At 70.8% G+C, this 57,671-nt stretch carries 43 protein-coding genes and 1 pseudogene (1 of these 44 running past the window's edge); 20 read left to right on the top strand and 24 right to left on the bottom strand.

Annotation, left to right across the window (positions count from 1 at the left end):
• Positions 1-200, top strand: partial view of a protoporphyrinogen oxidase gene (gene hemG, locus LUZ64_RS17505; protein ID WP_095582089.1) — the final stretch only. The gene continues 1,261 nt to the left of window position 1, outside the view; 200 of the gene's 1,461 nt are visible here — the last part of the coding sequence; the start codon falls outside the window, past its left edge; it ends in the stop codon at positions 198-200.
• Between the two features lie 10 nt (positions 201-210).
• Complete coding sequence (gene hemQ / locus LUZ64_RS17500) at positions 211-927, top strand: hydrogen peroxide-dependent heme synthase (RefSeq protein ID WP_095582088.1); 717 nt, start codon at positions 211-213, stop codon at positions 925-927.
• 159 nt (positions 928-1,086) lie between these two features.
• Here the strand turns inward: hemQ and LUZ64_RS17495 are convergent, their stop codons facing one another.
• The 3 genes from LUZ64_RS17495 to hemE all read right to left on the bottom strand — a co-directional run bounded on the left by LUZ64_RS17495 (position 1,087) and on the right by hemE (position 4,866).
• A complete protein-coding gene (locus LUZ64_RS17495) occupies positions 1,087-2,682 on the bottom strand; it encodes an alpha/beta hydrolase (protein ID WP_095582090.1) in 1,596 nt (531 codons plus the stop codon).
• Between the two features lie 196 nt (positions 2,683-2,878).
• The gene (locus tag LUZ64_RS17490; protein WP_095582087.1) at positions 2,879-3,682 is read right to left on the bottom strand and encodes a TIGR04222 domain-containing membrane protein; all 804 of its coding nucleotides are present in this window, start codon (positions 3,680-3,682) and stop codon (positions 2,879-2,881) included.
• A 110-nt stretch (positions 3,683-3,792) separates the two neighbouring features.
• Positions 3,793-4,866, bottom strand: a complete 1,074-nt coding sequence (hemE, locus tag LUZ64_RS17485; protein ID WP_095582086.1) for a uroporphyrinogen decarboxylase — start codon at positions 4,864-4,866, stop codon at positions 3,793-3,795.
• A gap of 90 nt (positions 4,867-4,956) precedes the next feature.
• On the opposite strand from hemE, the gene LUZ64_RS17480 reads away from it, so the two are divergent.
• The 5 genes from LUZ64_RS17480 to LUZ64_RS17460 all read left to right on the top strand — a co-directional run bounded on the left by LUZ64_RS17480 (position 4,957) and on the right by LUZ64_RS17460 (position 11,945).
• Positions 4,957-5,784: a DUF3000 domain-containing protein gene (locus tag LUZ64_RS17480; protein ID WP_232389814.1), complete on the top strand. Its 828-nt coding sequence runs from the start codon at positions 4,957-4,959 to the stop codon at positions 5,782-5,784.
• Between the two features lie 166 nt (positions 5,785-5,950).
• Entirely contained in the window at positions 5,951-6,613 is a 663-nt protein-coding gene (locus LUZ64_RS17475; RefSeq protein WP_087925687.1) for a response regulator transcription factor, read from the top strand.
• Positions 6,614-6,732: 119 nt separating this feature from the next.
• Complete coding sequence (locus tag LUZ64_RS17470; protein ID WP_095578699.1) at positions 6,733-8,010, top strand: HRDC domain-containing protein; 1,278 nt, start codon at positions 6,733-6,735, stop codon at positions 8,008-8,010.
• A gap of 588 nt (positions 8,011-8,598) precedes the next feature.
• Complete coding sequence (locus LUZ64_RS17465) at positions 8,599-9,819, top strand: thiolase family protein (protein ID WP_095578700.1); 1,221 nt, start codon at positions 8,599-8,601, stop codon at positions 9,817-9,819.
• The gene (locus tag LUZ64_RS17460; RefSeq protein WP_095578701.1) at positions 9,816-11,945 is read left to right on the top strand and encodes a 3-hydroxyacyl-CoA dehydrogenase NAD-binding domain-containing protein; all 2,130 of its coding nucleotides are present in this window, start codon (positions 9,816-9,818) and stop codon (positions 11,943-11,945) included. Before LUZ64_RS17465 ends, LUZ64_RS17460 begins: the two co-directional genes overlap by 4 nt.
• A 351-nt stretch (positions 11,946-12,296) precedes the next feature.
• On the opposite strand, the gene LUZ64_RS17455 is transcribed toward LUZ64_RS17460, so the two are convergent.
• Positions 12,297-13,286, bottom strand: a complete 990-nt coding sequence (locus tag LUZ64_RS17455) for a hypothetical protein (RefSeq protein WP_232389815.1) — start codon at positions 13,284-13,286, stop codon at positions 12,297-12,299.
• Positions 13,287-13,522: 236 nt separating this feature from the next.
• Between LUZ64_RS17455 and LUZ64_RS17450 the strand changes: the two genes are divergently transcribed.
• The 4 genes and pseudogenes from LUZ64_RS17450 (at position 13,523) to LUZ64_RS17435 (ending at position 18,730) form a co-directional block, all read left to right on the top strand.
• The gene (locus tag LUZ64_RS17450; RefSeq protein WP_232389816.1) at positions 13,523-15,820 is read left to right on the top strand and encodes a HAMP domain-containing protein; all 2,298 of its coding nucleotides are present in this window, start codon (positions 13,523-13,525) and stop codon (positions 15,818-15,820) included.
• A 4-nt stretch (positions 15,821-15,824) separates the two neighbouring features.
• Positions 15,825-17,009: pseudogene (gene pgsB / locus LUZ64_RS17445) on the top strand (poly-gamma-glutamate synthase PgsB); the annotation flags it as partial.
• An 80-nt stretch (positions 17,010-17,089) separates the two neighbouring features.
• Positions 17,090-17,572 (top strand): poly-gamma-glutamate biosynthesis protein PgsC/CapC, encoded by a 483-nt coding sequence (locus LUZ64_RS17440; protein WP_087925693.1) that lies wholly within the window; start codon positions 17,090-17,092, stop codon positions 17,570-17,572.
• A gap of 72 nt (positions 17,573-17,644) precedes the next feature.
• Positions 17,645-18,730, top strand: a complete 1,086-nt coding sequence (locus LUZ64_RS17435) for a C40 family peptidase (protein WP_095578703.1) — start codon at positions 17,645-17,647, stop codon at positions 18,728-18,730.
• A gap of 82 nt (positions 18,731-18,812) precedes the next feature.
• On the opposite strand, the gene LUZ64_RS17430 is transcribed toward LUZ64_RS17435, so the two are convergent.
• Positions 18,813-19,922, bottom strand: a complete 1,110-nt coding sequence (locus LUZ64_RS17430) for a PLL family lectin (protein ID WP_095578704.1) — start codon at positions 19,920-19,922, stop codon at positions 18,813-18,815.
• 129 nt (positions 19,923-20,051) lie between these two features.
• Here LUZ64_RS17430 and LUZ64_RS17425 point away from each other — a divergent pair, with 129 nt between their 5' ends.
• Positions 20,052-20,474, top strand: a complete 423-nt coding sequence (locus LUZ64_RS17425; RefSeq protein ID WP_095578705.1) for a PIN domain-containing protein — start codon at positions 20,052-20,054, stop codon at positions 20,472-20,474.
• Between the two features lie 132 nt (positions 20,475-20,606).
• Here the strand turns inward: LUZ64_RS17425 and LUZ64_RS17420 are convergent, their stop codons facing one another.
• The 9 genes from LUZ64_RS17420 to LUZ64_RS37165 form a co-directional block, all read right to left on the bottom strand.
• Entirely contained in the window at positions 20,607-22,115 is a 1,509-nt protein-coding gene (locus LUZ64_RS17420) for an ArnT family glycosyltransferase (protein WP_095584092.1), read from the bottom strand.
• A 119-nt stretch (positions 22,116-22,234) separates the two neighbouring features.
• A complete protein-coding gene (locus LUZ64_RS17415) occupies positions 22,235-23,731 on the bottom strand; it encodes an amino acid permease (RefSeq protein WP_095584091.1) in 1,497 nt (498 codons plus the stop codon).
• A gap of 245 nt (positions 23,732-23,976) precedes the next feature.
• Positions 23,977-25,914, bottom strand: a complete 1,938-nt coding sequence (gene dxs / locus LUZ64_RS17410) for a 1-deoxy-D-xylulose-5-phosphate synthase (RefSeq protein WP_095582243.1) — start codon at positions 25,912-25,914, stop codon at positions 23,977-23,979.
• A 463-nt stretch (positions 25,915-26,377) separates the two neighbouring features.
• Positions 26,378-27,658, bottom strand: a complete 1,281-nt coding sequence (locus LUZ64_RS17405) for a sugar ABC transporter permease (protein WP_095582244.1) — start codon at positions 27,656-27,658, stop codon at positions 26,378-26,380.
• Positions 27,655-28,443 (bottom strand): ATP-binding cassette domain-containing protein, encoded by a 789-nt coding sequence (locus LUZ64_RS17400; protein WP_095582245.1) that lies wholly within the window; start codon positions 28,441-28,443, stop codon positions 27,655-27,657. Before LUZ64_RS17400 ends, LUZ64_RS17405 begins: the two co-directional genes overlap by 4 nt.
• 37 nt (positions 28,444-28,480) lie before the next feature.
• The gene (locus LUZ64_RS17395; protein ID WP_170116799.1) at positions 28,481-29,590 is read right to left on the bottom strand and encodes a substrate-binding domain-containing protein; all 1,110 of its coding nucleotides are present in this window, start codon (positions 29,588-29,590) and stop codon (positions 28,481-28,483) included.
• Between the two features lie 195 nt (positions 29,591-29,785).
• Positions 29,786-30,985 (bottom strand): ROK family transcriptional regulator, encoded by a 1,200-nt coding sequence (locus tag LUZ64_RS17390; RefSeq protein WP_095582255.1) that lies wholly within the window; start codon positions 30,983-30,985, stop codon positions 29,786-29,788.
• Between the two features lie 365 nt (positions 30,986-31,350).
• On the bottom strand, positions 31,351-31,779 hold the full coding sequence (locus LUZ64_RS17385; protein ID WP_095582246.1) for a hypothetical protein: 429 nt from the start codon (positions 31,777-31,779) through the stop codon (positions 31,351-31,353).
• Positions 31,776-35,129, bottom strand: coding sequence for an ALF repeat-containing protein (locus LUZ64_RS37165; RefSeq protein WP_170116800.1), 3,354 nt, complete (start codon positions 35,127-35,129; stop codon positions 31,776-31,778). Before LUZ64_RS37165 ends, LUZ64_RS17385 begins: the two co-directional genes overlap by 4 nt.
• A gap of 471 nt (positions 35,130-35,600) precedes the next feature.
• Here LUZ64_RS37165 and LUZ64_RS17370 point away from each other — a divergent pair, with 471 nt between their 5' ends.
• The 5 genes from LUZ64_RS17370 (at position 35,601) to LUZ64_RS17350 (ending at position 40,811) form a co-directional block, all read left to right on the top strand.
• Positions 35,601-36,113, top strand: a complete 513-nt coding sequence (locus LUZ64_RS17370; RefSeq protein ID WP_232389817.1) for a hypothetical protein — start codon at positions 35,601-35,603, stop codon at positions 36,111-36,113.
• A gap of 56 nt (positions 36,114-36,169) precedes the next feature.
• Positions 36,170-36,940: a S1 family peptidase gene (locus LUZ64_RS17365; protein WP_095582249.1), complete on the top strand. Its 771-nt coding sequence runs from the start codon at positions 36,170-36,172 to the stop codon at positions 36,938-36,940.
• Positions 36,941-37,025: 85 nt separating this feature from the next.
• Positions 37,026-37,766 (top strand): hypothetical protein, encoded by a 741-nt coding sequence (locus tag LUZ64_RS17360; RefSeq protein WP_095582250.1) that lies wholly within the window; start codon positions 37,026-37,028, stop codon positions 37,764-37,766.
• Positions 37,767-38,175: 409 nt separating this feature from the next.
• Positions 38,176-39,327 carry a GDSL-type esterase/lipase family protein gene (locus LUZ64_RS17355; protein WP_232398583.1) on the top strand — a complete coding sequence of 384 codons (1,152 nt, stop codon included), beginning with the start codon at positions 38,176-38,178 and terminating at the stop codon, positions 39,325-39,327.
• A gap of 350 nt (positions 39,328-39,677) precedes the next feature.
• Positions 39,678-40,811 carry an acyltransferase family protein gene (locus LUZ64_RS17350; protein ID WP_095582252.1) on the top strand — a complete coding sequence of 378 codons (1,134 nt, stop codon included), beginning with the start codon at positions 39,678-39,680 and terminating at the stop codon, positions 40,809-40,811.
• Between the two features lie 74 nt (positions 40,812-40,885).
• On the opposite strand, the gene LUZ64_RS17345 is transcribed toward LUZ64_RS17350, so the two are convergent.
• From LUZ64_RS17345 to ngcE, 6 genes are all read right to left on the bottom strand, one after another.
• Entirely contained in the window at positions 40,886-41,500 is a 615-nt protein-coding gene (locus tag LUZ64_RS17345; RefSeq protein WP_095582253.1) for an ALF repeat-containing protein, read from the bottom strand.
• Between the two features lie 62 nt (positions 41,501-41,562).
• Positions 41,563-41,946 (bottom strand): DUF397 domain-containing protein, encoded by a 384-nt coding sequence (locus tag LUZ64_RS17340; RefSeq protein ID WP_232389819.1) that lies wholly within the window; start codon positions 41,944-41,946, stop codon positions 41,563-41,565.
• Entirely contained in the window at positions 41,943-42,791 is an 849-nt protein-coding gene (locus LUZ64_RS17335; RefSeq protein WP_095581486.1) for a helix-turn-helix domain-containing protein, read from the bottom strand. Before LUZ64_RS17335 ends, LUZ64_RS17340 begins: the two co-directional genes overlap by 4 nt.
• Before the next feature lie 126 nt (positions 42,792-42,917).
• A complete protein-coding gene (locus LUZ64_RS17330) occupies positions 42,918-43,811 on the bottom strand; it encodes a carbohydrate ABC transporter permease (protein WP_211305022.1) in 894 nt (297 codons plus the stop codon).
• A gap of 76 nt (positions 43,812-43,887) precedes the next feature.
• The gene (locus LUZ64_RS17325; protein ID WP_095581487.1) at positions 43,888-44,805 is read right to left on the bottom strand and encodes a carbohydrate ABC transporter permease; all 918 of its coding nucleotides are present in this window, start codon (positions 44,803-44,805) and stop codon (positions 43,888-43,890) included.
• A gap of 96 nt (positions 44,806-44,901) precedes the next feature.
• Positions 44,902-46,335 (bottom strand): N-acetylglucosamine/diacetylchitobiose ABC transporter substrate-binding protein, encoded by a 1,434-nt coding sequence (ngcE, locus tag LUZ64_RS17320; RefSeq protein WP_211305023.1) that lies wholly within the window; start codon positions 46,333-46,335, stop codon positions 44,902-44,904.
• Positions 46,336-46,961: 626 nt separating this feature from the next.
• Here ngcE and LUZ64_RS17315 point away from each other — a divergent pair.
• Together LUZ64_RS17315 and LUZ64_RS17310 are read left to right on the top strand one after the other, a co-directional pair.
• Positions 46,962-50,867, top strand: coding sequence for a GH92 family glycosyl hydrolase (locus LUZ64_RS17315; protein ID WP_095581488.1), 3,906 nt, complete (start codon positions 46,962-46,964; stop codon positions 50,865-50,867).
• A gap of 102 nt (positions 50,868-50,969) precedes the next feature.
• Positions 50,970-51,998, top strand: a complete 1,029-nt coding sequence (locus LUZ64_RS17310) for an FG-GAP-like repeat-containing protein (RefSeq protein ID WP_095581489.1) — start codon at positions 50,970-50,972, stop codon at positions 51,996-51,998.
• A gap of 105 nt (positions 51,999-52,103) precedes the next feature.
• Here LUZ64_RS17310 and LUZ64_RS17305 read toward each other — a convergent pair whose 3' ends face one another.
• From LUZ64_RS17305 to LUZ64_RS17295, 3 genes are all read right to left on the bottom strand, one after another.
• Positions 52,104-53,348 carry a hypothetical protein gene (locus tag LUZ64_RS17305; RefSeq protein ID WP_107426621.1) on the bottom strand — a complete coding sequence of 415 codons (1,245 nt, stop codon included), beginning with the start codon at positions 53,346-53,348 and terminating at the stop codon, positions 52,104-52,106.
• 73 nt (positions 53,349-53,421) lie between these two features.
• Positions 53,422-53,766 carry a hypothetical protein gene (locus tag LUZ64_RS17300; protein ID WP_095581490.1) on the bottom strand — a complete coding sequence of 115 codons (345 nt, stop codon included), beginning with the start codon at positions 53,764-53,766 and terminating at the stop codon, positions 53,422-53,424.
• Positions 53,767-53,792: 26 nt separating this feature from the next.
• Positions 53,793-54,062 carry a hypothetical protein gene (locus tag LUZ64_RS17295; protein WP_095581491.1) on the bottom strand — a complete coding sequence of 90 codons (270 nt, stop codon included), beginning with the start codon at positions 54,060-54,062 and terminating at the stop codon, positions 53,793-53,795.
• 320 nt (positions 54,063-54,382) lie between these two features.
• Here LUZ64_RS17295 and LUZ64_RS17290 point away from each other — a divergent pair, with 320 nt between their 5' ends.
• Positions 54,383-54,856 (top strand): hypothetical protein, encoded by a 474-nt coding sequence (locus tag LUZ64_RS17290; RefSeq protein WP_095581492.1) that lies wholly within the window; start codon positions 54,383-54,385, stop codon positions 54,854-54,856.
• A gap of 79 nt (positions 54,857-54,935) precedes the next feature.
• On the opposite strand, the gene acnA is transcribed toward LUZ64_RS17290, so the two are convergent.
• On the bottom strand, positions 54,936-57,650 hold the full coding sequence (acnA, locus tag LUZ64_RS17285; RefSeq protein ID WP_095581493.1) for an aconitate hydratase AcnA: 2,715 nt from the start codon (positions 57,648-57,650) through the stop codon (positions 54,936-54,938).
• Positions 57,651-57,671: the final 21 nt, after the last annotated feature.

Below are 57,671 nucleotides of genomic sequence, written 5' to 3'. Positions count from 1 at the left end.
TCCCGCAGTACCCGGTCGGCCACCTGGAGCGTGTCGCCCGGATCCACGCGGACGTGGCCCGGCTGCCCGGTCTGCGGCTGTGCGGCGCGGCCTACGAGGGCGTGGGCATCCCGGCCTGTGTGGCCGGTGCGCACAAGGCCGCCGACGAGATCATGGCGGCGCTGCCGACCCTGACGGCGGGCGCCGGAACGCGCGAGTGACAATAGGGACATGACTGACGCCCCTGAGAAGATCCCGAACGCCGGCAAGAAGGCCAAGGACCTCAACGAGGTCATCCGTTACACCCTCTGGTCGGTGTTCAAGCTCCGCGACGTCCTCCCGGCGGACCGCTCCGGCTGGGCCGAGGAGGTCGAGGAGCTGTTCGCGCAGCTCGCCGAGAAGGACGTCACCGTGCGCGGCACGTACGACCTCTCGGGCCTGCGGGCCGACGCCGACGTGATGATCTGGTGGCACTCCGAGACCTCGGACGCCCTCCAGGACGCGTACAACCTCTTCCGCCGCACCGCGCTCGGCCGCGCGCTGGAGCCGGTGTGGTCGAACATGGCGCTGCACCGCCCCGCGGAGTTCAACAAGTCGCACATCCCGGCGTTCCTCGCCGACGAGACGCCGCGCGACTACGTCAGCGTGTACCCGTTCGTCCGCTCGTACGACTGGTACCTGCTGCCGGACGAGGACCGTCGCCGGATGCTCGCGGACCACGGCAAGATGGCGCGCGGCTACCCGGACGTGCGCGCCAACACCGTGGCGTCGTTCTCGCTGGGCGACTACGAGTGGATCCTCGCGTTCGAGGCGAACGATCTCTACCGGATCGTGGACCTGATGCGTCACCTGCGGGCGTCCGAGGCGCGGATGCATGTCCGCGAGGAGGTGCCGTTCTACACGGGTCGCCGTAAGGCCGTGGCCGAGCTGGTCGCGGGTCTGGCCTAAGGGGTACGGCGGGGGGCTCTTTCCCCTACCCGCCCCTTCCCGAATGTCCTCAATCGCCGGACGGGCTGAAATCAGCCCGTCCGGTGATTGAGGACCGGGGTCCGGGGCGGAGCCCCGCGCAGCGGCCCCCGGACTCCCGGCGGTTTCCGCCGAGGGCGTTCAGGCCCCGACCGCCGCCGCTGCCACCGCCGCCGCGGGTGCCGGTTCCGCGCGTCCCGCGCAGGAGGCGTGCCGGTCCGGGAGGACGCCGGTCAGCAGATAGCGCTCCGTGTGGGCGTTGACGCAGGCGTTGGACCCGAAGGCGATGCCGTGGGTGCCCGCGTCCCGCTCGGTGACCAGCGCCGAGCCGGGGAGCCTGCGGTGGAGCTCCACCGCGCCGGGGTACGGCGTCGCGGCGTCCCGTTCGGCGGCGAGCAGGAGGGTGCGGGGCAGGGCGCGGGCCGAGGCGCCCACCTCGACCGGCCGCTGCCGCGGGCCCTTCCAGAACGCGCAGGGCAGGTTCATCCAGGCGTTCTCCCAGGTCTCGAAGGGCGCCCGGCGGGCGAGCCGGGTGTTGTCCCGGTCCCAGATCCGCCAGGAGCGCGGCCAGGGGGCGTCGTTGCACTCCACGGCGGTGTAGACGGCGTTGGAGTTCTCCTCGGAGCGGGCCGTCGCCGGGTCCGGCATGGCGAGCGCGCGCAGTGGCCTGTCGTCGCCGCGCAGGTACGTGGAGAGGGCGTTGGCGCTGCGTGCCCAGGCGCTGTCCGCGTAGCCGACCTGGAGGAAGGACGACTGGAGCTGCCCGGGGCCGATCTTCCCGCCGACCGGCCGGCTGGCCAGCTTCCGGCGCGCCCGGTCGTAGGAGTGCCGGACCCCTTCCGCGGTGCGGCCCAGGTGGTAGACGGAGTCGTGCCGGGCCACCCAGCGGCGCCAGTCGCCCCAGCGGACCTCGAAGGCCGCGGACTGGTCGAGGTTGCTGCGGTACCAGATCTTGCCGGGTGAGGGGTTGACGACGCTGTCGAAGACCATCCGGCGCACGTGCCCCGGGAACAGCGTGGCGTAGAGGGCACCGAAGTAGGTGCCGTAGGACGCGCCCATATACGTGAGGCGCTTCTGGCCGAGGGCCGCGCGCAGCACTTCCAGGTCGCGGGCGTTGTTCAGGCTGGTGAAGTGCCGCAGGTCCCGCCCGCCCCGCTGGGCGCATCCCCGCGCGTACGCCCTCGCCTGGGCGACGCGGCGGGCCTTGTACGCCTCGGAGGGGTGTTGCGGCGCCTGGCTGGGGGCTTGGACGAAGCGTGCCGGGTCCACGCAGGACAGCGGGGCCGAGCGGCCCACGCCGCGGGGCGCGTAGCCGACGAAGTCGTACGCCCTGCCCGTGGCCCGCCACTGCCCGATGCCGGCGAGCACCGGGAAGAACATCCCGGAGCCGCCCGGGCCGCCGGGGTTGTAGACGAGCGCGCCCTGGCGTTCGGCGCGGGTGCCGGTGGCCCGCGCGCGGCTGACGGTGAGTCCGATGTGCTTGCCGTGCGGCCTGGCGTAGTCCAGCGGTACGGAGACGGTGCCGCACTGGACGGTCGCGGGCAGTCCTTCGGCGGCCGGGCAGGCGCCGAAGCGGATGCCCCGGGCGGCGGCCCGGTGGACGGCGGTGACGACGCCGCGGGCCTCGGCGCGGGTGCCGCCCGGTGGTGAGGAGCCGTCGAGGGCCCCGGCCGGTGCCGTGGTGACCGCGGTGAGGACCAGGGATCCGAGGGCTCCGTACAGGGCTGCTGCTCTCACACCGGCCATCCCTTCTCGTCTTATCTGACAAAAGGGATAATTGGTGGGGTTGTTGGTGAAGTAAAGCACCGAGGCTCGTGTCGGTCGCAAAGGGCTCGATCGGATCCGGAGGCGCACGGAAGGGCTCGCGAGGGGGTGGCCCGCCGCGCGCCCCCTTTCGGTCGGCGGAGCCGTCAGCAGGGCCGTCAGCGGGCCGTCAGCGGGGGTCGTCGCTCAGCCGCGCGGCGAGCGCGGCGCGCAGCTCGGGGTCGGCGAGGGCCTTGCTGCCGCGCACGGCCAGCGCGGTCAGGAAGCCCGTGTCATCGGAGGAGAAGGAGGAGGAGGCGGCGGCACCGGAGGCTGGGACGTCGACGCGCCCCAGGAGCTCCTGCCCGGCGACCGACGCCCAGGGCGTGTAGGGGTGGATCTCGACGCGGGCGATGAGCAGGCACGCCGACGTCAGCAGCAGCGGCAGCGCGAACCACGCGACCGCCTGCCCGCGGTGCGTCTCCGGCGGCACCATCAGGACGGCGGCCGCCCCGGTCAGCACCACCAGGCCGCAGGCGCCGCGCACCTGGCGGACGGCGGCCGACACGTTCGTACGGGCCGGGCCGGGCACCGCGAGACCGGCCTCGACCAGCCGGTCGGCCAGGGCCCGTACGGCGTCGGCCGCGGCGTGCGCGGCCCGCACCGCGGGGACGGGGGACTGCCCGTCCGGCCCGATGGCGGTGATCAGCGAGCGCTCCAGCTCGTCCCGTCCGACCGGGTCGACGACCGTGGCCCAGCCGGTGGGCGCGAGCAGCACCCGGCGCTCCCGGCCCATCCGGACCAGCGTGAGGTCGGTGACCCGGTGCGGGCCGCCGGCCAGGAACGCGGTCTCGTAGAGGGTCAGCCGGCGCGCCCGGTCACCGGCCCCGGCGCGGCCGGGCGGGGCCTCGGCGGCCGCGGCCGCGGCGAGGCAGAGGCGTCCACAGGTGAGGATCGCCGCACTCCAGGCGATCACCAGGAAGAGGACCCACATGACGGCTTTCTAGCCGACGGCCGGTGACTCCGCCATGGTTCGCGCGCGGACCGCCGCACCGTACGGGCCCGGCGGGCGGGCCCGTACGGCGGCGTGCGAAGGAGCGCGGGTCAGCGCGCGGTGCGCTCGTGGACGTACTCCACCAGGCGGGTCAGGGCGTCCGGGTCCGTGGTGGGCAGCACGCCGTGGCCGAGGTTGAAGACGTGGCCCTCCAGGTCCGCGGCGGCGTCCAGCACCTCCTGGGCCTTGGTCTCCACGGCCTCGCGGCCCGCGAAGAGGACCGCGGGGTCGAGGTTGCCCTGGAGCGCCTTGCCGGGGCCGACCCGGCGAACGGCCTCGTCCATGGGGATCCGCCAGTCGACGCCGACGACGTCCGCGCCGGCCTCGCCCATCAGGCCGAGCAGCTCGCCGGTGCCCACGCCGAAGTGGATGCGCGGCACGCCGAGGCCGGCGACGGCGTCGAAGACCTTCGTGGAGGCGGGCATGACGGAGCGTCGGTAGTCCGCCGGGGCCAGCGCGCCGACCCAGGAGTCGAAGAGCTGGACGGCCGAGGCGCCCGCCTCGATCTGGATCTTCAGGAAGGCGGCGGTGATGTCCGCGAGCCGGTCCAGGAGGTCGGCCCAGAGCTCGGGGTCGCCGTACATGAGCGCCTTGGTGTGCTCGTGGTTGCGCGACGGGCCGCCCTCGACCAGATAGCTGGCGAGGGTGAAGGGGGCGCCGGCGAAGCCGATGAGCGGGGTGGTGCCGAGCTCGGCGGTGAGCAGGCCGATGGCCTCGGTGACGTACGGGACATCGGACGGGTCCAGCGCGCGCAGCCGGTCGAGGTCCGCGCGGGTGCGGATGGGCTGGGCGACGACGGGGCCGACGCCGGGCTTGATGTCGAGGTCGACGCCGATGGCCTTCAGCGGGACGACGATGTCGCTGAAGAAGATCGCGGCGTCGACGTTGTGGCGGCGGACCGGCTGGAGGGTGATCTCCGTGACGAGGTCGGGGCGCATGCAGGACTCGAGCATCGGGATGCCCTCGCGGACCTTGCGGTACTCGGGCAGCGAGCGGCCCGCCTGGCGCATGAACCACACGGGGGTGTGCGGCACGGGCTCACGGCGGCATGCCCGCAGGAACGCCGAGTCGTGTGCCGCGGTGCGGCCGGTCTGCTGCTGGCTGGGCTCCGTACGCTCACTCATGTCCCAAATCTTCGCACGGGCCGAACGAGTGACCCGCCCATGTGGGTGTCGTACCCGGAACGGGGCGCGCTTCCGCCTAGTCTTCCGGGCATGGCTGCGGCGCAGGGACACCTCTCGGACGGTCCGGACGACGCGGATGGGGAGGACTCCCCCTCCGTCTTCCGGCAGGCGGTCGCCGGGCTGCAAGGGGTACGCCTGCGGCCCGAGATCGAGCTCGACGCGACGCCGCCGCCCCAGCGGCTGGCGCCCTTCTCGTACGCCCTGGAGGCCGCGGTCGTCGTGGACGACGAGGAGCTGGCGGACGGGCGGCTGATTCTGCTGCACGACCCGGCGGGGCACGAGGCGTGGGGCGGTACGTTCCGCCTGGTGACGCTGGTGCACGCCGATCTGGAGCCGGAGATGGCGGCGGACCCGCTGCTGCCGGAGGTGTGCTGGTCGTGGCTGACGGGCGCGCTGGAGGCCCGGCGGGTGCCGTACGGGGCGCCGAGCGGGACGGTGACCCGGGCGAGTTCGCACTACTTCGGGGGGCTGCGGGAGCGGGAGCCGTCGACGCGGATCGAGATCCGGGCCTCGTGGTCGCCGGTGGAGCCGCCGGGTGGTCCGGCGGGCACCGTAGGCGGCGCCGGCGCGTCCGGTCAGGGCGGTCCGGGCGGCCCGGTGGGCGCCGTGGGCCCGGCCGGGCAGATCGGGCAGGCGGGCCAGATCGGGCAGATCGGCGCGGGGAAGCACGGGAAGCAGGGCCCGGCCGGGGCCGGGGCGGGCGACGCGGCGGGCCGCGGGGCGGGGGTGCCCGACACGGCGGCACACCTCGCCGCCTGGTGCGATCTGCTCTGCCAGATCGCGGGGCTGCCGCCGGGCGGGGCGCCGGAGGCGGGCGTGGTGACGCTCCCTCAGCGCCGCGATCCGCAGAGTCGTTGATCGATCAACCGTCCGAATTGCCCGAATTGTTACTCATCAATTCGTGATCTTCCCCTAAAGCCGGGACGCTTCGCTGCCGAAGAGGCTTGTGACCCTTCCCATACGGATCGCCCCGGCTTACCCCCAAAGTCGGCACCGTCCCCCGCCACTCCCCCATGGAGGCTTGGTGTCCGTTCTCCTCGAGCAACCTGCGAGCCTCGCCTACCGCCCGAACAAACCGACGGCCATGGTCGTCGTCGCCGACCCCCGCGTCCGCTCCACCGTCACCCGCCACCTGTGGGCGCTCGGCGTGCGAGATGTGATCGAGGCGTCGTCCATCGCGGAGGCCCGCCCCCGCGTCGGCAACCCGCGCGACATCTGTGTGGCCGACGTCCACCTTCCCGACGGGTCCGGGCTCACCCTGCTCTCCGAGACCCGCGCCGCGGGCTGGCCCAACGGCCTGGCCCTGTCCGCCGCCGACGACATCGGCGCGGTGCGCAACGCCCTCGCGGGCGGCGTCAAAGGCTATGTCGTCACCGGCACCCGGACCAATCTCGGCCTGCCCGGCCGGCCCGGCTCCGCGCCCATCGGGTCGGCCGCCGCGGCCCGGATGCACCGCCGCCCGCCCGGCGCCCCCGGCCACCCGGGGGGCTACCGCGAGCTGTCCGGCCGCGAGGTCGAGGTGCTGCGGCTGGTGGCGGAGGGCCAGTCCAACAAGGCCATCGGCGTCTCGATGGGCCTGTCCGCGCTCACCGTCAAGAGCCACCTCGCCCGGATCGCGCGCAAGCTCGGCACCGGCGACCGGGCCGGCATGGTCGCCGTGGCCCTGCGCACCGGCATCATCCACTGACCGCCCACCGGCGCGCGGCGGGGCCGATCGGGTCCCGAAACGCCCGCCGCACGACACCACGCCCGTCGACGGGGACGTTCCGTCGACGGGCGCTTGCCATACACAGATACCCTTGACCGGTGACCGACGCCCAAGAGACCGCAGCAGACACGACACTGCGAACCCCCGGGGGCGACCCCCCGGCCGACGTCGATTCGGCGCCGATCCCCCTGTTGGAGCCACGCGAGGGCATCCCGCCCGTCGTCGCTGACAACGATGCCCTGGCCGGCGTCGTCGCGGCGTTCGCGGCCGGTACGGGCCCCGTCGCGGTGGACGCGGAGCGTGCCTCCGGCTACCGCTACGGCCAGCGCGCCTATCTCGTGCAGCTGCGCCGCGAGGGCGCCGGCTCGACCCTGATCGACCCCGTCGGCTGCCCCGACCTGTCCTCGCTCGGCGAGGCCATCGGCGACGCCGAGTGGGTGCTGCACGCGGCCACGCAGGACCTGCCGTGCCTGCGCGAGATAGGGATGACGCCGTCGCGGCTCTTCGACACGGAGCTGGCGGGACGGCTCGCCGGATTCGCCCGGGTGGGACTCGGCGCCATGGTCGAGAACGTCCTGGGGTACGCCCTGGAGAAGGGCCACTCCGCCGTCGACTGGTCGACCCGCCCGCTGCCCGACCCCTGGCTGCGCTACGCCGCCCTCGACGTGGAGCTCCTCGTCGACCTGCGCGACGCGCTGGAGGAGGAGCTGGACCGCCAGGGCAAGCTGGAGTGGGCCCGGCAGGAGTTCGACGCCATCGCCTCCGCGCCGCCCGCCCCGCCGCGCAAGGACCCCTGGCGCCGCACGTCCGGGATGCACAAGGTCCGGCGGCGGCGGCAGATGGCCGTGGTCCGCGAGCTGTGGACCGCGCGCGACGTCATCGCCCAGCGGCGCGACGTCTCGCCGGGCAAGGTGCTCGGCGACGCCGCGATCGTCGAGGCCGCCCTGAACATGCCGCCGAACGCGCAGGCGCTGGCCGCGCTGCCCGGCTTCGGCCACCGGATGAGCCGCAAGCAGCTGGAGCAGTGGCAGACGGCGGTCGACCGCGCCCGCGCGATCCCGGACAACGAGCTCCCGCAGCCCGGCCAGCCGCTGACCGGCCCGCCGCCGCCCCGCGCCTGGGCGGACAAGGACCCGGTCGCGGCGGCCCGGCTGTCCGCGGCCCGTACGGCGGTCTCGGCGCTGGCCGAGCGGCTCACCATGCCGCAGGAGAACCTGATCGCCCCGGACACCGTGCGCCGCCTGTGCTGGGAACCGCCGAAGTCGCCGACGGCGGAGGCGGTGGCGGAGGTCCTCACCGCCCACGGCGCCCGCGTGTGGCAGGTGGAGCAGGTGACCCCGGCCCTGGTGAAGGCCCTGACGGAGGCCACGGCCTGACCCGTACGGCGGATGCCGGTTCGCCACGCCCGAACCGGCACCACCGCCCCGGCACCACCGCCCGGGGCCCATCCGTCCGGCACCACCGGCCCGGAACCACCCGCCTGGGACCGCCGCCCCGGGGCCGCCCGTCCAGGGCCTCCTGTCCGGCACGGCACCACCGGCCCGGTCGGCGGAAGTCGCGCGGCGGCGCGCCGTCGCGGCCGCGCGGCGCCGGAACTGCCGGCCCCCGTTCACCGCTTCCCGGGCTGCGCCCCGGGCCCCTGGCCGGGGGTCCGGGGCGCAGCCCCGGTTTCGGGAAGGGGCGGGCCAGGGGACTCTCCCCCGCCGCGACGGCGCGCGACCCCCACCGGGGAACCCGGCGGTGCCGAACCCGCCGTGGCCGCCGAACCCGCCACGCCCACCCGCACCCGCACACCCCAGCCCGCGGCAACCCCCGCACAACGGAATGTGACCTTCGCCGCTCCCGCCGGAGGGGCTGGGCAACCTAGTTACCCGTAAGTAGCATGGCCGTTGTCAGCCCGCACCGCGGCGGAGCCGTACCGGCATGCCCGCGCGCAGCGATCCCGCACATGGAGGAGAGCCAACGTGCCTCGTACCGCTAGGGACGTCGTCTTCGTCGACGGCGTCCGCACCCCGTTCGGCAAGGCGGGCCCGAAGGGCATCTACCACGAGACCCGCGCCGACGACCTCGTCATCAAGTGCATCCGTGAGCTGCTGCGCCGCAACCCGAACCTGGACCCCGCCAAGATCGACGAGGTCGCCATCGCCGCGACCACGCAGATCGGCGACCAGGGCCTGACCCTCGGCCGCACGGCCGGCATGCTGGCGGGCCTGCCGCAGACCGTGCCCGGCATGTCGATCGACCGGATGTGCGCCGGCGCGATGACCGCCGTCACCACCGTCGCCGGCGGCGTCGCCTTCGGCGCGTACGACGTCGCCCTCGCGGGCGGTGTCGAGCACATGGGCCGGCACCCGATGGGCGAGGGCGTCGACCCCAACCCGCGCTTCGTGTCGGAGAAGCTGGTCGACGACTCCGCCCTCGTCATGGGCATGACGGCGGAGAACCTGCACGACCGCTTCCCGCAGCTCACCAAGGAGCGCGCGGACGCGTACGCGGTCCGCAGCCAGGAGAAGGCCGCCAAGGCGTACGCCGACGGCAAGATCCAGGCCGACCTGGTGCCGATCTCCATCCGTCGCACCACGCCCGAGGGCGGCGAGCTGGGCTGGGGCCTGGCCACCGCCGACGAGCCGATGCGCCCGGGCACCACCATGGAGGGTCTGGCCAACCTGAAGACCCCGTTCCGCCCGCACGGCCGGGTCACCCCGGGCAACGCCTCCGGCCTCAACGACGGCGCCACCGCCTCGCTGATCGCCTCCGAGGACGCGGCGCGCGAGCTGGGCCTGCCGGTCCGGATGCGCCTGGTCTCCTACGCCTACGTGGGCGTCGAGCCCGAGGTGATGGGCTACGGCCCGATCCCGGCGACCGAGAAGGCCCTCGCCAAGGCGGGTCTGACCATCGACGACATCGGCCTGTTCGAGCTGAACGAGGCGTACGCGGTGCAGGTGCTCGCGCTCCTGGACCACTACGGCATCGCGGACGACGACCCGCGCGTCAACCAGTACGGCGGCGCCATCGCGTTCGGCCACCCCCTGGCCTCGTCGGGCGTGCGCCTGATGACGCAGCTGGCCCGGCAGTTCGAGGAGCAGCCGCACGTCCGTTACGGCCTGACGTCGATGTGCGTCGGCCTCGGCATGGGCGGAACGGTCATCTGGGAGAACCCGCACTTCGACGGAGGCGACAAGTGAGCACCACCGCTGAACTTCTCAAGGGCGCGGCGGAGCTGTTCCCCGGCGAGGTCGTGACCCAGGCGCACGTACGCCACTTCGACCTGCCCAAGGGCGCGGGCACGTTCGCGCTCATCACGCTGGACAACGGCCTGGACCACACCAAGCCGACCACGTTCGGCCCCCGGTCGCTGGCGAACCTCAGCGCCGCGATCGACCAGGTCGAGGCGGAGGCCCGGGACGGGAAGATCACCGGCGTCGGCGTCACCGGCAAGCCGTTCATCTTCGCGGTCGGCGCCGACCTCAAGGGCGTGGAACTGCTCGCCCGCCACGAGGACGCGCTGGCCATCGGCAAGGGCGGCCACGACGTCTTCAAGCGGCTGTCGTCGCTGGCGGTGCCGACCTTCGCGTACTACAACGGCGCGGCCATGGGCGGCGGCGTCGAGGTCGGTCTGCACTGCACCTACCGCACGGTGTCGAAGGCGATCCCCGCCTTCTCGCTGCCCGAGGTCTTCCTCGGCCTCGTCCCGGGCTGGGGCGGCTGCACCCTGCTGCCGAACCTGATCGGCGCCGACCGCGCGGTCTCGGTGATCATCGAGAACTCGCTCAGCCAGAACAAGCAGCTGCGCGGCAAGCAGGTCTTCGAGCTGGGCATCGCCGACGCGCTCTTCGAGGGCGCGGACTTCCTGGAGCAGTCGCTGCTCTGGACCGCGTCCGTCCTGAGCGGCGAGACCGAGGTCTCCCGCCCCGAGGTCGACCGCGGCGAGGCCTGGGACCAGGCCGTCGAGCGCGGCCGGTTCATCGCGGACTCCAAGGTGCACGGCGCCGCCCCGGCCGCCTACCGCGCGCTGGAGATCATCTCCGCGGCGAAGAACGGCGACCTGGCCGCCGGCTTCGACGCCGAGGACAAGGCCCTCGCGGACCTGATCATGGGTGGCGAGCTGCGCAGCGGCATCTACGCCTTCAACCTGGTGCAGAAGCGCGCCAAGCGCCCGGCCGGCGCCCCGGACCGCTCGCTGGCCCGCCCGGTCACCAAGGTGGGCGTCGTCGGCGCCGGCCTGATGGCCTCTCAGCTCGCGCTGCTGTTCCTGCGCCGCCTCGAGGTACCGGTCGTGCTGACCGACATCGACCAGGAGCGCGTGGACAAGGGCGTCGGCTACGTCCACGGCGAGATCGACAAGCTGCTCGCCAAGGGCCGCATCGGCCAGGACAAGGCCAACCGCCTCAAGGCGTCGGTGACGGGCTCCCTCGACAAGGCCGCCGCCTTCGGCGACGCGGACTTCGTCATCGAGGCCGTCTTCGAGGAGATGGGCGTCAAGCAGCAGGTGTTCGCCGAGGTCGAGGCGGTGGTGCCCGCGCACACCATCCTCGCCACCAACACCTCCTCGCTGTCCGTCACCGAGATGGCGTCGAAGCTCAAGCACCCCGAGCGGGTCGTGGGCTTCCACTTCTTCAACCCGGTCGCGATCCTCCCGCTCCTGGAGATCGTGCGCGGCGAGCGGACCGACGACGCCTCGCTGGCCACGGCCTTCGGTGTCGCCAAGAAGCTGAAGAAGACCGCGGTGCTGGTGAAGGACGCCCCGGCGTTCGTCGTCAACCGCATCCTGACCCGCTTCATGGGCGAGATCCAGAACGTCATCGACGAGGGCACCCCGGTCGCGGTGGCCGAGAAGGCCGTCGAGCCGCTCGGCCTGCCGATGTCGCCGCTGGTGCTGCTGGAGCTGGTCGGCCCGGCGATCGGTCTGCATGTCTCCGAGACGCTCAACCGCTCCTTCCCGGACCGCTTCACCGTCTCGCCGAACCTGGCCGCCGTGGTCAAGGCCGGCAAGCGCGGCTTCTACGTCTACGACTCCGGCAAGCCGGAGCTGGACCCCGAGGTCGCGGCGCTCCTTAAGCAGGGCGACGTCGTCCTGACCGAGGAGCAGGTGCGCGACCGGGTGCTGGACGCCGTCGCGCAGGAGATCGGCCTGATGCTGGACGAGGGCGTCGTCGCCGAGGCCCAGGACATCGATCTGTGCCTGATCACGGGCGCGGGCTGGCCCTTCCACCTGGGCGGCATCACGCCGTACCTGGACCGCGAGGGCGTCTCCGAGCGGGCCGCGGGCCGGCGCTTCCTGGCGCCGGGCGTGGCGAGCGTGCCGGCGTAACGCCGGGCGTTACGCCGGAATCACCGGAGCGCCGGGCGGGCTCGCAGGAGCCGGTCCGGCGCTCCGGCGCGTCCCCGGGCCGGGGGGGGCGGGCTCGTCCCGTCCGGCCCCCGCGGCGGAACCCGCCGCGCGGGTGCCCTCAAGCGCCGGACGGGCTGGACGCGGCCACTGCCCGGCGTTCGTCATGCGGCACCGGCAGAGAACGGTGCTCCCGCGGCGCGGCCTCGGGCGGGGGCTCCGCTCCCGTAGGGGCGGCCGCGGCACACAGCGGTGTTCGGCCGCTACCCCGGCACGGGCCGCAGCGGCGGATCCGGGCCGGACCCGTGGTCACCCGGCCGCCGCCCGCCGGCGCTACGCCCCGCCCCAGCGCCGCGTCACCTCCGTGAGCGCCTCCACCGCCGCCGCCACGAGCCGGTCGTCCATCCGCACCCGGCGGTTGTGTTCCACGTGCAGGAACGGCACCCCCACCGCCGCCGCGTGGTCCCCCTCGACGTTCGTGCGGCCCTCCAGGCGGCCGCAGTAGCGCTCCCACACCTCGCAGACGCGCAGGTCCCGCGCGCGCAGCGCCTCGGCCAGGCGGCGGGCCGGGCGGAGCCCGGCGTCGCCCTTGCCCGTCGAGACGACGACGTCCTGGTCTGGCAGGCTGCTGTCGGCGAAGCCGTGCACCTGGACGGCCGGGAGCTTGCGGTCGGCGAGCGCGTCGGAGACGGCGGCGAAGACGGAGTCCCGGCGGTGTGCCACGTCCGCCACGTCCGACGTGCCCGTACCGTCCGAGGGGTCCGGCGTGCCCGGGCCCGCCGCCCGGTGCGCGCCGGCCAGGACCAGGACGCCGCCGGGCGTCCCCCGCAGCAGCCCGATGCCGAGCTGTTCGCTGCGCAGGTCGGCCGTGGGGTGCGGGACCTGCACCTGCCAGCGGGCGGGGCCGCGCAGGTCCACGTAGACCCGTCCCCAGCCGCGCCGCGCCTCCCCGTCCGCCGTGGCGTCGGCGATCTCGGCGACCTGCTGCCCGCCGTCCCGGTCGACGAGGGCGCGCACGGTGTAGCCGACCTCGGTCAGGGCCCGTTCGGCCCGGGCGCGGTGGCCGTCGAGCAGCGCGCGTACGCCGTCGGCGACGGCGCGGCGGTCGCGCTCGCCGGGCACCTGGTAGCGCCCGCTCGCGGTGATGCGGTCGGTGAAGTCCGTGATCCGCTGCCGGAGGTCGACGGGGCTCGGCGTACCGACGCGGGCCGGGGCGGTGGCGGGCGGGCGGGAGCCGGACGGGGACGAACAGCCCGCGAGCCCCGTCAGGGTGAGGACCGCGAGCAGCGCGAAGACGCGGGCCCCGCCCGACTTGAGTCTCATGTCGGTAAAATTACCCCTTCCGGACATTCGACTTGGCAAAGCACGCCCATCGGCCTATACGGCAACTCCGCGGCAGATGCATGCACATGGGGCGTGTCGCCATAGATTTTTGGAAACCCTTTAATTATTGCTTAGGATTCGACGGCCCCTCGCTTCAGCCCTCACCCGCACGCGCCGCAGACAACATCCACCGCACCCGTCGTCCCGGCAACACCGTGCCGTGGTCGAAAGGAACCATGTTGTCCGCTTCGCGCGGCACACGCCGGCGCAAGATACGCCGCCGCGCCGACATGCCCCTGCTGGGTGGCGCCCGGCCCCCGATAGCCGCGCTGCTGGCACTGCTGCTGGCCGTGGCCGGGGCGACGGCCCTCGTCCTGGGCGATCGCGACCGGGCGGGCACCGACACGGCCGTACTCGGCTCGCAGCAGCGGGTGGCCGAGGACGGCGCCCTGTCCCTGCGGGCCTCCCTCGACGAGAGCGTCACCGACCTCCAGCGCGCCGCGGCCCTCTTCGCGGGCCCCGAGCCCGTGGCGGCCGACACGGCCCTGGACAAGCTCGGCAAGGTCTACAACAAGTGGCGCGGCACCGCCGTCATCGACCCGGTCGACGGCACCCTGCTCGCCGCGCGCGGCGAGAACATCCCGCTCGCCCCCCTCCTCAAGGACGTCAAGGGCGCCACGGGGGCCGGGAACGCCGGTAAGGACGGCAAGTCGGCCGGACCGGGTGAACTCACCGCCCCCGCCCCCCAGCTGGTGCGGCTGCGCTCGGGTGAGACCCGCATGCTGGTCACGGCCCCGCTGCGGGGCGGCGACCGGCCCCGGCTGCTCGTCGCCTCCGGCACCCTCAACGTCCCCGGCATCTCCACCGGCGAGAACCGCTCCCTACTGGTCGTCGACTCGGCCGGCACCGTGCTGGCCAGCGACGGACCGCCGGTGGCCCGTACGTCCTGGGCCAAGCAGGCCGCCCGCACCGCGGCCTCGAACTTCACCAGGACCCCCGAGCCCGGCGGCCACCCGGGCGCCAGCGGCCACCTGATGGCCCGTACGGGCGGCGGCGACAGCGGCGACCGCCGTACGGCCGTGGGCTACGCGGCGGCCGGGCGCGCACCCGGCGAGAACAGCCCCGCCGGCGGCCTCGGTCTGTCGGTGATCACCTCGGTGAAGGTCACCGGAGACCCGGCGGCCGTCCGCACCCAGGCGTTCGGCCTGGTCGCCGCCGGAGTGCTGCTGGTCCTGGCGCTCGTCGTGACCTGGGTGCTGATGCGCACGGTCCAGCGACCGCTGCTCCAGCTGTACCTGGAGAGCCGCCGGCTCGGCCGCGGTGAGCTCGACCGGCCGGTCCGGCGCTTCCGGGGCCGCGAGCCGGCCCGGATCGGCGCCGCCCTGGAGAGCCTGCGCCGCCAGAGCCTCGGCGAGCGCCCCACCCGCACCGGCCGGGCCCGGGGCGGCTTCGGCACCCGTGGCACCGTGATCGTCTGCGGGGTGCTGCTGCTCGCCTGGGCCGCGCCGCTCCTGCTGCTGCTCAACCGCGCGGGCGGTTCCGTGACGGTGCCCAAACAGCTCGTCGAGGACCAGCGGCGACGCACCGACACCGCCGCCGACCGGGTCCGCAAGGCCCTCAACGAGGGCTGGGCGGACGTGGCCTCCGTCGCCCAGATCGTCGGCGCGGGCACGAAGGGCACCAAGAACGACAAGGACGCCGGGAGCGGCGACGCCAAGGACGCGGCCAAGGACACCGCCGCCGACCGGACCGTCCTGGAGACGACCCTGCGCGAGCACCCGCGCTACCGCGCCGTCTACGTCCTCGACGGCGACGGCAAGGTCGTCGCCCGGGCCGGCGCCTCGCCCCGCCATCCGGCCGGGCGCAAGCCGTACCCGGACTCCGTCGCCCAGCTCAACACCTCCGGCAAGGAACCGGCCGTCGCCGCGTACGCCGCGGTGCCGGACGGCAACGGCCGCACCGTCGTCGGCGAGTACGACCCGCAGTTCCTCGTCTCGATGGTCACCCGGCCCGGCCTCGGCCAGGTCTGGCTGGTCGACAAGAAGCACCGCGTCATCGCCGCCGACCGTCAGCACGGCTTCCGCGCGTTCAGCAAGCTGCCCGGCGGTCACCTCGACTCCCTGGCCGCCAAGGCCCGCAAGGACAGCGACGGCAAGGCGGTCCTGCACCGCTCGGCCCGCTCGGCGTCCCTCGCGGCGGCCGCGCCCTTCACCGGCGGCGGCGCGGTCAAGGGCCTGGAGTGGCAGGTCGTCAGCGAGCAGCCGACGTCCTGGCTGAAGCTGCCCGAGTACACCGCCGAGCGGCACACCATGCTCGCCGGCCTGCTGGGCGTGACCGCGGCCGTCGCCTGCCTGGGCTGGCTGCACATCATCGTCATCCGCCCGCTGCGCTCGCTCGCCGACAAGGCGGAGGCGCTGGCCGCGGGCGACCGGAAGACCGTGCTGTTCCCGCAGCACCACGACGAGGTCGGCGCCGTCGTCCGCAACCTGGAGCTGATCCGGCAGCGGCTGGCGCGACCCTCCGGAAGGAACTGACCCCGTGCTCTTCCTCTACACGGTCCTGGTGATCTGCTGTGCGATCGTGCTGGTCGCCGGGGTGATCGAGCAGCGCCGGCACTTCACCAACCTCGACCTCATCCCCACCCGGGTGCTGATCAACGGCATCCGGGGCAAGAGCTCCATCACCCGGCTGTGCGCGGGCGCCCTGCGCGGCGGCGGGCTGGTCACGGTCGCCAAGACCACCGGCACCGCCGCGCGCTTCATCCACCCGGACGCCACCGAGGAGCCGGTCTACCGCAAGTTCGGCATCGCCAACGTCGTCGAGCAGATCGGCATCGTACGGCGCGCCGCCGCCTACCGCCCGCACGCCCTGGTGATCGAGTGCATGGCGGTGATGCCGGCGCTCCAGGAGGTCAACCAGACCAAGCTGATCCGCTCCACGATCGGTGTGCTGTGCAACGTCCGTGAGGACCACCTCGCGGAGATGGGCCCGACCCTGGACGACGTCGCCCGGTCGCTGAGCCGGTCCATGCCGCACGGCGGGATCTGTGTGACGGCCGAGGTCGACCGGCTGCACATCCTCCAGGAGGAGGCCGACAAGCGCGACTGCCGGCTGATCGCGGTGGACCCGGAGACGGTCACCGACGCGGAGCTGCGCGGCTTCAGCTGGTTCACCTTCAAGGAGAACGTCGCGATCGCGCTGGCCGTCGCCGAGCTGCTGGGCGTCGAGCGCGCCACCGCCCTGCAGGGGATGTACGACGCGCCGCCGGACCCCGGTGTGCTGTCCGTGGAGCGCTACCGCACCCCCGAGGGCGTGCCGTTCCGCTTCGCCAACGTCTTCGCGGCCAACGACCCCGAGTCGACGCTGATGAACGTCGAGCAGCTGCTGAGCCTCGGCGCGATCGAGCGGCCGCTGCACGTCCTGATCAACTGCCGCCCCGACCGTGTCGAGCGCAACGGCCAGATGGGCGAGATCGTCCCCCGGCTGGCCCCCGACTCGGTCTTCCTCATCGGCCACCCCACCAAGAGCGCCGCCGACGCGATCCCCGACGGGTGGCGGGACCGCGTCGTCGACCTCGGCGGCGACCGCCGCGACCCGGCCGAACTGGAGCGCGAGATCCTGGGCCGGCTCGGACCGGGGGCCTCGCTGGTCGCCATCGGCAACATCCACGGCCAGGGCGAGCTGCTGCTGGAACGGCTGGCCGAGCTGCCGGCGGACGAATCGGCGCGGCCCGAGCCGCAGGAACAGCAGGAACAGCCCCCCGTGTACGTACCGACGTATATAGATCCCACAGGAGACTTCCGTTGATCCCCGCCGTCCTCACCCCGGAGATCGCCGCCATCGGGATCGCCCTGGGCCTGCTGTTCTCGCTGGTCTGTTATCTGACGACCAATCTCTCCCCCGGCGGCATGATCACCCCCGGCTGGCTGGCCCTCACCCTGGTCGAGGACCTCCAGCGCGCGGCCATGGTGGTCGGCATCACCGTGCTGACGTACCTGTCCACGCTGCTGCTCCAGCGGTACGTGATCCTCTACGGCAAGCGGCTGTTCGCCGCGGTCGTCCTCACCGGCGTGGTGCTCCAGGCGACCCTGCACATCATCCTCCAGCAGCAGTTCCCGCTGATGTACGCCAACCAGACCCTCGGCTTCATCGTCCCGGGTCTGATCGCCTATCAGCTGGTCCGCCAGCCGAAGGGCGCGACGCTGCTGGCCACGGGCACGGTCTCGCTGGCCAACTACGTCGTCCTCACCGCCGGCATCCTGCTCGGCTTCATGCCGACGGCCTGACCCGGCGACACCCCGGCCCGACCGGCCCCACCAGCCCGCCTGACCCTCCTTAACCCCACGGAGCGCAGCCTGATGACCCCGAAGACCAAGGACCGCAAGAAGCAGAGCCTGACCGGCCGCCGCGCGGTGCACGCGCTGGTCGTGACCGGTCTGCTCGGCGCCAGCGCGTACCTCACCGTGGAACTGCGCGACAAGCGGCCTGAGGCGGCGCCGCCGGTACGGTCCGTGGGCGGCTCCGGCCCCACCGCGGGTGCCGCCAAGGCGGCACCCGGCGAGCGGCGTTTCGAGCGGCTCGCCCACCCGGCCCGTACGGTCGTCCGCGCCGGGGACGGCGCGGTGCTGGCCACCTTCACGGACGGCGCCCGCACCGCGGTCCTCACCGGCCCCAGCCGTACCTTCACCGAGCCGAAGTACACCTCGGCGAAGGTGACCACGGACAGCTGGGTGCGGCTGCTGCCGCAGCAGTGGAAGGAGGGCTCCGAGAAGGCCGCCTGGTTCACCGAGTGGTTCGGGAAGTCCCTGGGCAGCAAGGACCCCGACATCTTCGCCTTCTCCATGGAATACCTGGAGGGCGCGCCGCAGAAGAAGGACGCGCAGGGGCTCGTGTACGCGGGCGACGCCCAGTTCGGCCCGCTCAACCCGGGCGGTTCGGAGGCGGGCGACATGCGCCTGGAGCAGTCGGACTTCTACGACTACCTGGGCATCCCGTACACCTTCCGGGACGGCACCGTGGAGCGCCCCGAGCCGCAGCGGCTGCGGGCCGTGGACTGCTCGGGCTTCGTCCGCACCGTCTTCGGCTTCCGCGCCCGCTACCCCCTGATGGGCAAGGACGTGAAGGGCGACGGCCTGCCCCGCACCGCCAACGGCATGGCCCGCCTCTCCCCCGGCGTCCCCGTCCTGGAGCTGACCGGCAAGCGCCCCGAGGCCACCGACCGGCTCCAGCCGGGCGACCTCGTCTTCTTCGACATCGACCGCCGCACCGGCGACCGCCTGGACCACGTCGGCATCTACCTGGGCCTGGACACGGACGGCAAGCCCCGCTTCATCTCCAGCCGCGAGGAGGCCAACGGCCCGACGTTCGGCGACAAGGGCGGCACGGCCCGCCTGGACGGCAACGGCTTCTACGCGACGGGGCTGCGCAGCGCGAAGCGGCTGTGACGGCGGGCGGGCGTGACCCCGCCCGCCCGGTACCCGGGGGCCGGGCCGGGCGCCAAGCCCCGGGGGCGGCGGCCGTCAGGGCTCAGATCCGCTCCCACTCGCCCAGCGCCAGGCCCGGCTCCGACGTCCGCTGGCGCGCCACCCGCAGGTGGCCGTCCATGCCCAGGACCGCCACCACGACCCGGCCCTGAGCGTCCCGCGCCAGGGCCGGCGCGCCCGAGAACTCCTCGCCCGTCTCGGACCAGACCGGCTCCACGGTCTCGTCCCCGCTGGGGAACGCGGCGACCGCGGGCAGCCCGGAGGCGGCGCGCTGGGCCAGGACCGTGCAGTCGTGGCCGTCGAGGAGCGTACGGAGCACGGCGACGGGGCCGCTGCCGGTCGTCCCCAGGGAGACGCTCTCGGGCTCGGCGCCCTCCTCCACGGCCTCCGTGGCCTCCACCGCCTCCGGCGCCTCGGGCGGCAGGACCCGGAGCGAGGAGTCGCCGTCCTCACGCCAGAAGTGGGTGATCCGGTCGTCGCCGGTCGGCGCGGACGTCGAGGAGGCCGCGGCCGGCTTGGCCGGGACGTTGCGGATCCGGCGGAACGGGCCGCCCGGCTGCTCCTGCCGCCAGCGCAGGACGAACTCGGCCGCCGGGGCGAGGAGTTCCACCCGCCCCTCGTCCGTCGCGCCGGCCGAGAGGCTGTCCAGGACATGACTGCCCTTCATGTCCAGCCAGGGGCCCCAGATTCCGCGCGCGTCCTGGCGCCGGCCGCACACCCCGCCGCCGGAGTTGCGGACGAAGACGTTCAGGCCGTGGCGGTCGACGGCCGCGGCGGGCACGCCGATCTGCTCGGCGCGCTGCCGGTCCTGGCCGTGGGGGGTGCCCAGCGACCGCCAGTTCGTGGGCTGCCGGCCGGGCTGGAACTGCGTCGCGTAGACCACCTCGGTCTCGGTCCGCTCGCCCTCGTCGCCCGTGACGGTCCGCCTGCGCACGCCGACCAGGGAGACATAGCCCTCGGCGCTCTGCGCTATGGAGAGGTAGGGCTCCAGGCCGGGCACGGGCAGCAGCTCCGGGCCGGTCCACCCGGGGCCGCCCGGCCGGGTCTCGGTCCAGCGCACGACACCGCCCTCGGTCGGCGCGTAGGCCGTCAGCCGGCCGTCACCGCCCCGCAGTAGCCAGCCGGTGACCGGGGTGGCCGTACGCACTGCCATGACTCGCTGCCAGCCTTTCTCGCACGCGGGCCCCGCGCGCTCCGCGCGACGCCCGTTTGTCGACCCTCGACAATAACATCGTGGCCACCCGGGAACTTCCGTGCGGACCGGGCGTGCGAGGCTGTGGGAATGACCGCACTTCTTGTCGTGGATGCCGCGAATGTCGTCGGTTCGGTGCCCGACGGGTGGTGGCGCGACCGCCGGGGCGCCGCCGTCCGGCTGCGGGACCGGCTGGCCGCCGACGCGGCCGCCGGCGGCCCCGCGCTGCCGGTGGCACCGGCGGAGGTCGTCCTGGTGGTGGAGGGCGCCGCGCGCGGCGTGGAGTCGGTGCCGGGCGTGCGGGTCGAGGCCGCCGAGGGCAGCGGTGACGACCGGATCGTCGAGCTGGTGGCCGGGCGGGACCCGGGCAGGCGCTGTGTGGTGGTCACCGCGGACCGGGAACTGCGGGAGCGCGTCCGCGCCCTGGGCGCGGAGGTCCTGGGCCCGAGGTCGGTACGCCGCGGGAACGGGGAGAAGCCCGCACCCGGGCAGGACCGGGACGGGATCGGGTAGCAGCCGGGCAGAAGCGGGACGGAACCGGGTAGCAGCCGGGCAGAAGCGGGACTGAACCGGGCGGACGGCGCGGCCCGTTCCCGCCGGGCCGCGGCGGAGGACATCTCACCCGGCCCCTCGCCGCCCCGCCCCTCACTCCGGCCCGCGCCCCTTCCGCGCGTACAGCACCGCCCCGTCCACGGCCCCCACCCGCTCGTACGACCGCGCCAGCGCCGCCCGCAGCGACGGCAACCGCCCCGGGGCGTACGGCTTGCCGCGCGAGTCGTCGACGACCAGCTCCGGTGGCCGGTGGGCCAGCTCGCGGCGGAAGACCGGCCAGGAGCCGGGCACCCCGTACGCCTCGCCGACCCGGGAAGGGCCGCGCCCGCCGCTGTAGTTGGTGAGCAGACCGGCCGTCAGGAAGCGCCCCGAGGGGCGGCGGTCGGCCAGCCAGTACTGCTCGGGGTGCATGCCCCAGAACAGGACGCGGGCGGTCGGCCGGGTGCGCTCGCGGACGGCGCGGGCCACCTTCAGGGAGTGCGGCAGGTCGGGCGGTTCGTCGGTGAGCCCCCAGCCCAGGAAGTACCCGCAGGAGAGCACGGACAGGCCCACGGCGGTCCGCAGCACCCGGCGGGGCAGCGCGCGCAGCGCGGACGTGGCGAGCAGCGCGAGCGGCGGGATCAGCTGGAGGTAGTAGTGCCCGAAGAAGTGGAAGCCGGTGGTCACGGCCACGCCGGAGGCGGCGAGCCATAGCCACAGCTCGGGCGGGGCGGCGCGGCGGCGGGCGAGGAGCAGGGCGCCGACCGGGACGAGCAGCCCCGCGCAGCCCACCGCGGCGACGGTCGCGCCCGACGCCGCCCGGTCGACGGCGAGCGGCACCGAACCGGCCACCGACGCGTAGGTCCCCGACCCCGTCACCGACCAGAACAGCAGCCGGGCGGGCCCGGTGAGCCAGGCGACGGCGGCCACCGGCAGGACGGCGCCGAGGGCCAGGGCCACGGCGCCCGCGCCGCGCCCGCGGCCGGTCCAGAGCATCAGGAGTACGGGCGCGAGGACCGCTCCCCCGGTCTGCTTGGTGAGCATGGCGCCCGCCACCGCCAGTCCGGCGGCGCCCCAGCGGGCCCGGTCCGCGCACCACATGGCGGCCGCCGTCCACGGCAGCATGAAGACCTCGAAGCAGGCGGCCTGCGCGTCCTCGGGGGCGAGGCAGACGGAGGCCAGCAGATAGAGCGACCCGGCGGTGCGGCCGGCCCGCTCGCCCCAGCGGCGCCGGGCCAGGGAGGCCAGCAGCACGGCGGTGAGCAGCTGGGCGAGGACCGCGAGGGCCTTGACGGGCAGCAGCGAGCCGTCGCCGAAGAGCGCGAAGCACAGTTCGTACAGCCAGGGCAGCACGGGCGGCTTGCGGTCGACGACGGTGCGGTAGAGGACGGCGCCCTGGCCGAGCATCCGGGCCTCGGTGGCGAGGAAGCCCTCGTCGGGGTTCCAGAGGGGGCGGGTGAAGGACGGCAGCCGGGTGACGAGGGCCAGGACGGCCAGGGCGGGCAGCAGACGGCGCCAGAAAGGGCCGTTGCCCGGGGGCGCGGCGGGCTCGTGCTCGTAGGGGGGCCGCGCGTGCGGGACGGGGGTGCCGGCCGGTACGGCTGCGCGCTGTGCGACGGGCATGCAGGTCAACCTAGGGTGCGTCCTCGGGCGGCGGTCCGCGGTCTGCCCGGGGGCCGGGGCCCGGCCGGGAGGTGCCGCCGGGCGGGCCCCGCTTCAGGGGCCGCCCGGCGGTGGGGCCGTCAGGGCACGCGGCTGTGGGCGCGCCCGTAGACGAAGTAGACGACGACGCCGAGGACCATCCAGGCGGCGAACCGCAGCCAGGTCTCGGCGGTGAGGTTGAGCATCAGCCACAGGGAGGCGAGGACGGACAGGACGGGCACGAGGGGGACGAGGGGGGTGCGGAAGGCCCGGGGCAGGTCGGGCCGGGAGCGGCGGAGGATGACGACGCCGAGGGCCACGACGACGAAGGCGAAGAGCGTGCCGATGTTGACCAGCTCGGCGAGGACGTCGATCGAGGTGAAGCCGGCCAGCACGGCGACGACGACGCCGAGCAGGATCGTGGAGCGGTAGGGCGTGCCGTACTTCGGGTGCACCCGGGAGAAGATCCTGGGCAGCAGCCCGTCACGGCTCATGGCGAAGAACACCCGGCTCTGGCCGAGCAGCAGGATCATGCACACGGTGGTGAGGCCGACGGCCGCGCCGAAGCTGATCAGCCCCGCCCAGAAGGGGTGGCCGGTGGCCTTGAAGGCGTCGGCGAGCGGGGCGTCCGTGGAGAGGTCGCTGTACTTCTGCATGCCGGTGACGACGACGGACACGGCCACGTAGAGGATCGTGCAGATGGCGAGCGAGCCGAGGATGCCACGCGGGACGTCACGCTGGGGGTTGCGGGTCTCCTCGGCGGCGGTGGCCACGATGTCGAAGCCGATGAAGGCGAAGAAGACGACGGCGGCCGCGGAGAAGATGCCCATGACGCCGAAGTTCGACGGCGAGAATCCGAAGATCAGCTGGATGAGCGGCGCCTTGATGTCGCTGCCGGCCGTGGTGCTCTGCGAGTCGGGGATGAACGGCTCGTAGTTGGACCCGGTGATGAAGAAGGCTCCCACGATGATCACGATCAGGACGACGGTGACCTTGATGGCGACCACGACGGCCGTCACCCGCGAGGACAGCTTCATGCCGAGGACGAGGATCGCGGTGAGGACGAGCACGAGGGCGCACGCCAGGATGTCGAAGCCGAAGCGGCCCTCGTGGGTGCCCTCCAGGCCCACGGGCAGGTGCCAGCCCGCGTTGTCCATCAGCGAGCGGATGTAGCCGGACCAGCCGACGGCCACGACGGCGCAGCCCAGCGCCAGTTCCAGGATCAGGTCCCAGCCGATGATCCACGCGGGCAGCTCGCCGAGGGAGGCGTACGAGAAGGTGTACGCGGAGCCGGCGACCGGCACGGTGGAGGCGAATTCGGCGTAGCAGAGCGCCGCGAGCCCGCACACGATGCCGGCCAGGACGAAGGCGAGCGCCACCGAGGGGCCGGCGTTCTCCTTGGCGACCTTGCCGGTGAGGACGAAGATGCCGGTCCCGATGACGACGCCGACGCCGAAGACGGTGAGGTCGAGGGCGGTGAGCGACTTCTTGAGCGCGTGCTCCGGCTCCTCGGTGTCCCGGATGGACTGCTCCACCGTCTTGGTCCGGAAGACGCCGCGCCCGCCGCGGCTGTTCCGGAGGGGTTGTTCCGTGCTCATCGGCCCACCTCCACCTGTCTCGGATCTCTCTCGGCCGTCGCTCATCCGTTCATCCGTGAACTGAGCGAGTGTCCGCGATGATCCGGTCCGTACCGGGGTGGGCCCGGCCACGGGGGCCAGGATTCACCCGATGGGACGCGGGCGGGGGTATGCGTACGGGCCGGTCGGACCACCCGGATAGGTGGTCCGACCGGCCCGTGGGTCCGACCGGCGCCCCCGGCGGTGGCCGGGGGCGGAGGGGCGGGTCAGTCGCGGGCGGCCTCGGCCACGACCTCGTCCGTCCCGGAGACCTCGTCGTAGCGCCCGTCCAGCTTCGCGACCAGGCCGGTGACCTGGCGCGCGATGTCCGGCGCGGTGAGCCCGATCTCGGCCATGACCTCCTTGCGGGAGGCGTGGTCGAGGAAGCGCTGCGGGATGCCGAAGTCGCGCAGCGGGAGGTCGACGTCGGCGTCGCGCAGCGCCTGCGAGACCGCCGCGCCGACGCCGCCCGTGCGGCCGTTGTCCTCGACGGTGACGACGACGCGGTGCTCGGCGGCGAGGCCGGGCAGGGCCGCGTCGACGGGCTTGACCCAGCGCGGGTCGACGACGGTCGCGGAGATGCCCTGCTTGTCGAGCAGGTCGGCGACCTCCAGGCACATCGGGGCGAGGGCGCCGACGGAGACGATGAGGACGTCGGGGCGCCGCACGCCCTCGGCGGGCTTCCGCAGCACGTCCATGCCGCCGACGCGGCCGACGGCCTCGACGGCGGGGCCGACGGTGCCCTTGGAGTAGCGCACGACGGTGGGGGCGTCCTTGACCTCGACGGCCTCGCGGAGCTGGGCGCGCACCTGGTCGGCGTCGCGCGGGGCGGCGATCCGCAGGCCGGGGACGACCTGGAGGATCGACATGTCCCACATGCCGTTGTGCGAGGCGCCGTCGTCGCCGGTGACGCCGGCCCGGTCGAGGACGAAGGTCACCCCGCACTTGTGCAGGGCGACGTCCATCAGGACCTGGTCGAAGGCACGGTTGAGGAACGTCGCGTACACCGCGAAGACCGGGTGCAGGCCACCCGTGGCCAGGCCGGCCGCGGAGGTGGCCGCGTGCTGCTCGGCGATGCCGACGTCGTAGACGCGGTCGGGGAAGGCCTTGGCGAACTTGCCGAGGCCGACCGGCTGCATCATCGCGGCCGTGATGGCGACGATGTCCTGGCGCTCCTCGCCGAGCTTCACCATCTCGTCGGCGAAGACGGAGGTCCAGCTGGCGCCGGAGGAGGCGAGGGGCAGGCCGGTGTCGGGGTGGATGGCGCCGATGCCGTGGAAGCGGTCCGCCTCGTTCTGCTCGGCGTGCTTGTAGCCGCGGCCCTTCTGGGTGAGGCAGTGCACGAGGACGGGGCCGCCGAAGCGCTTGGCGCGCTGGAGCGCGGACTCCAGGGCCTCGATGTCGTGGCCGTCGATCGGGCCGACGTACTTGAGGCCGAGGTCCTCGAACATGCCCTGCGGGGCGATGAAGTCCTTGAGGCCCTTCTTCGCGCCGTGCAGGGTCTCGTAGAGCGGCTTGCCGAGCACCGGCGTGCGCTCCAGCAGGTCCTTGCCGCGGGCCAGGAAGCGCTCGTAGCCGTCCGTGGTGCGCAGGGTGGCGAGGTGGTTGGCGAGGCCGCCGATGGTGGGCTCGTAGGAGCGCTCGTTGTCGTTGACGACGATGACGAGGGGGCGGTCCTTGGCCACGGCGATGTTGTTCAGCGCCTCCCAGGCCATACCGCCCGTGAGCGCGCCGTCACCGATCACGGCGACGACGTGGTCCTTGCGGCCCAGCACCTGGTTGGCCTTGGCGAGGCCGTCGGCCCAGCCCAGCACCGTGGAGGCGTGGCTGTTCTCGATGACGTCGTGCTCGGACTCCTCGCGCGCGGGGTAGCCGGACAGGCCGCCCTTCGCCCGCAGCCGCGCGAAGTCCTGGCGGCCGGTGAGCAGCTTGTGCACGTACGACTGGTGCCCCGTGTCGAAGAGGACCTTGTCCTTCGGCGACTCGAAGACCCGGTGCATGGCGATGGTGAGCTCGACCACCCCGAGGTTGGGCCCGAGGTGTCCACCGGTCTTGGACACGGCGTCGACGAGGAAGGTCCGGATCTCCGCGGCGAGCTGATCGAGCTGCTCCGGGCTCAGCCGGTCCAGATCGCGCGGTCCCCTGATGCGGGATAGCAGCGCCACCCGTGCCTCCTTAAGCGTTCGAGCTGTCGAGCCTTGCCGGTCTGTCGAGTCTAATGTTCCGCCCGCGATGCGGGTGAACGGGTGCTGCGAGGTATGTCACGCGATCGGCGTAGACCGGTGGATCTTTCCCCACGGGGCGTTCCGCCGCAACCGGAGGGGGCCGGATCCGGCCTGTGGGGGTGTCGTGCGGGCCGGGGACGAATGTTCAGGCCGTCCAGGGCCCGAGGGACCCGTGTCCGCCGCGACGCCTGTCGCTCCCGCCGCACCCGGTCCCGGGCCGGATGTCCTCAAGGGCTACCGGGCGTCGTCCGCGGCGTCGACGTAGGCCAGGGCGTGCTCGTCGAAGGGCGCCGCCGCCCGGGCAGCGGGCGGGGTCCGGGGCGGAGCCCCGGGACCGGGAAGGGGCGGGTAGGGGAAAAGCCCCCACCCGCCCCACCGAGCCGCTCAGGCCCCGCTCAAACCCTCAGGCGCGCCCCGCCGTCTTCTGCGTACGACGCGACACCGAGTCGATCACCACTGCGGCGAGCAGCACCGCACCAGTGATCATGTACTGGACGGCGGAGGCGATGCCCAGCAGCGCCATCCCGGAGGCGATCGACTGGATCACCAGCACGCCCAGCAGCGCGGACCAGGTCTTGCCGCGCCCGCCGAAGAGGCTGGTGCCGCCGATGACGGCCGCGGCGATGGCGTTCATCAGCAGGCTGCCGGCCCCGGAGGACTGGTTCGCGGCGTTGATCTGCGAGGCCAGGAACATCCCGCCGAGGGCGGCCATCGTCCCGGAGAGCGCGAAGACCGAGATCCGGATCGCCGGGACGTTGATGCCGGCCCGCCGGGCCGCCTCGACATTGCCGCCGAGCGCGAAGACCCTGCGCCCGTACGAGGTGCGCCGGAGCACCAGGTCCAGGGCCACCACGATGCCCAGGAAGATCACCACGGCCAGCGGCAGGCCCTTGTACTGGTTGAAGAGCCAGGCCACCACGTACGCGGGCACCGCCAGCGCCGCCGTGCGCAGCACGATCTCGCTGAGCGGGCGGCTGGGGACGCCCGCGGCCTCGCGCCGCCTGCTGTCGCGGAAGGACACCACGAAGAACACGGCCACGGCCACGGTCGCGAGCCCGTAGGCCGCCGAGATATCGGTGAAGTAGTGGTTGGTGAGGGCGGCGACCAGGCCGGAGTCGTCGAGGTTGATGGTGCCGTTGGAGCCGAGGACCTGGAGCATCAGGCCGTTCCAGCCCAGCAGGCCGGCCAGGGTGACCACGAAGGCGGGTACGCCGATCCGGGCGAAGAAGAACCCGTGGAGGGCTCCGATGACGGCACCGGAAAGGAGCGCCAGGACGAGCGCGAGCCACTCGGGCATGCCCTGGTTCACATTGAGCACGGCGAAGACGGCCGCCGCGAGCCCGCTGACCGAGCCCACGGAGAGGTCGATCTCGCCGAGGATCAGGACGAAGACGATGCCGACGGCGATCAGACCGGTGCCGGCGGCGGTGACGAAGAGGTTGGAGAGGTTCTCCGCGCCGAGGAAGGCCGAGTCGCGCAGCTGGAAGACGAGGCCGATGATGATCAGCCCGACGACCACGGGCAGCGAGCCCAGCTCGCCGCTGCGCAGCTTCCGGCCGAATTCGCTCCAGTAGCCGGTGAAGCCCTCCTGGCGGACCAGCAGGCGGGGGTCGACGGGGGTGACGGCGCCGTCGGCGGGCGCCTGGCCGTTCGTACCGCTCGTCTTGGAAAGGTTCGCGCTCACTTCTCGCCCTCCGCGGTACGGGCCTTACGGCGGGTGACAGCGTTGTCGGTGGCACCGGTGATGGCGGAGATGATCTCTTCCTGGGAGGTGTGGGCCACCTCGAAGACGCCGTTGTTGCGGCCGAGGCGGAGCACCGCGACCCGGTCGGCGACGGCCTTCACGTCGGCCATGTTGTGGCTGATCAGGATGACCCCGAGGCCGCGCTCGCGGAGGCGCTCGACGAGGTCGAGGACCTGCGCGGTCTGCTCCACGCCGAGCGCCGCGGTGGGCTCGTCGAGGATGACGACCTTGGGCTCGCCGAGCAGTGAGCGGGCGATGGCGACGGTCTGCCGCTGCCCGCCGGAGAGCGCGGCGACGGGGATCCGGACACTGGGGATCCGGATGGACAGGGTGGCGAGCAGCTCGCGGGCGCGGCGCTCCATCTCGACCTCGTCCAGCACCCCGGCGCGGACGATCTCCCGGCCGAGGAAGAGGTTGCCGACGACGTCGAGGTTGTCGCAGAGCGCGAGGTCCTGGTAGACGGTCGCGATGCCGAGCTCCTGGGCGGTGTGCGGCCGGTCGACGGTGACCGGCCGGCCCTCCCACTCGATCACCCCGTCGTCGGCGGGGCCGACCCCGGCGATGGTCTTGACCAGGGTGGACTTCCCGGCGCCGTTGTCGCCGACCAGGGCGACCACCTCGCCGGGGTGGATCTCCAGTTCCACGTCGGTGAGCGCCTGGACGGCACCGAACCGCTTGGAGATCCCGCGCAGCGCCAGCACGGGCGTAGCGGACACGTTCATCATCTCCTTCGCCGCCCCGCGGGGGCGGCAGCTGTGGGGCTTACTTCAGTCCGGCCTTGTCGCACTGCGCCTTGTACTTCGCGGTGCAGATCTCGTCCAGGTTGAAGAAGCCCTCCTTGCCGACGTACTGGCCGATGTCGGCCTTGGTGAGGGCGAAGGGGGTGACGATGATGGCGGGGATCTTCTTGGCGGTGCCGCTGTCGACGGTGGACTTGGCGACGCCGTCGAGGGCCTTGCCCCGGGCGAGGGCGACGGCCATCTCGGCCGCGGCGTCGGCCTCGGGCTTGTAGGGCTTGTAGACGCTCATGAACTGCTCGTCGGAGAGGATCCGCTGGACGGCCGAGAGCTCGGCGTCCTGGCCGGTGACCGGCGGGAGCTTGTCGAAGCCGGCGCTCTTGAGCGCGGTGATGATGCCGCCGGCCATGCCGTCGTTGGCGGAGTAGACGCCGACGATCTTGTCCTTGCCCAGCGAGGAGATGGCGCCCTTCATGTTCTCGTTGGCGTTCTCCGGCTTCCACTCCTTGGTGTCGTACTCCTTGCCGATCTTCACCTTGCCGTCGAGGACGGAGTGGGCGCCGTCCTTGTACATCTTGGCGTTGGGGTCGGTGACGGAGCCGTTCATCATGACGATCTCGCCCTTGGCGGCGTCGTCGCCCAGCTCCTTGAGCAGAGACTCGCCCTGGATCTTGCCGACGCGCTCGTTGTCGACGGAGGTGTACGCCTTGATGGGGCCCTCGGCCAGCCGGTCGTACGCGACGACGGGGATGCCCTTGTCGTTCGCCTTCTTCACCGAACTCGCTATCGACTTCGCGTCCACCGCGTCGACGATCAGCGCGTCGACCTTCTTGGTGATCATCGTGTCGACCTGCTGCTGCTGGACGGAGGCGTCCTGCTTGGCGTTCTCGTAGAGGACCGTGGTGTCCGAGCCCGCCAATTCCTTGATCTTCTTTTCGATCAGCGGCTTGTCGAAGCGCTCATAACGCGCGGTCTGGTTTTCCGGCAGAAGGAGGCCGATGGTCAGCGCGGCCTTTCCTTCCTTCTTGCCACCGCCGTTGTCACCGGCTTCCTTGGCTTTCCCGCAGGCGGCGAGACCCGCGGCCATCGAGACGGCCGCCACGGCCACAGCGGCACGACGCAGATGCGTGTTCACTTGCAGATACCTCCCTGACGAGGCCGCGCCGTTGCGGCCGAGGTGGCTGGAAGTCAACTCGGCCGCCAGAAGAGCGTCAAGAAGTAAATCCTTAACGAGATGGCAACGATGCCATTCGTTATCTGCGTGAACTCAAGATGCGACCGCGCCGCGCCGCGAGGCCCCTGGAAAGGCGGAAAGGAGGGCAGCCGCGGCTCAGGCGAGGACGGCCGCGCCGACCGGCGGCATCCGGTCCAGCAGGCTGGAATCGCCCATCTCGCTGAGGACGAGCGCGAGGGCGCCCAGCACCTCCGCGCGACCGCCGAGGGCGCCCGGCACGACCTCCAACTGCCGTGCGGCGCTGGGGATCGCGTAGCGGGAGACGGATTCGCGGATGGGCGCGAGGACGAGCTCGCCGGACTCCGCGAGGTCGCCGCCGAGAACGACCCGGCGGGGGTTGAGGAGGTTGCAGAGGTTGGCGACGCCGCTGCCGATGTGCCGGCCGACGTCGCCGATGACGCGCCGGCAGCCCGGGTCGCCGTCCTGCGCGAGCCGCACCATGCGCGCCACGGTCAGGTCGGTGCCGTGGGCCGAATGGAGCAGGGGCAGCACATACCGGGCGGCGGTGAAGGTCTCCAGGCAGCCGCGGTTGCCGCAGCGGCAGACGGGCCCGGACTCGTCGAGGGTGATGTGCCCGATCTCGCCCGCGGTGCCGCCGGGACCGCGATAGATCTGCCCGTTGATGACGAGCCCAGCGCCGACACCGCTCGCGACCTTGATGTAGGCGAGGTCGGCGGCGCCGCGCCCGGCCCCCCAGACCAGTTCGCCGAGAGCGCCGAGATTGGCGTCGTTGTCGACGTGGACGGGCACGTCGAGGCGGGCGGCGAGGTCGTCGCGGGGGTTGGTGCCGGCCCAGCCGGGGAGGATCGACGTCGACCCGAGCGTGCCGGTCTCCACGTCGATGGGCCCGGGCACCCCGAGGCCCACCCCTACGATTTTCGCCGAATCGATCCCGGCCTCCGAGATCAGCCGCCTGACCAGCTGCTCCGCCCGGTCCAGCCCCTGTGCGGCGGAGGCGTCCACATCCAGCGGCTCGGCGTCCTCGGCCAGCACGCGGTGGGCGAGGTTCCCGATGGCCACCCGAAGGTGTGTATGCCCGAAGTCGACACCGACGACGATCCCGGCGTCCCCGGACAGCGAAACGCTCCGCGCCCGCCGCCCGCCGGAGGAGGTGGGGGTGACTTCGACGGTCCCGCCGTCCTTCAGCTCCCGCACGATGTTGGAGACCGTGGCGGCCGACAACCCCGTGGTCCGGGCGATCTCCGCCTGGGTCAGCGACCCCGCCATGCGCACCGCGCGCACGACCCGCTCCAGGTTGGCCCGGTGCAGCGACGACTGCGACCCCGGAGTCTCCACGCCCATCCACTCCCACCTAGCCGGACACGGCACGCCGACCGTCCCCGCAACCGGACCACGACTCTGGGGCCGGCCATCCGTACAACATATGAACTCTAAGCTGAGCCGCCGGGGGGAGACGACGTCAAGGGCTTGAACCACATCGGGGGCATCGTAGAGGGCTCGCCCTCTCCCCAGGACATCAGCGGAGCCGTCTCCCCCACCGCTTCCACGTCGACTCGCTCCCTGCGGGCTTCCTGACGTTCCGCCACGAAGGCGCCCGTCGGAGAACCCCTGAGGCGGCGCCCATTTTTGGGACACCGCCTCAGGGGCCTTATTTACGACCGGAGGTATTGAACCTGACGGCAAGCTCCGAAATCAGCCCACTAGGAGGACTTCTTGAGGGGAAAAGTTTTTGCGGCGTCCTCGGAGATCACGACGTAGAGACCCCCTTGGGCAGCCTTACCCGCAACCCGCAGTCGCACCCATTTCTTCGAACCAAACACTTCGCCAAGCGTGAGGCCGATCTGCTGATCGCCCAGTTTGGGCTTCTTTTCCAGTTCCCATGTGCCGCTGCCAGTGAACCACTTGGTGGGCTTTTCACTCTCGAGCGAGAAGGCGGTTGGAACTTTCACGGCAGCGACAGAACCGTCTTCACGCAAGGTCACTCTTGCCCCTTGCTCGCCGGACCAAGACCCGACGAGATCGCTCGGCTGCGCCGAGCCGTCCTCGAATTCAGCCGAGCAGGAGCAGGTCCCAGCGCCGACGATCACCATGCAGCCGAGCACGGACAGCGGGATGGCGAGCCTCCTCATGAGACGTCCATTGTTTCGATCCAGGACGCCTCTTGCCACTTAGTCCTGAAGGGACCGCCGAGCCAGTTCGCGGTCGCATCGAGCGGATGGCCAACATATTTCTCCATGGACCTCCGAATCTTCGGATAGTGCGTCAAGGAGTTGATGTCCGTCTTATTCCTGATGGTGATTTTCACCTCCGCCTTCCCCCTTTGGGAATTCCGCGACACAACTTGGAATTCATAGTCGTACGAGCCGACGAAGGTTGACGTCTGCGTGCCGTACTTCCCATCCGTCCACCAACTTTGAATTTGCCCCGACAAGCCGAACGTCCTGACATAAAGGGCATCAGCACCAAATCGGAGAAAGCCCTCTTTTCCTACACTGTAGCCGTCATTGACTCCCCCATCACTATCGATTCCCTTGGCGATCTTTTCACGAATTGTATTCCTCACCGCATCCATCGAGTGATCCCCGCGAAGTTGCTTGGTGAATCGGTCGTCGGCACCGTAGTGGTGCGTCTCCTTACCGGTTCCGGTGATCCATTCGAGCCCGAGGATCCATGCGTCCGGCTCCCCGGTGGCCGCGACCGACAGCCGCATGTTCTCGAGCTGCCATCGTTCGATGTTCGACAACATGCCCTCGGACGCACGGGCCACCTCCGCCTGCGCCCGGCGCAGCGCCTCCGCCTCGGCCAGCTTGATCTCGTAGGCATGGATGGCACCCCGGTGGGCCTCCTCGGCCGCATCGGCGTCCTTGCCCGCGGCCTCGGCCGAGGCGCGGGCCGCACCGGCGGAAGCGTAGGCCTCCTGGGCTGAGCTGCTTGCCAGTTCAGCGGAGACCATGGCCCGTGTCGCGGAGTATTCGGCCTTGGCGGCGTCGTCCTCCGCTGCTGTCGCCGCGGCGTCGGCTGTCCGTGCGGACTTGGCGGCGTCGGCTGCCGATGCCTCGGCCTGGTTGGCGTAACCGTCGGCCTGGGCAGCGGACTTCTCCGCCACGCCGGCTGCCTTCAGGGCCTCGTCGGCATAGCGCTGGGCCTGGTCGGCCGCATCGTTGGCCTTGGCCGCGACGACGGCTGCCTCGGCGGCGTTCTTCTGCGCGGTGGCCGCGGTGCCGGCGGCTTCGGCGATGAGCTGCTGGACGAAGGCGACGTGAGTGGCGGTGAGGTGGTCGCCCCGGGCGGTCGCGTACTGCCCGACCTGGATGAACTCGTGGAGCGCCTCGTCCGTTCCCTGCAGGACGATCTTGGCCATGGCTTGCGTCTCGGGACCGCCGCTGCCCATCAGCTGCGTGGCGCGGATGCGGTCGTCAGTCACCTGCGCGGTGTACTGACCTTCCCGGAGGAAATCGACGAGCTTACCGGCCGAACCGTCCCTCAGCGCCGTCTGGGCGGCGCTCTTGAGCTCAGGGCCACCGCTGCCCATGATCTTGGTGACCTGCACCCGGTAGTCGGTCAACGCGGCTTCGTAGCCACCGGTGCGCAGGAACTCGCTGATCGTTTTCGCGTCCCCTTTGAGCGCCTCGGCGGCGGCCTTCCGTAGGCTTTCATACTCGCTGTCGACCGCGAGAACCTGGACCTGTGCCCGTTGGTCCTGCGCAGCGGCCTGCTGCCAACCGGTGCGCAGGTAGGACCGTACGGCTTCGTCGGAACCCGTGAGCGCCGTCTTGGCGGCCGCCTGGCTCCAGGGACCGCGAGTCTTCATCGCGAGGACGGCGACCTTGCGGCCCTTCGCTGCCACGTCCTTGGTGTCCGTGCCCGGCTTGGAGGCTTCGGCGGCCAGGCGCACGGCTTCCTCGTCAAGGTCCTTGGTGGCCTGCTTGGCTCGATCCGCGGCTTCCTTGTCCAGGGCCTGGGCAGTCTTCTCCGCCCTGGCCTGCTCGATGCCGGCAGCGGTCCTGGCCTTGAGGCCCTCGGCCTCGATCTTCGTGGCCACGTCGTGGACCTTCTTGGCCGTTTCGACCGCGTCGGTCGCCTGGTCGGCGGCGTCCTTCGCCGCCTTGGCGTGGTCGGTGGACTGCTTCGCGGCCGTGGCCGCCTCTCCGGCGTGCTTCGCGGCCTCTCTCGCGGCGGTCGCCGCCTTCCTGGCGTGCCCGGCAGCGCTGGTGGCGGCCGCGCGTGCCTCTCCCGCGGCGCTCGCGGCCGCGTAGGCGAGGTCCCGTGCCGCGGTGGCGGCCCGGCGCGACTCACGTGCATGGCTGCGGGCCGTAGCCGCCCAGCTCTTGGCGCGGGAGGCTTCGGCGCTCGCACCGCCGGCGTAACCGGCGGCCTCGTCCGCGGCATCCGCGGCAGCGTCGGCGTTGGAGCTGGCACCTGCGGCGGCATCGGCTGCCGCCCCGGCCTCCTTCGCGGCGATCTGCACCTGCTTGGCGGCCTCCGCGGAAGTGTCCGCCGCCTGCGCGGCCGCGTCGGCGTCCTCGGCGGCTTGGCGCGCGGCCGAAGCCATGCCGGCGTTCGTCGCCGCGCCGGCTGCCGCGTCGCGGGCCCGCGACGCGGCGGCAGCGGCGGCCGAAGCGGCTGCTGCGGCGTTGGCTGCGGCGCTCGCGGCCATTCGGGCGGCGTGGTTGGCGGCCTGAGCGGCTTCGATGGCTTCCTGCGCGGCACTGGCGGCGCCCTGGGCAGCGTCCGCCGCACGCCCCGCGGCGCCGGCGGCCCGGCCGGCGTCCTTGCCCGCCGCCTGGGTCTCCTCGGCGGCCTTCTTCGCCTGTTCCTTCGCCAGCTCGGAAGCCTTCACCGCGCGCTTGGAGGCGTCCTTGGCCGCCTCGGTCTGCTGCTTGGCGACGTCACCGGCGGTCTTGGCCCGCTGAGCCAACTGGGCGACGGTCGCCCGTTCCTGATCCCTGGAAAGGGCGACGTTCTGACCTACCGCCAGGAACTCGCGGATGTCGTCCGTCGAACCCCGCAGTGCCACCTTCGCGGCTTCCTTGGTCGCGGGGCCGCCCGCGCTCATGATCTGGGTGACCTTGAGCCGGTCGTCGTTGTCCCGGGTCGTGTGCCGGCCCGAGTCGAGAAACTTCCGCACGTCGTCGAGCGAGCCGCGCAGCGCGGTCTGGGCGGCCTCCTTGGTCGCGGGGCCGCCCGCTTCCATGATCTGCGTGGTGCGGATCCGCATGTCCGTCTCGAACGGGGCCCGCCAGCCGTCCTTGAGGAAGGCGCGCAGGTCCTCCCGCGAACCGGACAGTGCCTTGAAGGCCGCCTCACGGACGGTCACTCCGCCCGCGGTGAAGATCCGTGTCGCGTTGATGCGCTCGTCGCTGAGTTCGGCGAAGTCCTTCTCGCTGTCCAGGAACTTGCGCACGTCCTCGTCCGTGCCCAGGAGCGCGGCCTCGGCCGCGGCTTTGACCGAGGGGCCGCCTTTCGTCCACAGCTCCACGACGCGACCCCGGTCCGACGCGGCCGCGTCCTGCGCCGCTACGGCAGGGACCGCTCCGAGCAGGCCCACGAGGAGGGACAGGGGGAGCAAGGCAAGGCACAGCAGGCGTGTGCCAAATCCTTGTTTTCTCGCGGCTCCCGCCAAGGAGGATTTATATCTCACATCAGGCCTCTATCGCTAGTTACCTAACACCGGAATTCGGCGCCGCGAAGCATAGCCCTCTTGATCGGCTCCGGTGGGGTGGTGGCCGAAACCCTCCTGAAGGCGGAGCGAGGGGCACCACGAGAGAGTCTTTGTTCTGCGCATGACACTCCCTTACTAAAGGTAACCCTTTCCATTGAGGGGATTCACGGCTCTGCGATTGGTCAAGAAAAGGCAAAATCAAACGGCATGGTAGGTTTCTTGCCATTGGCTTTATCCTGCCATTACGCATAACCATTTTCGCTGCGTATTCCCTGGAAGGATTCTCTGGTGATATCTCGCGCACGCAGAAGTCTGCTCGCCGGCGTTATCGGAATCGTCTCCGTAATCGCCTCTGGCGCACCCTCTGTAGCTGCGGTCTCGGCCGGGACGGACGAGGCCCCGCTGCCCTCCGCCGTGGAGACCTTCGAGTACCCGAACGCTGCGAAGATCCTCAAGGAGCAGGGCATCGCGCTCCGCAAGGGCGACGGACACATCCTGCTGGCCGACTGCAGGGTGTCCAAGGACATCCAGGTGATGACCTCGATGGAACACCCGGGCCAGACCGAGCGTGGCCTCTACTGCTTCAAGGTCACCGGCAACGGGAAGGCCGGCTACCTCAGCCTGGAGATCCCCAAGGTCTACAACATCATGACCGGTGACGTAGCGGTTCGGGCCAACCTCATCGCCGAGGGACAGACCCAGACCGTCACGGTGGCCAAGAACGACGCCAAGGGTGTCGGAACAGCAGGCACCCCGCCGACCGCACCCACTGTCCTGGTCGAGCTCCGTGTGACCGGCTGATCGAAAGATCCTCCCCGGCCACCATCAGACCGCTCAGAACCAGACAGGAAACGTACATGTTCGCCAGACGTCCCCGCGCGGCCATGGCCGCTGGGCTCCTCGCCTCCACCGCCGTAGCCGGCCTGCTGACGGCCACTTCCGCCGACGCCGTCGTGGGCACGGCCGCCAAGGACGGCAGCTACGCCTTCACCGCCAAGCTCGACATCGGGGCCGGGCAGCGCAGTTGCTCGGCCGCGCTGATCGCGCAGCAGTGGCTGGTCACCGCCGCCAGCTGCTTCGCCGATAATCCGGCCCAGGGGTTCAAGGTCGCCGCGGGCACGCCCAAGCTGAAGACGACGGCCACCATCGGGCGCACCGACCTCACCCGCGATGCCGGAAGCGTCGTCAACGTCGTCGAACTCGTTCCGCGCGAGGACCGTGACCTGGTGCTGGCCCGCCTGGAGACCCCGGTCTCAGGCGTCGCCCCCATCGGAGTCGGCTTCAACGCTGTACTGCCGGGCGAGGACCTGTGGGCCTCCGGTTACGGGCGCACCAAGGACGAGTGGGTTCCCGACCGTCTGCACTACGCGAAGTTCACCGTCGGGTCGGTCAAGGGCGCCTCCCTCGGCCTCTCCGGCAAGTCCGACGACGCGGTGCTGTGCCAGGGCGACACCGGAGGCCCGGCCTTCCGGGACGTCGGCGGCCGCTACGAACTGGCCGGCATCCACAGCGCCTCCGGACAGGCCGGCTGCTTCGGCACCGACGAGGCCGAGACCCGCAAGGGCGCCACCGACACCCGCGTCGACGACATCGCCGGCTGGATCCAGACCACCACCGCCCCCCCGTGACCTTCTCCGGGGCAAGAAGTGGACCGATGCCAAGCACCTGGTCCCGGGCTACTTCACCGGCGGCGCGCCCGGCGGCAGCCGGCACATGGACCTCTTCGTCACCTGGGGCGACGGCTCGGCCAGCATCTTCCAGGGCGCCGACAACAACGACCCGAAGTACCCCTTCACCGCCGAGTACAAGGTCTCGGGGAGCGGCTGGAAGGGCGCCAAAACCGTCTCGGGCGGCAACTTCGCGGGCAGTGGCCCCGACGGCCTGATGGTCAGCTGGGAGTCGGGAGAGGTCACGTGGTTCTCCCACGTCAGCCAGAACGGGTTCAGCAAGGAAGAGCAGCTCAGGCCCGCCAACACGACCTGGAAGGAATACGCCAAGCTGACCGCCGTCGGCAAGTACACCGGCAACGCACTGCGTGATGACGTGCTGGTCGTCTGGCAGGACGGCTCCATTTCGCTCTTCCCCGACCTCGGCACGAACAAGCTGGCGGGCGAGATCCAGCTGCAGAAGGCGATGGCCGTCGGCACCTACATCGCACAGATCAGCGGGGGTGAGTTCACCGGCAAGGCGAACTCCGACCTCCTGATCCGCTGGAAAAACGGTGCAGCCAGCATCTTCCCGGGCGTGACTCCCTCCGCCAAGCCGTTCCACGACGAGATCGCGTTCCGCCTCCCCGATTCCGCGTGGAAGAACACCTTGTCGGTCACGGCAGGAGCCTTCGCCGCCAACAACCGTCCCGGCGACGTCCTGGTCCGCTGGAACGACGGCAACCTCGGCCTGTACCCGGCCGTCGACGCTGCGGGCACGCACGGCGAGGTCGACCTCCTCAACTAGGACGGTCATGCCGCCGGCTTCCGGAGTGGGGCTTGTCGTGGCTCGAGCCGCGACAAGCCCCTTGGCTGAACAGGCGTCGCCCCGGCCGGAATCCGTTGATTCCTTTTTCTTCGGAGGCGATGCATGGCAGAAAGACATTTCTTTGATCAAGAGATCTCACCCCCACTGCGGGGAGGCACGCCCCGGCGAGCATCGTCTGCCGGGCCGGCGGCGGCCGACGCCTCGCGTCTCGGCTCGACCGGCCGGACGCACCTTGGTCACGGTACTGACGCTCGGCGTACTGGCCGCGGGCTCTCAGCTCGCGTCCGCCGCCACCGCGACGCCGCCCGTACCTTCTCCAGACCCCCGAAGGGACAGTCGGCAAGCAGCGCCCCTGGCACCTCCCGCCGCCTTCGCGAAGAACTGGAAGGTGCCACGGCTCGCGGTGATGCCGCTGGGCGACTCGATCACTCATGGCGCCGGCAGCTCCAACGGCGCCGGCTATCGCGACGACCTGTGGAGTCAGCTGGCTCCGCACACGGGCAATCTGGACTTCGTGGGGTCCCTACGGAACGGCAAGCTGTCCGACCCCGACCATGAAGGACACTGGGGCTGGAAGATCGGCGGCCTGTCCGCCAACATCGACCGATGGCTTCCGGCGGCAAAGCCGAACACGGTACTGCTGCACATCGGTACCAACGACATGCACGACGACTACCAGGTGGACACGGCTCCCCGCCGCCTCGGGGAGCTCGTCGACAAAATCACGTCGGCAGCTCCCGACATGACCGTACTGGTCTCTTCTCTCGTTCCTTCCGCGGACGCCGGGACCCAGCAGCGGATCGAGAAGTTCAACGCCGTGATCCCGCAGCTGGTCGCGGAGCGCCAGGCCAAGGGCCGGCACGTCGGCTTCGTCGACATGGGCGCCGTCACCACGCAGGATCTCGATGACGACCTCCACCCCAAGGACAGCGGCTACGTCAAGATGGCGGACGCCTTCTCCAACGGCGTGGCCCGGGCAGCGGCCGACGGCTGGATCAAGCAGCGCGTAGATATCAAACCCGGGACGCCTTCTCGCAAGGCACCCCCCGGCGATTACCGGGTCGACATCAACGGTGACGGCAAGGCGGACTACCTCGTCGTTCAGAGCAACGGCGTCGTCAACGCCTGGATCAACAACGGCGGCACCAACCACGGCGGCTGGACCGAATACGGCACCTTCGCCACCGGCGTCGGCGAACCCGGAGACAAAGTCCGCTTCGCCGACATCAACGCCGACGGCAAAGCCGACTACCTCACCCTCCAGGACAACGGCGTCGTCAACGCCTGGATCAACAACGGCGGCACCAACCACGGCGGCTGGACCGAATACGGCACCTTCGCCACCGGCGTCGGCGAACCCGGAGACAAAGTCCGCTTCGCCGACATCAACGCCGACGGCAAAGCCGACTACCTCACCCTGCAAGACAACGGCGTCGTCAACGCCTGGATCAACAACGGCGGCACCAACCACGGCGGCTGGAGCGAACAAGGCACCTTCGCCACCGGCGTCGGCGAACCCGGGACCAAGGTTCGGATCTAGGCGTGTTTCGGGGAAGCAGCAGGGCGTCAGCGACCGGTCGCATGAGGCCGAACCTCACGCGGCCATGACGGGCTCTTGGTAAAGCTGTGACCGGAACATCTCGTGCAGTGACCATCGACCCTATAAGATGGGCGCTTCATGCTCATTCGTTCCACAGTCACGCCCGTTTTGGGCGGGCTCAGTCATACGCCGTACCACCCATGTTCCGGCCGCGCATACCGGCCGGAATGCCGGCGTTTCCACGGGCCCTGAAGATCGCACCTCCAGGGCCCGCCCCACGCCCTCGCAAGACCCTGGGACGCAACCGACGTCACAGGATTTCTCCTGCTCGTCACATGGAATAGCCGACAGTGAGTCTGATAACCCCCACCCCAACCAGCAGGCCGTCCGACAAACCCCCCACCTCGAGGGTTCGCCTGGACTCGCTCACAGGCCTGCGGTGGTACGCGGCGCTGTTCGTCGCCTGTTTTCACTTCGCCTATGAGGAGGCGTCCTCCGGCACCTCCCTGCACGTGTTCAGGCTGAAGGAGGTCGTCTATGCCGGCCCCTCGGCGGTGTCGTTCTTCTTCATCCTCTCCGGATTCGTGCTCGCCTGGTCGGCGCGGCCCCGCGACACCGTCACCGGATTCTGGCGGCGCCGCTTCGCGCGTATCTATCCCAGCCATCTGGTGACCTTCTGCCTCGCCGTGGTCACGATGGTCTGGATGGGTAAGGCCCTCGACCTTCGCATCGCCCTGGCGAACCTGACACTGACCCAGTCCTGGATACCCGACCGCAAGGACTGGTGGTTCAACTTCAACGGTGTCTCGTGGTCACTGAGCTGCGAGTTCCTCTTCTATCTGTCGTTTCCCCTGGTGATAAAGCTCGTCCGGCGGCTCTCCGACCGCGGGCTGTGGGCGACGGCGCTCGTGGGCAACCTGCTCGTCGCCCTGGCCCCGCTGTACATGAAGCCCGTCGAGCGGGCCTTCGACCTGGACCCGAAGTTCCTGCTCTACGTCTTCCCGCCGATGCGGCTCGTGGAATTCGTCATCGGCATCGCCGTCGCGCTACTCGTGAAGAAGGGCGCCTGGCGCGGCCCCGGACTGACCGCCGGCCTCGCCCTGGCCGTCCTGGCGGTCCTCGGACCGACCCACCTCCTGCCCTTCGACTTCCACTGGGCCGCCGTCACAGTCGTCCCGTACACCCTCACCATCGCCGCGGCCGCGCGCGCCGACGTCCGAGGAGAGCCTTCCCCCTTCAGGAATCGGATCAACGTGTACCTGGGCGAGGTCTCCTTCGCCTTCTACCTGGTGCACGAGATCGTCATCTTCAGCGTCGACCACTTCCTGAACACCCACCACCTCAAGATTCCCCTGGTCCTGCACCTGGGCCTGTTCCTGGCGGTGTCCTTCGTCGGCGCGGTGCTCGTGCACGAGTACGTAGAGAAGCCCGGCGTGAAGCTGCTGACCCGCAACCGGAAGAAGTCCCGGCCGATTACGGCCTGACAGAAAACGCACTTGGAGCCCCGACGGATCCGTCGGGGCTCCAAGTGCGCTTGTCCGGCCTTCAGCCCTAGGGCTTACTTGTCTTTCGCACGGGCCGTGTACTGGCCATCCGCAAGGAAAGCGACCCGATCCGCCAGAGTACCCTTCAAAGCCGCCTTGGCCGCTTCCTTCACCGCAGGACCCCCCTGGCTGAAGATCCGCGAGATCAGAACCCTGTTGTCCGTATCCCGTTCCTCGTACTGCCCCCGTTCAAGGAAGGCGACCCGGTCCTCCGGAGTTCCCTGCAAGGCCGCCTTACCGGCTGCCATCACCCCGGGCCCGCCCGACCAGACGATGACCCGCGAGACCTCAACCCTGTTGTCCGTGTCCCGAGCCTCGAACTGGCCCTCCTCGAGGAACTTCCTCATCTCAGCGGCAGTGCCCTTGAGCGCGGCATTACCAGCCTCCTTGACCGAAGGCCCTCCAAAACTGACGATGCGCTGGATCTCGCCTCTATCCTTCGCCGCCTGCTGATCCGCACCGGCAGGCTCTTCACCCTGCTGTCCGGCGACCTGGGCCGATCGAGCGGACGGGGCCGAGACCGCGGTGTCCGCGGAAGCCGACGAGACGAGCAGCACGGCCGGAGCAATGGCGCTCACCGTGACCATCGCGGCTATTCGAGATAATCTCACCTTGGTATCGCCTTCCATGAAATTCCATCTTCACGTTTCGGCTAAATTGTAGTGGCGATCGCATGCCATGATCCACTGAATTACTCCGGAATTTTCCTTGCGCGGAAGGCCGGTTCTTCCGTCCCGGCATCGACCCCCGTACGTACAGCCCGCAGGAACGCCACCCAAACCCCCCGCGACGGCGTCAGCACCGTCGCCGGCCGGTCGCTCTCCCGCAGGTGGAGGCGGCCGTCCGGGGTGACGGCCGCCTCCACGCATTCCGTGCCGCCGCCGCTGCCCGAGAAGGACGAGCGCTGCCAGGTGAGCGTCCCGTCGGGAGAATCCTCCGGGACGAGGGCGGGGGTGGGAGCGGGGGCGGGGACGGGGTCGGGGCCGGAAGCCTGAGCAGGGGGTCGAGCTGGGGGGCGAGCCGGGGACGGGGTCCGGGCGGGGGCGGCATCGCCGGGTCGCCCGGCGCGGTTCATGGTCCGACCGCCAGCTTTTTGATCATCTCCAGTGACGGGGCGGGGGCCAGGGCGGCGTCCCTCAGCGTGTCGAAGAGCGTCCGGTAGCGCTGGACGTCCTCGTCCTTCTCCAGGTAGGCCGCACCCGCCAGGCTGTCCATTATGACCACGTCCATCCCGGACGGGAGCAGCCCGTAGAGGACGAACGGGCCGTCCAGCCCACCGTGCACCCCCGCGCTGAACGGCATCACCCGGATCCGGGCCCGGCCGTCCTCCGCCAGGTCCGCGAGGTGGCGCAGCTGAGCCCGCATGACCTCGCGTCCGCCGACCTCGGCGCGCAGCACCGCCTCGTAGACGAGGGCCGTGAGTTCGGGGGCGTCCGGCTTGCCGAGGACGGCCTGGCGGGTGGTGCGGGCCTCGACGCAGCGTTCGGCCTCGGTCTCGTCGTAGTCGTGCCGGCCGCCGCGGAACAGCGCGCGCATGTAGTCGGCGGTCTGGAGGAGGCCCGGGACGAGGACCGTCTGCCACACCTGGACCGTGACGGCCTTCGCCTCCAGGTGCGCGAGGTCGGCGATGCCGGGGAGGGTGCTGCCGTAGTGGTTCCACCAGCCCTGCCGACGGCCCTCCTTGGCCATGTCCACCAGGGAATCGATCAGCTTCGGATCCGTCACCCCGTAGGCGCTCAGCAGCCCGCGGAGTTCGAACGGGCGGATCCCGTTGGTGCCCGTCTCGATCCGGCTGATCTTGGCCTGTCCGCACTCCAGCGCTTCCGCGGCGTCCTCGCCCGACATGCCCGCGGATTCTCTGAGCTTCCGCAGCTCCGCGCCGAGGCGCTTCTGGCGGATGGTGGGGGGCTTCTGCGGCATGACAATCCTCCCTTCCTTCGGGAGGAGAGTCTGCCTGCACCCGCTCCGCGAGCACAGTCACTCACAGGGGCGAAAGCCCTTGGAATTTATGCACTTACGATCGATTCGACCCGGGCGGACGGCTCCCTATTTCAGGGCCCCCGCCGTCAGCCCCGCCTGCACCTGCCGCTGGAAGACGATGTACGCCGCGAGCACCGGCAGCATGGCGATGACGAGCCCCGCGAAGAGGCCCGACCAGTCGCCCTTGTACCCCTGGCTGACGGCGAGCGCCACCAGCCCCTGGGGCAGCAGCTTCTTGTCCTCGTCGCCGACGTTCAGCACGGCCGGCAGGAGGTACTGGTTCCACTGGCCCAGGAAGTTGAAGATGCCCACGCTGATCAGGCCCGGCTTCGCCATCGGCAGCATCACCTGGAAGAAGGTCCGGGTGTGCGAGGCGCCGTCGATGACCGCCGCCTCGGCGACCGAGCTCGGCAGCGTACGGAAGAAGCCGCTCAGGAAGAAGATGGTGAACGGCAGCGAATAGGCGATGTAGACCAGGATCAGCCCGTGATAGGTGTCCAGCAGCTGCATGTTCTTCATGACGAAGAAGAGCGGGACCAGCGCCAGGATGACCGGGAAGCTCATCCCGCCCACGAAGAGGTAATAGATGAAGCGGTTGCCGGGGAATTCGAACCGGGCGAGCACATAGGCCGCCATGGACCCCAGCAGCATGGTCCCGAACAGCGAACCGGCCACCACGATCACCGAGTTGAGAAAATAGTCGCTCATGTGCGCCTGGGACCAGGCGCGCGACCAGTTGTCCAGGTGCAGGCTGGAGGGCAGCGCCCAGGGCGACGTGAAGATGGACTTGTCGTCCTTGAACGAGCTCATCACCGCCCACAGCAGTGGCAGGGTGACCATCAGCCCCCACAGGATCAGCACTCCGTGCGAGAAGACGTTGAGTACGCCTCCCTCGCTGCCCTGCCGCCCCTTGGGAGAGTCGACGCCCGGCAGCTCCCCGGGCCCTTCCTGCGCGGTCACGGTGCTACCCCCAGGGCCGAATGAAGAGTGATCGGGTACTCGTCGGTGCGCGGTCCGGCCGGACGCCGCGCGGCCATCAGAACTCCAGCCTCTCGCGCCTGCCCAGCTTCATCACCACACCCGCGAAGATCATGGTGACGATCAGCAGTGCCACGCCCAGCGTCGTCGCATATCCGGCCTGGCCGTCCCGGAACGCCTTCGTGTAGAGGAAATAGGCGAGCACTTCGGTGGAGTAGTCCGGCCCGCCGGGTCCCACGGTCATGATCTGGACGACGGCGAAACCGTCGAGCGCCATGATCCCCATATAGACCCAGCCGGTCTGCACCGTGTCCCACAGCAGCGGCAGTGTGATCCGGAAGAAGGTCTGGACGCGATTGGCGCCGTCGAGCAGCGCCGCCTCGTAGAAGTCCCGGGGGATCGAGCTCATGCCCGCGGAGAAGAGCACCACGTAGAAGCCGACGTTGCTCCACACCATCACCGCCATCACGCACCACAGCGCGAGCTGGGGGTCGCCCAGCCAGTCCGGCTGCACGGAGTCCAGGCCGATCGCCTTGAGGAAGGAGTTCAGGGCCCCGCTGTTGGGGTTGTAGGCGAACTGGAAGAGCAGCGCGACGATGGCGATGGAGAGGACCTGCGGGAAGAAGTAGACCACCTTGTAGAGGCCCGAGCCGCGGACCCCGGCGACCGCGGCGTTCTTCCGCCGGCGGCCGCCGACGTTGAGCATGAAGGCGAAGAACAGGCCGAGCCCCAGGGTCACCAGCGGAAGCACCAGCAGGAGCAGCACATTGTGACCCACCGACTTCCAGAAGATGTCGTCCTCGAACATCTTCCGGTAGTTGCCGAAGCCCACGACCTTGAAGTCGGAACTCAGCCCGGTCCAGTCCGTGAACGAGTAGTAGATGGCCTGGACGAACGGCGAGATCACGAACACCGCGTAGATCGCCAGGGGTACGGCCAGGAAACCCACGATGAAACGGTACTTACCGTGCTGCATTCTCACCGACCCCGATCTTCCACCGCCGGCTCCGTCGGCCCCACCGGCCCCTGGCACCGCGCCCGCTGACGCTCTGGTGCCCTGGTGCCCGCCGGCTCACTTGTGCTTGTACTTCTTGACGGAGTCGTCCTTGCGCGTGTCGTCCGCGAATTTCTGGATCTTGTTGATCGTCTCGTCGGGTGTCATGCGCCCGGCCATCATCTCGCCGAGCGCGGCCACGCCGATCTTCTCCTTCTGCAGGGCCGTGTACCAGTCCCCGATACGCGGATTGACCACGTTCTGCCCCGCCTTGGCGAGCGCTTCCTGGGAGGAGCTGAGCCCTGGGGGCAGTGTGATCCCCTCGGTGCCGCCGTTGAGGGACGTGAGCGAGGAGACCTGCTTGATGAAGTTCTGCGAGGACTTCTTTCCCAGCATGATGCGCAGCAGTTCCATGCCGCCCTGCGGGTTCTTGGCGTTCTTCGGCACGATGAACGGCTCGCCGCCCGCGGCCCAGAGGGTGCCGAACGGCATCTTGTCGCGCTTGGCGTCCAGACTGGAGGGTGCCCCGACGGTCATCTTGAAGTCGGCCGGGGTGGTCTGCTTCGACTCGTTCTCCACCCATGAGCCGTTGGGGATGAAGAGCACCTTCCCCTGGTTCCAGGCCGTCTGCGATTCGATATGGGTGAGACCCGGCGTTCCCCTGAGGATGTAGCCCTTCTTGTAGAGCTCGTAGTACGCCTCGAAGGCGGCCTTGACGGCCGGGTCCTTCCAGGCGTTCGGCTCCAGGTTGTCGATCCGGTCGAGGACCTCACGGCCGCCGATCTTGGCGATGAAGGGATAGAGACTGAACGGCAGGTAGTACGGGTACTTTCCCGGGTACGTCCAGCCCGCGACGCCCTTCTTCTTCGCCTTCTCGCACAGGGCGAGCATGTCGTCCCACGTCTCGGGGTATTGCGCGTCCAGCTTCTCCAGATTGGTCTTCGAATACCACACGCCGTACACGGTGTAGGCGTAGTAGAGGACCCAGGTCTCCTTGCCCTCGAACTGTCCCATCTCGACGACGCCCGGGCGCAGCGTGTCCCGGACCTTCTTCGACGGGTCGTCGGCGGACGGCGCGTCCAGCAGGGCGTTCAGATCGGTCAGCTGCTTCTTGCCGACGAGGGTTCCCAGATCCATCTGCTTGGCACCGGAGTTGTCGATCAGGTCGGGCGGGGTGCCGCCGTTGAAGCGGGGCTGGAGCTGGGTCTGGATCTCCTGCGTCGCCGCGTGCTTGATCGTGGCCTTGGGGTACGCCGCCTTGTACTCGGCCTCGGCGTCCTTGGCGTACTGCTGGCCGAAGCCCCCGTCGAAGATGACGACGTCGAGCTGTGCCGAATCGTTGACCGCGAGCGGGTTCTTCTCGCTCTTCGTTCCCTTGTCGACCTTGTTGTCGTCACCGTCGCCACCCGAAGCGCAGGCGCTCAGCACGCTCATCGTCGGCACCGCGATCAGACCGAGTGCGGTGGCTCTCTTGATCAGGTCGCGCCGGCCGAATTCCCCTGTGGTTCCCATGCTCAAGTCCTCGCCTTCTCCAGGACTCAGGCGGTGCACCGGTACTCCCCTTGTTCACAAGAGTTACGAAGGGCCCGACACCGCGGGTCAGTTGAAGCTTGGTGTGCTGGGTGTGCTGGGTGTGCGCCGGGATCGGTGACGCTCGCGCGCGGTGTGCCCGTCCACCGCCGGCCCCGGACCCGTCACGTCGGCTCGCGGCCGCCGCGGACGTGCGACAGGTATAGTCCACTCTCCATCAACTGGGCAAGATCGGGAGCGTCTTTACCCCTCAGTCTTTCCCTAGTTGAGACCTCTCCACAAGCGGTCTTCATAAGCGACCCCCGCATCCCCGCATCCCCGCACCCCGCGTCCCGCGTCCCGCGTCCCCGCGAGCGATCCCCATGAGCGACCGCCGCGAGCGATCCGCGCGGGAGCAGGCCCGTGACCGATCCCCCGAGCAAGCCCCGCGACCGTCCCGTCGAGCGAACGCGCCGCCCCCGACGGCTCCCCCGGTCACCGCCCGGGCCCACAAGGCTCCCGCCGCGCGACACCAACATCGGAACCCTTGACACCACTGACGCCTCACGCACTACTTATCTTTGCGCGACACAGGTGACAACGTTGTCAGTTTCCTTGGGAGGCATGGCATGCGGCACGGACAGCGACACCGGCCTCCGGGCCGGTCCGGACACCGCCGGCGTAACCTCACGCGCTCCCTGGCGCTGCTCGCCGCCACCCTGGTGGTGACGGCCACTCAGAGCGCCCAAGGGGCCCCGGCCGTGACCGCTTCGGCCGTTCGGGGCAGCGCCCCCGCCGAGCGGTTCTCCTCCTCCTTCGAAGCGGGCGAGCCCCGGCCCGACTGGACCGACACCGTCGAGACCGACGCCGCCGGACGCAAGCGCTCCACCGGGGTCGACGGCCAGGACACGAGCGGCATCCCCGGCAGCGTCATGGACCGCGTCGGCGCCGTCCGGGCGAGCGGCGAGAACAGCGGGGCGGGCGAGACCAAGGAGAACCTGGTCGACGGCGAGCCCACCACGAAGTGGCTCTCCTTCGAGCGGACGCCCTGGCTGGAACTGGATGTCTCCGAACCCGTCCGGACCGTGCGGTACGCGCTCACCTCCGCCAACGACGCCCCCGCCCGCGATCCCCGGGACTGGACGCTCCAGGGCTCCCAGGACGGCCGCACCTGGACCGCCCTGGACACCCGTAAGGACGAGAGCTTCGAAAAGCGCCTCCAGACACGGGAGTTCGCCTTCACCAACACCGCCCCCTACCGCCACTACCGGCTCGACATAGCCCGCAACGGCGGCGCCGACCTCACCCAGCTGGCCGAGATCCAGCTGGCGACCGAGGACACCGGTGTCCCGCCGCCCTCCGACATGCGCAGCCGGGTCGACCGGGGCCCCACGGGCTCCCCCACCGCCAAGGCGCGCGTCGGCTTCACCGGCACCCACTCCCTGCGCTACGGGGGCTCCCACCGGGCGACCGGCCGGGGCTACTCGTACAACAAGGTCTTCGATGTGAACGTCCGGGTCACCGACCGGACCCGGCTGGCGTACAAGGTCTTCCCCTCGATGCCGGAGCCGGACGCGCGCTATCCCGCCACCCACGTCGCGGTGGACCTCGCCTTCACGGACGGCACCTATCTGAGTGACCTCGACGCCGTCGACCAGTACGGCGCGCCCCTCACCCCGCGCGGACAGGCCGAGGCGAAGACGCTCTACGCCAACCAGTGGAACAACCGGGAGTCGCCCGTCGGCGCCGTCGCCGCGGGAAAGACCGTCGACCGCGTGCTGATCGCCTACGACGCGCCCACCGGCCCGGCGAAGTTCCGCGGCTGGGTCGACGACATCGCGCTCGCCCCCGCGCCCGCCGAGCGCCCGCCGGCCCATCCGGCGGACCACGCGCTCACCACCCGCGGCACCCACTCCAGCTCCGGCTTCTCCCGGGGCAACACCTTCCCCGCCACCGCCGTCCCGCACGGCTTCAACTTCTGGACCCCGGTCACCAACGCCGGCTCGACCGACTGGCTCTACCAGTACGCGGCCGGCAACAACGCCGACAACCTCCCCACCCTCCAGGCGCTCGCCGCGAGCCATGAGCCCAGCCCCTGGATGGGCGACCGGCAGACCTTCCAGATCATGCCGTCGGCCGCCTCCGGCACCCCGCCCGCCGGGCGCGCGGCCCGTGCCCTGCCCTTCCGCCACGCCGACGAGACCGCGCGACCGCACTACTACGGCGTCACCTTCACCAACGGCCTCAAGGCCGAGATCGCGCCCACCGACCACGCCGCGATGATGCGCTTCACCTATCCGGGCGAGGACGCGAGCGTCGTCTTCGACAACGTCAGGAACCAGGGCGGGCTGACGCTCGACCCCGAGCACGGCGTGCTCACCGGCTGGTCCGATGTGAAGACCGGCCTGTCCGTCGGCGCCGGCCGGCTCTACGTCTACGGCGTGGTCGACGCGCCGGTCATCGCGAGCGGCAAGCTCAAGGGCGACCACGGCGGCCAGGACGTCTCCGGCTATCTGAGCTTCCGGCCCGGCCGGGACCGTAGCGTCACACTGCGGATCGCGACCTCCCTCATGGGCGTCGACCAGGCGAAGGCCAACCTCGACCAGGAGATCCCGGAGGGCACCTCCTTCGGGCGCGTCCACGACCGGGCCCGCGCCGCGTGGGACGAGGTCCTCGGGCGCGTCGAGGTCGAGGGCGCGAGCCGGGACCAGCTCACCACCCTCTACTCCAGCCTCTACCGGCTCTACCTGTATCCCAACTCCGGCTTCGAGAACACGGGCACCAGGAGCCGCCCGCGGCAGCGCTACGCCAGCCCCTTCTCCGCGCCCGTCGGCGAGACCACCCCGACCCGTACCGGCGCGAAGATCGTCGACGGCGAGGTCTACGTCAACAACGGCTTCTGGGACACCTACCGCACCACCTGGCCCGCCTACTCCCTCCTCTCCCCCAAGGGCGCGGGCCGGCTCGTCGACGGCTTCGTCCAGCAGTACAAGGACGGCGGCTGGATCTCCCGCTGGTCCTCCCCCGGCTACGCCGATCTGATGACCGGCACCAGCTCGGACGTCGCCTTCGCGGACGCCTACGCCAAGGGGGTCGACTTCGACGCCGAGGCCGCCTACGAGGCCGCGCTCAAGAACGCCACGGTCGCGCCCACGGATCCGGGCGTCGGCCGCAAGGGAATGGAGACCTCCGTCTTCCTGGGCTACACGAGCACCGCCACCCGCGAGGGCATGTCCTGGGCGCTGGAGGGCTATCTCAACGACTTCGGGCTGGCCCGGATGGGCGAGGCGCTGCACGAAAGGACCCACAAGGCCCGCTATAAGGAGGAGTCTTCCTATTTCCTGAACCGCGCCCGGAACTACGTGAAGCTCTTCGACTCCCGGATCGGCTTCTTCCAGGGCAAGGACGCCTCCGGCGGCTGGCGGCTCACGCCCGAGCGGTACGACCCCCGCGTCTGGGGTCACGACTACACCGAGACCAACGGCTGGAACTTCGCGTTCCACGCGCCGCAGGACACCCGGGGCCTGGCGAACCTCTACGGCGGCCGGGCCGGCCTGGCCAAGAAGCTCGACACGTTCTTCACCACCCCCGAGACGGGCACGCCGGAGTTCGCCGGCTCGTACGGCGGCGTCATCCACGAGATGACGGAGGCCCGGGACGTCCGCATGGGCATGTACGGCCACAGCAACCAGGTCTCGCACCACATCGCCTATCTGTACGACGCGGCCGGGCAGCCGTGGAAGACCCAGGCGAAGGTCCGTGAGGTGCTGTCCCGGCTCTACCTCGGCAGCGAGATCGGCCAGGGGTACCCGGGCGACGAGGACAACGGCGAGATGTCGGCCTGGTACCTCTTCAGCGCCCTCGGCTTCTACCCGCTGGTGATGGGCGGCGGTGAGTACGCCATCGGGTCGCCGCTGTTCACCAAGGCCACCGTCCATCTGGACAACGGCCGCGACATCGTGGTGAAGGCCCCGCGCAACAGCGCCCGGAACGTCTACGTCCAGGGGCTGCGGGTCAACGGCGAGAAATGGGACTCGACGGCTCTCCCGCACTCCGCGGTGGCCGACGGCGGGACCCTGGAGTTCGCCATGGGCCCCCGGCCCTCGGACTGGGGCAGCGGCCGCGACGCCGGCCCCTCGTCCCTCACCCACGACGACAAGGTGCCCGCGCCCCGGACCGATGTGACCGCGCAGGGTGGCTCGCCGCTGACGGACGACACCTCGGCCACACAGGCGTCCTTCACCACGGCCGCCCTGGAGGTGCCGTCGGCCGCGCGGGTCGGCTCGTACACCCTCACCTCGGCCGAGCGGGCGAAGGCGCCGGACGGCTGGGTGCTGGAGGGCTCGGCGGACGGCACCACCTGGACGGAGGTCGACCGGAGGGTCGGCGAGTCCTTCTCCTGGGACCGCCAGACCCGGGTCTTCGGGGTGCGGCACCCGGGCGCGTACCGCCACTACCGGCTGACGGCGGGGTCCGGAGGGGGCGGTGAGGGCACCCTGGCCGAGATCGAACTATTGGGGACATCTTCCCCATAAACGTGATTGACAGGTAAAGGAATTGTGAAACGATCAGGGTGATCCAGCGGCGCGCCCCGAACGGGCGCGCCGCTCTTCACTCCTGACCCACTGGAGACTTACGTGGCTCACTCTTCCGACCGTACGCGCGGCGTCGCCCTGCGCCGTCTCGCGACCGCGGCGATAGCCGCCGCCCTGGTCGGCACCACCGCCGGACAGGCCCTCGCCGACGGCCCCGCGCCCGTGAAGTCCGCGGCCGAGCGGGCGGCGAAGCTGGCCGGCGACACCTCCGGAAAGCACCGCTCCGAGGCCCTGCGCGGCGAGGCCAAGTCCGGCGACTACCCCAAGTCGGGCGCCACCGCCCCCAAGGCCCCGCGTCTCGCGGCCCCCCGCTCGGTCAAGGCCGACGGCCCGGCCGCCGAGGCCCCGTTCTTCCCGCTGAGCGCGGTCAACTCGAACGAGCTCTTCTTCTACTGGCCCGACGGCAAGGGCGGCATCACGCCCAAGGAGTACGTCACCGACGGCTGGGACAAGATCAACGCCGCGGCGCGGGTCGACCACGACCGCGACGGCCTCTCCGAGGCCCTGTACATCCGGGACCTCGACCAGAACATCATCTTCGCCACCGCCGACAAGGGCGCTGCCGTCGTCGCGGACGACTGGGGTCAGTACGACCAGTTCATGTCCCCCGGCAACCTGGGCGGCGGCAAGGAGTCCGACATCCTGGTCCGGGACCGCGAGGGCGTCCTGTGGCTGTACCTCGCCTACCCCGACGGCACCCTGACGGGCCGCAAGAAGGTCGGTCCGGGCTGGGGCCAGTTCACCGAGATCGCCGGTCGCGGCGACCTGACGGGTGACGGCAAGACCGACATCGTCGCCCGCGACAAGGACGGCGTGCTGTGGCTCTACAAGGGCACCGGCGACTACACCAAGCCGTTCGAGGCCAAGCAGCGCATCGGCGGCGGCTGGAACCAGTTCAACAAGCTGGCGGCCACCGGTGACGTCGACCTGGACGGCAAGGCCGACCTGATCGCCCGCGACAACGACGGCGCCCTGTGGCTCTACCGCGGCACGGGCAACGCCTCGCAGCCCTACGACTACAAGGTGAAGATCGGCAACTCCGGCTGGAACCAGTTCCGCCTGCTGTTCTGACGTTCTCGGCGTAACGTCACCGCACACGACGACCGTACGGCCCCCGGAGTCCGGGGGCCGTACGGTCGTCGGCTTTCTTCTCCCGCGCCTCGGCGTGGCGGAGGCTCATCCACGCCGTGCGCGCAGGGCCCGGCGGATCAGCGACCGCGCGGGCCGCCCGAGGACGAGCGCCAGTCCGGCGAGCGGCAGGGTGAGCAGCACGATCTGCACGCACGCCGAGAGCAGGCCGAGGACGGGGTAGCCGGACGCCCCCGCGTTGCCGACCAGCAGACTGATCGCCTGCCAGTCCGTACGGAGCAGCTGGGGCAGGTTGACGAGCACGATGCCGAGCTGGAGGACCAGCGCCGGGACCAGGAACAGGACCCAGGCCGCGACGACGATCTGCGGCCGCCGCTTGAGCGCCTTCAGCCGCTCGTCCCCGGGGCGCCGGAGGACGACCCGCTTGAGGATCGGTCCGATGTATTTGAACAGGTCGGGGATCCCGACCAGGTCGGCCACGATGTAGTAGCCGTCGAACCGCAGCGTGGGCAGGAGCTGCTGGAACATCTCCAGGTGGACGGAGAGGATCGCCACCAGCAGCAGCGGGCTGCCGGTCGCTCCGTAGAGGGCGAGGAGGCCCAGCACGAACAGGGCGTTGAAGTACACGCCGCCCAGGTCCGCGCGGATGCGCCCGCCGCGGCCCAGCCGGTACGAGTTGGTGATGTCGGTGTAGAAGGCGGGCCAGACCAGGTAGATGCCGCAGCCCATCTGCCCGGGCCGTACGCCCCCGTAGCGGCAGGCCGCGCCGTGGCCCATCTCGTGGAAGACGCACGACGCGACGGCCAGCGCGACGACCAGCAGCACGCCGGCGGGTGACGAGAGCACCGTACGCAGTGCCGCGCCGGTGTCCTGCGTCGCCCACAGCCATGCCTCCCCCGCCACGAAGGCGGCGAGCGCCCCGGCCACGAGCACCGGACGGAACAGCCAGGCGAAGAGGCCGGAGAGGAACCATGTGACGCGCTCCGGAACGACCGCCAGCCGGAACCGGAAGGCAAGGAACGGATCATTCCGCTTCATCGGCGGGGGCGGTGAGCCGTCGCTGTACGTCGTCAGGCCGAGCGGGGCGAGTTTCTTGTCGATGAGGAAGGCGACGTGCTCGGCGGCGAACTGCCGCCCCGTCTCGCTGCTGAGCCGCTCGGCCACCCGTGCCACGGACCGGCCGTCGAGCGCCCGCACGACCTGGTAGAGCAGGGCCGGGAGCCGGACGATCTGCCCGTCGGGGCGGCAGACCAGGTGGGGTGGTTCGCGGTAGCCGGAGTCCTCGAACTCGCCGACCAGTTCTGTGCCTGCCACCAGCGCGGGCAGTGTCATTCTGCGCTCTCCGTAGGGGGACGGGGTGCCGGGGAAGGGCCGGACGCGCCCGGCCCTTCCCCTCACGCGTACGTCAGTGGCTGGCGACGGCCGCCGGGACGCACTGGAGGCCCGTGGCCGGGTTCTGGGAGTGCAGGCTGAGCGAGCTCAGCAGGCCGGCGGGCTGCTGCCGGTCCACGGAGTGACAGGCCGACAGGATGGTGGTGCCGTGGTCGTGGGGGGCGGGGGCGTTCACGACGCCGCCGCCCGAGGCGGCCGAGCTGCTGCTGGAGCTGCCGGCGCCCGCCCCGGCGCCGCCGTCGCCCTCGCCGTAGGGGGCGTAGTTGAGCGGGGTGGCGACGACGCCCATGACGGTGCGCTCGGGCAGCACCTCGCCCGCGACGCCGTCGAGCTCCTCGAAGCTGATGATGTTGTCCATTCCGTTCCCCTTTGCTTGTGATGAGCTCAGTGACTGGAGATGGCCGCGGGAATGCACGTCGTCGTATGGCCGGGGTCCTGGGAGGCGAGTCCCAGGAAGACGAGGAGCGGAGGACTTCCCGCGTTCTGCCGGTATGTGCAGGCGTAGGCGACCGTCGTGCCGTGCTCGGTCTTCACCACCGCCGGGTACACCGACTGGTCGGCACCCGCCGGCACCACGCTCGACAGCACGAGCCGCGGAGGAAGCTCCTCGCCCGAAAGGCGTGCGAGCTCCTCGAAAGTGACGGCGGTTCCCATGTTTGTTGCTCCCTCCCTGGGGGACTGCGTCGTCCCGGCATCGCCCCCGCGGAAGGTTAACCAAGAGCGGAATGTCGGACACTTCGCCAATCCCCGGTTCACCCGGTCGAGTTCGGATTGCCCTCGCGAGGGGGCAGGGGCGAACGCGCGTCCCGTGGGCGAGGTGCCCTGAGTCAACTCACCTGAACGACGGGCCACTTCCCGCCTCGCTCAGCTTGGCGACTTCCGTCCCTTTCGACAGGCTCGCGAAACCTGTCAACGTGGACGTCGCACCGGCGGTAACCACCGCCGGGGGGAGCCCCAGCGAAAGGCAGGCGACGATGCCTCCGATCCCGGTCAAGCCCGGCCCCTACAAGTTCTACGCCCACATCATCGGGCCCCCGGCCCTGCTGACGGCTCGCGAGCACGCCATCGACCACGGCCTCCCGACCGTCACCGACCGGCCGCTGCCCCACCCGCTCGACACCCTCCACCAGGAGTGGACCATCGAGCCGCTCGAGAGGGGCCTGCCGGGCTCCCCGTACGTGATCTACCTCGGCGCGTACGCGGAGGAGGAGACCCAGAACCGGACCGGCCTCATCGTCGTCGACCACAAGGTCTACGCCAACACGGTCCCCCGTGACCAGCTGACGAAGTTCATCTTCGAGCCGGGTCTGGGCGGCCTCCAGATCGTCGACGACAAGGACCACCTCGCTCTGCGCGCCGGGCACCTGGGCCAGCAGATCGAAGCCGTCACGCCCAACAAGGCGGACCCGCACCAGGTCTGGACGCTGCACAGCCCGATCGGCCTGTAAGGCCCCGAACGCGGCAGGGCCGCACCCCGTACGAGACGGGGTGCGGCCCTGAACCGCTCGGCTGTGGCGCCGGAACCGCTTACTTGCGGATCAGCGAGCGCAGCACGTACTGCATGATGCCGCCGTTGCGGTAGTAGTCCGCCTCGCCGGGGGTGTCGATGCGGACGACCGCGTCGAACTCGACGCCGGTGTCCGTGGTGACCTTGACCGTGCGGGGCGTGCGGCCCTCGTTGAGCTCGGTCACACCGGTGAAGGTGAAGGTCTCCTCACCGGTCAGGCCCAGGGAGTCCGCCGAGGCGCCCTCGGGGAACTGCAGGGGCAGGACGCCCATGCCGATGAGGTTCGAGCGGTGGATGCGCTCGTACGACTCGGTGATGACGGCCTTGACGCCGAGGAGCGCGGTGCCCTTGGCGGCCCAGTCGCGGGACGAGCCGGAGCCGTACTCCTTGCCGCCCAGGATGACCAGCGGGACGCCCTGCTCGATGTAGTTGCGCGAGGCGTCGTAGATGAACGACACCGGCGCGTCGGCCTGGGTGAAGTCGCGGGTGAAGCCGCCCTCCGTGCCCGGCGCGAGCTGGTTGCGCAGGCGGATGTTGGCGAACGTACCGCGGATCATGACCTCGTGGTTGCCGCGGCGGGAGCCGTAGCTGTTGAAGTCACGACGCTCGACACCGTGCTCGGTGAGGTACTTGCCGGCCGGGGTGTCGGCCTTGATGGCACCGGCCGGGGAGATGTGGTCGGTGGTGACCGAGTCGCCCAGCTTGGCCAGCACGCGGGCACCGGTGATGTCGGAGACCGGGGTGGTCTCCATCGTCATGCCCTCGAAGTACGGGGGCTTCCGGACGTAGGTGGACTCGGTGTCCCACTCGAAGGTGTTGCCGGTCGGGATCGAGAGCGCCTGCCACTGGGCGTCGCCCGCGAAGACGTCCTCGTAGGACTTGTTGAACATGTCCTCGCCGATGGCGTTGGCCACGACGTCGTTGACCTCGGCCTCGGAGGGCCAGATGTCCTTGAGGAAGACCGGGTTGCCCTCGGTGTCGGTGCCCAGGGCGTCCTTGGTGATGTCCACCTTCATGGAGCCCGCGATGGCGTACGCGACGACCAGCGGCGGGGAGGCCAGGTAGTTCATCTTGACGTCGGGGTTGATGCGACCCTCGAAGTTGCGGTTGCCCGACAGGACGGACGTGACCGCGAGGTCGTGCTCGTTGACGGCCTTGGAGACCTCCTCCGGCAGCGGGCCGGAGTTGCCGATGCAGGTGGTGCAGCCGTAGCCGACGAGGTTGAAGCCGACCTTGTCGAGGTAGGGGGTCAGACCCGCCTTGTCGAAGTAGTCGGTGACGACCTTGGAGCCCGGGGCGAGCGTGGTCTTGACCCACGGCTTGCGGGTCAGGCCCTTCTCGACCGCCTTCTTGGCCACGAGCGCCGCGGCGACCATGACGTAGGGGTTCGAGGTGTTGGTGCAGGAGGTGATCGCGGCGACGGTGACGGCGCCGTGGTCGATCTCGTACGTCGTGCCGTCGGGGGCCGTGACCGTGGTCGGGCGGGACGGGACGCCGTTGGTGGCGGCCGGGGCGTCGGAGGCCGGGAAGGACTCCTTGCCCGCCTCGTCGGCGTCGTCGACGTAGTTCAGGACGTCCACGGCGAACTGCTGGGCGGCGTTGGCCAGGACGATGCGGTCCTGCGGGCGCTTCGGGCCGGCGATCGACGGGACGACCGTCGAGAGGTCCAGCTCGAGCTTCTCGGAGAAGTCCGGCTCGGCGGCCGGGTCCAGCCAGAGGCCCTGCTCCTTGGCGTACGCCTCGACGAGCGCGACCTGCTGCTCGGAGCGGCCGGTGAGCTTCAGGTACTTCAGGGTCTCGCCGTCGATCGGGAAGATCGCGGCGGTGGAGCCGAACTCCGGCGACATGTTGCCGATGGTGGCGCGGTTGGCCAGCGAGGTGGCGGCGACGCCCTCACCGTAGAACTCGACGAACTTGCCGACGACGCCGTGCTTGCGCAGCATCTCGGTGATCGTGAGGACCAGGTCGGTGGCGGTGGTGCCGGCCGGGAGCTCACCGGTCAGCTTGAAGCCGACGACGCGCGGGATGAGCATGGAGACCGGCTGGCCGAGCATCGCGGCCTCGGCCTCGATGCCGCCGACGCCCCAGCCGAGCACGCCGAGGCCGTTGACCATGGTGGTGTGCGAGTCGGTGCCGACGAGGGTGTCGGGGTAGGCCTGGCCGTTGCGGACCATGACCGTGCGGGCCAGGTGCTCGATGTTCACCTGGTGGACGATGCCGGTGCCCGGGGGGACGACCTTGAACTCGTCGAAGGCGGTCTGGCCCCAGCGCAGGAACTGGTAGCGCTCCTTGTTGCGGCCGTACTCCAGCTCGACGTTCTGGCCGAAGGCGTCCTTGGTGCCGAACTTGTCGGCGATGACGGAGTGGTCGATGACCAGCTCGGCCGGGGCCAGCGGGTTGATCTTCGCCGGGTCGCCGCCGAGCTCCTTGACGGCCTCGCGCATGGTGGCGAGGTCGACGACGCAGGGGACGCCGGTGAAGTCCTGCATGATCACGCGGGCCGGCGTGAACTGGATCTCCTGGCTGGGCTGGGCCTGCGAGTCCCAGCCGCCGATCGCGCGGATGTGGTCGGCGGTGATGTTCGCGCCGTCCTCCGTGCGGAGCAGGTTCTCCAGCAGCACCTTCAGGCTGTAGGGAAGGCGCGCGGCGCCCTCGACCTTGTCCAGCCGGAAGATCTCGTACGACTCGTCGCCCACCTGCAGCGTGCTACGGGCGTCGAAGCTGTTCGCCGACACGACAGTCTCCTTCATGCATGA

The organism is Streptomyces albireticuli (assembly GCF_021228125.1).
GTDB classification, from domain to species: Bacteria; Actinomycetota; Actinomycetes; order Streptomycetales; family Streptomycetaceae; genus Streptomyces; species Streptomyces albireticuli.
Note: the sequence above shows the minus strand (reverse complement) of the source record. Positions and strands in the feature narration are given on the sequence as shown.

Bases quoted from the DNA above. Each gene is read 5' to 3' on its own strand.
- hemQ (WP_095582088.1), top strand. From the start codon at position 211: ATGACTGACGCCCCTGAGAAGATCCCGAACGCCGGCAAGAAGGCCAAG.
- LUZ64_RS17490 (WP_095582087.1), bottom strand. From the start codon at position 3,682: ATGTGGGTCCTCTTCCTGGTGATCGCCTGGAGTGCGGCGATCCTCACC.
- hemE (WP_095582086.1), bottom strand. From the start codon at position 4,866: ATGAGTGAGCGTACGGAGCCCAGCCAGCAGCAGACCGGCCGCACCGCG.
- LUZ64_RS17480 (WP_232389814.1), top strand. From the start codon at position 4,957: ATGGCTGCGGCGCAGGGACACCTCTCGGACGGTCCGGACGACGCGGAT.
- LUZ64_RS17455 (WP_232389815.1), bottom strand. From the start codon at position 13,286: ATGAGACTCAAGTCGGGCGGGGCCCGCGTCTTCGCGCTGCTCGCGGTC.
- LUZ64_RS17450 (WP_232389816.1), top strand. From the start codon at position 13,523: ATGTTGTCCGCTTCGCGCGGCACACGCCGGCGCAAGATACGCCGCCGC.
- LUZ64_RS17435 (WP_095578703.1), top strand. From the start codon at position 17,645: ATGACCCCGAAGACCAAGGACCGCAAGAAGCAGAGCCTGACCGGCCGC.
- LUZ64_RS17430 (WP_095578704.1), bottom strand. From the start codon at position 19,922: ATGGCAGTGCGTACGGCCACCCCGGTCACCGGCTGGCTACTGCGGGGC.
- LUZ64_RS17425 (WP_095578705.1), top strand. From the start codon at position 20,052: ATGACCGCACTTCTTGTCGTGGATGCCGCGAATGTCGTCGGTTCGGTG.
- LUZ64_RS17420 (WP_095584092.1), bottom strand. From the start codon at position 22,115: ATGCCCGTCGCACAGCGCGCAGCCGTACCGGCCGGCACCCCCGTCCCG.
- LUZ64_RS17415 (WP_095584091.1), bottom strand. From the start codon at position 23,731: ATGAGCACGGAACAACCCCTCCGGAACAGCCGCGGCGGGCGCGGCGTC.
- LUZ64_RS17400 (WP_095582245.1), bottom strand. From the start codon at position 28,443: ATGATGAACGTGTCCGCTACGCCCGTGCTGGCGCTGCGCGGGATCTCC.
- LUZ64_RS17385 (WP_095582246.1), bottom strand. From the start codon at position 31,779: ATGAGGAGGCTCGCCATCCCGCTGTCCGTGCTCGGCTGCATGGTGATC.
- LUZ64_RS17365 (WP_095582249.1), top strand. From the start codon at position 36,170: ATGTTCGCCAGACGTCCCCGCGCGGCCATGGCCGCTGGGCTCCTCGCC.
- LUZ64_RS17360 (WP_095582250.1), top strand. From the start codon at position 37,026: ATGGACCTCTTCGTCACCTGGGGCGACGGCTCGGCCAGCATCTTCCAG.
- LUZ64_RS17345 (WP_095582253.1), bottom strand. From the start codon at position 41,500: ATGGAAGGCGATACCAAGGTGAGATTATCTCGAATAGCCGCGATGGTC.
- LUZ64_RS17340 (WP_232389819.1), bottom strand. From the start codon at position 41,946: ATGAACCGCGCCGGGCGACCCGGCGATGCCGCCCCCGCCCGGACCCCG.
- LUZ64_RS17335 (WP_095581486.1), bottom strand. From the start codon at position 42,791: ATGCCGCAGAAGCCCCCCACCATCCGCCAGAAGCGCCTCGGCGCGGAG.
- LUZ64_RS17325 (WP_095581487.1), bottom strand. From the start codon at position 44,805: ATGCAGCACGGTAAGTACCGTTTCATCGTGGGTTTCCTGGCCGTACCC.
- ngcE (WP_211305023.1), bottom strand. From the start codon at position 46,335: ATGGGAACCACAGGGGAATTCGGCCGGCGCGACCTGATCAAGAGAGCC.
- LUZ64_RS17315 (WP_095581488.1), top strand. From the start codon at position 46,962: ATGCGGCACGGACAGCGACACCGGCCTCCGGGCCGGTCCGGACACCGC.
- LUZ64_RS17305 (WP_107426621.1), bottom strand. From the start codon at position 53,348: ATGACACTGCCCGCGCTGGTGGCAGGCACAGAACTGGTCGGCGAGTTC.
- LUZ64_RS17300 (WP_095581490.1), bottom strand. From the start codon at position 53,766: ATGGACAACATCATCAGCTTCGAGGAGCTCGACGGCGTCGCGGGCGAG.
- LUZ64_RS17295 (WP_095581491.1), bottom strand. From the start codon at position 54,062: ATGGGAACCGCCGTCACTTTCGAGGAGCTCGCACGCCTTTCGGGCGAG.
- LUZ64_RS17290 (WP_095581492.1), top strand. From the start codon at position 54,383: ATGCCTCCGATCCCGGTCAAGCCCGGCCCCTACAAGTTCTACGCCCAC.